Origin of the sequence: Deinococcus terrestris (genome assembly GCF_009377345.1) — a bacterium.
GTDB lineage: Bacteria > Deinococcota > Deinococci > Deinococcales > Deinococcaceae > Deinococcus > Deinococcus terrestris.
Genome location: NZ_WBSL01000003.1, coordinates 242870 through 297211, shown reverse-complemented (window position 1 = coordinate 297211; position 54342 = coordinate 242870). Strand labels below are relative to the sequence as shown.

General features: G+C 69.9%; 57 protein-coding genes and 3 tRNA genes (2 of these 60 only partly in view). 37 read left to right on the top strand and 23 right to left on the bottom strand.

All coding sequences use genetic code 11. The features are described 5' to 3' along the window. On the bottom strand, nucleotides 1-81 hold the beginning of the coding sequence (locus F8S09_RS09865) for a metallophosphoesterase family protein (protein ID WP_322618697.1). The gene continues 669 nt to the left of window position 1, outside the view; only the first 81 of its 750 coding nucleotides appear in the window; its start codon is at nucleotides 79-81; the stop codon falls past the left edge of the window. A 45-nt stretch (nucleotides 82-126) separates the two neighbouring features. Here F8S09_RS09865 and dcd point away from each other — a divergent pair, with 45 nt between their 5' ends. The 4 genes from dcd (at nucleotide 127) to F8S09_RS09845 (ending at nucleotide 1950) form a co-directional block, all read left to right on the top strand. After that, a complete protein-coding gene (gene dcd, locus F8S09_RS09860) occupies nucleotides 127-690 on the top strand; it encodes a dCTP deaminase (RefSeq protein WP_152871302.1) in 564 nt (187 codons plus the stop codon). Further along, entirely contained in the window at nucleotides 687-1193 is a 507-nt protein-coding gene (locus F8S09_RS09855; RefSeq protein WP_322618696.1) for a GNAT family N-acetyltransferase, read from the top strand. Before dcd ends, F8S09_RS09855 begins: the two co-directional genes overlap by 4 nt. 90 nt (nucleotides 1194-1283) lie before the next feature. Further along, a complete protein-coding gene (locus tag F8S09_RS09850) occupies nucleotides 1284-1505 on the top strand; it encodes a hypothetical protein (protein ID WP_152871301.1) in 222 nt (73 codons plus the stop codon). A gap of 67 nt (nucleotides 1506-1572) precedes the next feature. Next, nucleotides 1573-1950, top strand: coding sequence for a DoxX family protein (locus F8S09_RS09845; protein ID WP_152871300.1), 378 nt, complete (start codon nucleotides 1573-1575; stop codon nucleotides 1948-1950). A 62-nt stretch (nucleotides 1951-2012) separates the two neighbouring features. Here F8S09_RS09845 and F8S09_RS09840 read toward each other — a convergent pair whose 3' ends face one another. Beyond that, a complete protein-coding gene (locus F8S09_RS09840) occupies nucleotides 2013-2606 on the bottom strand; it encodes a DoxX family membrane protein (RefSeq protein WP_152871299.1) in 594 nt (197 codons plus the stop codon). 108 nt (nucleotides 2607-2714) lie between these two features. Beyond that, nucleotides 2715-3155 (bottom strand): acyl-CoA thioesterase, encoded by a 441-nt coding sequence (locus tag F8S09_RS09835; protein ID WP_152871298.1) that lies wholly within the window; start codon nucleotides 3153-3155, stop codon nucleotides 2715-2717. Nucleotides 3156-3250: 95 nt separating this feature from the next. On the opposite strand from F8S09_RS09835, the gene F8S09_RS09830 reads away from it, so the two are divergent. From F8S09_RS09830 to F8S09_RS09820, 3 genes are all read left to right on the top strand, one after another. Beyond that, complete coding sequence (locus tag F8S09_RS09830) at nucleotides 3251-4435, top strand: acetyl-CoA C-acetyltransferase (RefSeq protein ID WP_152871297.1); 1185 nt, start codon at nucleotides 3251-3253, stop codon at nucleotides 4433-4435. Nucleotides 4436-4493: 58 nt separating this feature from the next. Then, nucleotides 4494-5165, top strand: coding sequence for an ankyrin repeat domain-containing protein (locus tag F8S09_RS09825; protein ID WP_152871296.1), 672 nt, complete (start codon nucleotides 4494-4496; stop codon nucleotides 5163-5165). A 276-nt stretch (nucleotides 5166-5441) separates the two neighbouring features. Next, nucleotides 5442-5987 (top strand): hypothetical protein, encoded by a 546-nt coding sequence (locus F8S09_RS09820; protein WP_152871295.1) that lies wholly within the window; start codon nucleotides 5442-5444, stop codon nucleotides 5985-5987. 57 nt (nucleotides 5988-6044) lie between these two features. On the opposite strand, the gene F8S09_RS09815 is transcribed toward F8S09_RS09820, so the two are convergent. Together F8S09_RS09815 and aceE are read right to left on the bottom strand one after the other, a co-directional pair. Continuing rightward, entirely contained in the window at nucleotides 6045-7934 is a 1890-nt protein-coding gene (locus F8S09_RS09815) for a 2-oxo acid dehydrogenase subunit E2 (protein ID WP_152871294.1), read from the bottom strand. A 91-nt stretch (nucleotides 7935-8025) separates the two neighbouring features. Continuing rightward, a complete protein-coding gene (gene aceE / locus F8S09_RS09810; RefSeq protein ID WP_152871293.1) occupies nucleotides 8026-10755 on the bottom strand; it encodes a pyruvate dehydrogenase (acetyl-transferring), homodimeric type in 2730 nt (909 codons plus the stop codon). A gap of 94 nt (nucleotides 10756-10849) precedes the next feature. Here aceE and F8S09_RS09805 point away from each other — a divergent pair, with 94 nt between their 5' ends. From F8S09_RS09805 to F8S09_RS17995, 7 genes are all read left to right on the top strand, one after another. After that, entirely contained in the window at nucleotides 10850-11749 is a 900-nt protein-coding gene (locus tag F8S09_RS09805; protein WP_152871292.1) for a LysR family transcriptional regulator, read from the top strand. Nucleotides 11750-11757: 8 nt separating this feature from the next. Further along, nucleotides 11758-12561 (top strand): hypothetical protein, encoded by an 804-nt coding sequence (locus F8S09_RS09800; protein WP_152871291.1) that lies wholly within the window; start codon nucleotides 11758-11760, stop codon nucleotides 12559-12561. A gap of 311 nt (nucleotides 12562-12872) precedes the next feature. Continuing rightward, complete coding sequence (locus tag F8S09_RS09795) at nucleotides 12873-13094, top strand: ribbon-helix-helix domain-containing protein (RefSeq protein WP_194165295.1); 222 nt, start codon at nucleotides 12873-12875, stop codon at nucleotides 13092-13094. Next, entirely contained in the window at nucleotides 13094-13441 is a 348-nt protein-coding gene (locus F8S09_RS09790) for a type II toxin-antitoxin system PemK/MazF family toxin (protein ID WP_194165294.1), read from the top strand. Before F8S09_RS09795 ends, F8S09_RS09790 begins: the two co-directional genes overlap by 1 nt. Before the next feature lie 104 nt (nucleotides 13442-13545). Continuing rightward, nucleotides 13546-14022 (top strand): NUDIX hydrolase, encoded by a 477-nt coding sequence (locus F8S09_RS09785; RefSeq protein WP_194165293.1) that lies wholly within the window; start codon nucleotides 13546-13548, stop codon nucleotides 14020-14022. Further along, a complete protein-coding gene (locus tag F8S09_RS09780; RefSeq protein WP_152871287.1) occupies nucleotides 14019-14777 on the top strand; it encodes a class I SAM-dependent methyltransferase in 759 nt (252 codons plus the stop codon). Before F8S09_RS09785 ends, F8S09_RS09780 begins: the two co-directional genes overlap by 4 nt. After that, the gene (locus F8S09_RS17995) at nucleotides 14762-15133 is read left to right on the top strand and encodes an AAA family ATPase (protein ID WP_227978605.1); all 372 of its coding nucleotides are present in this window, start codon (nucleotides 14762-14764) and stop codon (nucleotides 15131-15133) included. Before F8S09_RS09780 ends, F8S09_RS17995 begins: the two co-directional genes overlap by 16 nt. Before the next feature lie 104 nt (nucleotides 15134-15237). Here the strand turns inward: F8S09_RS17995 and F8S09_RS09770 are convergent, their stop codons facing one another. Then, nucleotides 15238-16110 carry an alpha/beta hydrolase family protein gene (locus tag F8S09_RS09770; protein WP_152871286.1) on the bottom strand — a complete coding sequence of 291 codons (873 nt, stop codon included), beginning with the start codon at nucleotides 16108-16110 and terminating at the stop codon, nucleotides 15238-15240. Between the two features lie 177 nt (nucleotides 16111-16287). Here F8S09_RS09770 and uvrB point away from each other — a divergent pair, with 177 nt between their 5' ends. Continuing rightward, nucleotides 16288-18303 carry an excinuclease ABC subunit UvrB gene (uvrB, locus tag F8S09_RS09765; protein WP_152871285.1) on the top strand — a complete coding sequence of 672 codons (2016 nt, stop codon included), beginning with the start codon at nucleotides 16288-16290 and terminating at the stop codon, nucleotides 18301-18303. Nucleotides 18304-18364: 61 nt separating this feature from the next. Here the strand turns inward: uvrB and F8S09_RS09760 are convergent, their stop codons facing one another. The 4 genes from F8S09_RS09760 to F8S09_RS09745 all read right to left on the bottom strand — a co-directional run bounded on the left by F8S09_RS09760 (nucleotide 18365) and on the right by F8S09_RS09745 (nucleotide 22259). Next, nucleotides 18365-19045, bottom strand: coding sequence for a hypothetical protein (locus F8S09_RS09760; protein WP_152871284.1), 681 nt, complete (start codon nucleotides 19043-19045; stop codon nucleotides 18365-18367). Between the two features lie 72 nt (nucleotides 19046-19117). Then, nucleotides 19118-19996: a helix-turn-helix domain-containing protein gene (locus F8S09_RS09755; protein ID WP_194165292.1), complete on the bottom strand. Its 879-nt coding sequence runs from the start codon at nucleotides 19994-19996 to the stop codon at nucleotides 19118-19120. A 77-nt stretch (nucleotides 19997-20073) separates the two neighbouring features. After that, nucleotides 20074-20931: an aminoglycoside phosphotransferase/kinase family protein gene (locus tag F8S09_RS09750; RefSeq protein ID WP_152871282.1), complete on the bottom strand. Its 858-nt coding sequence runs from the start codon at nucleotides 20929-20931 to the stop codon at nucleotides 20074-20076. Nucleotides 20932-20996: 65 nt separating this feature from the next. Further along, nucleotides 20997-22259: a uracil-xanthine permease family protein gene (locus F8S09_RS09745; RefSeq protein WP_152871281.1), complete on the bottom strand. Its 1263-nt coding sequence runs from the start codon at nucleotides 22257-22259 to the stop codon at nucleotides 20997-20999. A 157-nt stretch (nucleotides 22260-22416) separates the two neighbouring features. Between F8S09_RS09745 and F8S09_RS09740 the strand changes: the two genes are divergently transcribed. Together F8S09_RS09740 and F8S09_RS09735 are read left to right on the top strand one after the other, a co-directional pair. After that, nucleotides 22417-22833, top strand: coding sequence for a putative dsRNA-binding protein (locus F8S09_RS09740; RefSeq protein WP_152871280.1), 417 nt, complete (start codon nucleotides 22417-22419; stop codon nucleotides 22831-22833). Then, complete coding sequence (locus F8S09_RS09735; protein WP_152871344.1) at nucleotides 22830-23168, top strand: YraN family protein; 339 nt, start codon at nucleotides 22830-22832, stop codon at nucleotides 23166-23168. The genes F8S09_RS09740 and F8S09_RS09735 overlap by 4 nt, the downstream gene beginning before the upstream one ends. 56 nt (nucleotides 23169-23224) lie before the next feature. Here F8S09_RS09735 and F8S09_RS09730 read toward each other — a convergent pair whose 3' ends face one another. Continuing rightward, entirely contained in the window at nucleotides 23225-25666 is a 2442-nt protein-coding gene (locus F8S09_RS09730) for a transglycosylase domain-containing protein (protein WP_152871279.1), read from the bottom strand. 166 nt (nucleotides 25667-25832) lie between these two features. Here F8S09_RS09730 and F8S09_RS09725 point away from each other — a divergent pair, with 166 nt between their 5' ends. Then, nucleotides 25833-26663, top strand: coding sequence for a DUF817 family protein (locus tag F8S09_RS09725; protein ID WP_152871278.1), 831 nt, complete (start codon nucleotides 25833-25835; stop codon nucleotides 26661-26663). Then, the gene (ttcA, locus tag F8S09_RS09720) at nucleotides 26660-27571 is read left to right on the top strand and encodes a tRNA 2-thiocytidine(32) synthetase TtcA (protein ID WP_152871277.1); all 912 of its coding nucleotides are present in this window, start codon (nucleotides 26660-26662) and stop codon (nucleotides 27569-27571) included. The genes F8S09_RS09725 and ttcA overlap by 4 nt, the downstream gene beginning before the upstream one ends. 7 nt (nucleotides 27572-27578) lie before the next feature. Here the strand turns inward: ttcA and F8S09_RS09715 are convergent, their stop codons facing one another. From F8S09_RS09715 to F8S09_RS09705, 3 genes are all read right to left on the bottom strand, one after another. Then, nucleotides 27579-28562, bottom strand: a complete 984-nt coding sequence (locus F8S09_RS09715; protein ID WP_194165291.1) for an aminoglycoside phosphotransferase family protein — start codon at nucleotides 28560-28562, stop codon at nucleotides 27579-27581. A 69-nt stretch (nucleotides 28563-28631) separates the two neighbouring features. Further along, nucleotides 28632-29462: a DUF72 domain-containing protein gene (locus F8S09_RS09710; protein WP_152871275.1), complete on the bottom strand. Its 831-nt coding sequence runs from the start codon at nucleotides 29460-29462 to the stop codon at nucleotides 28632-28634. A gap of 65 nt (nucleotides 29463-29527) precedes the next feature. Then, nucleotides 29528-29935 (bottom strand): response regulator, encoded by a 408-nt coding sequence (locus F8S09_RS09705; protein WP_152871274.1) that lies wholly within the window; start codon nucleotides 29933-29935, stop codon nucleotides 29528-29530. 177 nt (nucleotides 29936-30112) lie between these two features. Between F8S09_RS09705 and hisF the strand changes: the two genes are divergently transcribed. After that, the gene (hisF, locus tag F8S09_RS09700; RefSeq protein ID WP_152871273.1) at nucleotides 30113-30904 is read left to right on the top strand and encodes an imidazole glycerol phosphate synthase subunit HisF; all 792 of its coding nucleotides are present in this window, start codon (nucleotides 30113-30115) and stop codon (nucleotides 30902-30904) included. Then, nucleotides 30901-31557, top strand: a complete 657-nt coding sequence (hisIE, locus tag F8S09_RS09695) for a bifunctional phosphoribosyl-AMP cyclohydrolase/phosphoribosyl-ATP diphosphatase HisIE (RefSeq protein ID WP_322618695.1) — start codon at nucleotides 30901-30903, stop codon at nucleotides 31555-31557. The genes hisF and hisIE overlap by 4 nt, the downstream gene beginning before the upstream one ends. Here hisIE and F8S09_RS09690 read toward each other — a convergent pair. Beyond that, nucleotides 31554-32186 (bottom strand): SDR family NAD(P)-dependent oxidoreductase, encoded by a 633-nt coding sequence (locus F8S09_RS09690; RefSeq protein WP_152871272.1) that lies wholly within the window; start codon nucleotides 32184-32186, stop codon nucleotides 31554-31556. The genes hisIE and F8S09_RS09690 overlap by 4 nt on opposite strands. 159 nt (nucleotides 32187-32345) lie before the next feature. On the opposite strand from F8S09_RS09690, the gene F8S09_RS09685 reads away from it, so the two are divergent. Together F8S09_RS09685 and F8S09_RS09680 are read left to right on the top strand one after the other, a co-directional pair. Next, entirely contained in the window at nucleotides 32346-33215 is an 870-nt protein-coding gene (locus tag F8S09_RS09685) for a DUF4394 domain-containing protein (protein ID WP_152871271.1), read from the top strand. Between the two features lie 71 nt (nucleotides 33216-33286). Then, complete coding sequence (locus F8S09_RS09680) at nucleotides 33287-33838, top strand: 5-formyltetrahydrofolate cyclo-ligase (protein ID WP_152871270.1); 552 nt, start codon at nucleotides 33287-33289, stop codon at nucleotides 33836-33838. A gap of 3 nt (nucleotides 33839-33841) precedes the next feature. Here the strand turns inward: F8S09_RS09680 and F8S09_RS09675 are convergent, their stop codons facing one another. Next, nucleotides 33842-34396, bottom strand: coding sequence for a 2'-5' RNA ligase family protein (locus tag F8S09_RS09675; protein ID WP_152871269.1), 555 nt, complete (start codon nucleotides 34394-34396; stop codon nucleotides 33842-33844). A 70-nt stretch (nucleotides 34397-34466) separates the two neighbouring features. Between F8S09_RS09675 and gcvT the strand changes: the two genes are divergently transcribed. From gcvT to F8S09_RS18160, 5 genes are all read left to right on the top strand, one after another. Continuing rightward, nucleotides 34467-35537, top strand: a complete 1071-nt coding sequence (gene gcvT / locus F8S09_RS09670) for a glycine cleavage system aminomethyltransferase GcvT (RefSeq protein WP_322618694.1) — start codon at nucleotides 34467-34469, stop codon at nucleotides 35535-35537. Between the two features lie 56 nt (nucleotides 35538-35593). After that, nucleotides 35594-35956 (top strand): glycine cleavage system protein GcvH, encoded by a 363-nt coding sequence (gcvH, locus tag F8S09_RS09665; RefSeq protein WP_152871267.1) that lies wholly within the window; start codon nucleotides 35594-35596, stop codon nucleotides 35954-35956. 85 nt (nucleotides 35957-36041) lie between these two features. Continuing rightward, nucleotides 36042-38903, top strand: coding sequence for an aminomethyl-transferring glycine dehydrogenase (gcvP, locus tag F8S09_RS09660; protein ID WP_152871266.1), 2862 nt, complete (start codon nucleotides 36042-36044; stop codon nucleotides 38901-38903). Nucleotides 38904-39049: 146 nt separating this feature from the next. Then, the gene (locus F8S09_RS09655) at nucleotides 39050-39256 is read left to right on the top strand and encodes a hypothetical protein (protein WP_152871265.1); all 207 of its coding nucleotides are present in this window, start codon (nucleotides 39050-39052) and stop codon (nucleotides 39254-39256) included. 211 nt (nucleotides 39257-39467) lie between these two features. Then, nucleotides 39468-40556 (top strand): autotransporter outer membrane beta-barrel domain-containing protein, encoded by a 1089-nt coding sequence (locus tag F8S09_RS18160; RefSeq protein WP_265469043.1) that lies wholly within the window; start codon nucleotides 39468-39470, stop codon nucleotides 40554-40556. A gap of 92 nt (nucleotides 40557-40648) precedes the next feature. Here F8S09_RS18160 and F8S09_RS09645 read toward each other — a convergent pair whose 3' ends face one another. Next, on the bottom strand, nucleotides 40649-41080 hold the full coding sequence (locus F8S09_RS09645) for a hypothetical protein (protein WP_194165290.1): 432 nt from the start codon (nucleotides 41078-41080) through the stop codon (nucleotides 40649-40651). 255 nt (nucleotides 41081-41335) lie between these two features. Here F8S09_RS09645 and dnaG point away from each other — a divergent pair, with 255 nt between their 5' ends. Then, nucleotides 41336-43099 (top strand): DNA primase, encoded by a 1764-nt coding sequence (dnaG, locus tag F8S09_RS09640; RefSeq protein WP_152871264.1) that lies wholly within the window; start codon nucleotides 41336-41338, stop codon nucleotides 43097-43099. Nucleotides 43100-43247: 148 nt separating this feature from the next. Here the strand turns inward: dnaG and F8S09_RS09635 are convergent. The 4 genes from F8S09_RS09635 to F8S09_RS09620 all read right to left on the bottom strand — a co-directional run bounded on the left by F8S09_RS09635 (nucleotide 43248) and on the right by F8S09_RS09620 (nucleotide 44932). Then, a tRNA-Arg gene (locus F8S09_RS09635) sits at nucleotides 43248-43324 on the bottom strand. Nucleotides 43325-43356: 32 nt separating this feature from the next. Beyond that, nucleotides 43357-43449 (bottom strand) — tRNA-Ser (locus tag F8S09_RS09630). 39 nt (nucleotides 43450-43488) lie between these two features. Beyond that, a tRNA-Ser gene (locus F8S09_RS09625) sits at nucleotides 43489-43576 on the bottom strand. Between the two features lie 81 nt (nucleotides 43577-43657). Continuing rightward, a complete protein-coding gene (locus tag F8S09_RS09620) occupies nucleotides 43658-44932 on the bottom strand; it encodes a nitrilase-related carbon-nitrogen hydrolase (protein ID WP_152871263.1) in 1275 nt (424 codons plus the stop codon). A gap of 37 nt (nucleotides 44933-44969) precedes the next feature. Between F8S09_RS09620 and F8S09_RS09615 the strand changes: the two genes are divergently transcribed. Genes F8S09_RS09615 through pxpA form a run of 3 tightly spaced genes read left to right on the top strand, consistent with a single transcriptional unit; the run spans nucleotide 44970 to nucleotide 47313 of the window. Continuing rightward, a complete protein-coding gene (locus F8S09_RS09615) occupies nucleotides 44970-45611 on the top strand; it encodes a 5-oxoprolinase subunit B family protein (RefSeq protein ID WP_152871262.1) in 642 nt (213 codons plus the stop codon). A 5-nt stretch (nucleotides 45612-45616) separates the two neighbouring features. Next, nucleotides 45617-46561: a 5-oxoprolinase subunit C family protein gene (locus F8S09_RS09610; protein WP_322618698.1), complete on the top strand. Its 945-nt coding sequence runs from the start codon at nucleotides 45617-45619 to the stop codon at nucleotides 46559-46561. Next, entirely contained in the window at nucleotides 46558-47313 is a 756-nt protein-coding gene (gene pxpA, locus F8S09_RS09605) for a 5-oxoprolinase subunit PxpA (RefSeq protein ID WP_152871260.1), read from the top strand. Before F8S09_RS09610 ends, pxpA begins: the two co-directional genes overlap by 4 nt. Here pxpA and dgt read toward each other — a convergent pair. Further along, nucleotides 47310-48467, bottom strand: coding sequence for a dGTP triphosphohydrolase (dgt, locus tag F8S09_RS09600; RefSeq protein WP_152871259.1), 1158 nt, complete (start codon nucleotides 48465-48467; stop codon nucleotides 47310-47312). The two genes, pxpA and dgt, sit on opposite strands and share 4 nt — an antisense overlap. A gap of 225 nt (nucleotides 48468-48692) precedes the next feature. Between dgt and F8S09_RS09595 the strand changes: the two genes are divergently transcribed. Genes F8S09_RS09595 through F8S09_RS09585 form a run of 3 tightly spaced genes read left to right on the top strand, consistent with a single transcriptional unit; the run spans nucleotide 48693 to nucleotide 51747 of the window. Further along, a complete protein-coding gene (locus F8S09_RS09595) occupies nucleotides 48693-50318 on the top strand; it encodes a histidine kinase N-terminal 7TM domain-containing diguanylate cyclase (protein WP_322618693.1) in 1626 nt (541 codons plus the stop codon). Beyond that, nucleotides 50315-50839: an NUDIX domain-containing protein gene (locus F8S09_RS09590; RefSeq protein ID WP_152871258.1), complete on the top strand. Its 525-nt coding sequence runs from the start codon at nucleotides 50315-50317 to the stop codon at nucleotides 50837-50839. Before F8S09_RS09595 ends, F8S09_RS09590 begins: the two co-directional genes overlap by 4 nt. Further along, nucleotides 50836-51747, top strand: a complete 912-nt coding sequence (locus F8S09_RS09585; RefSeq protein WP_152871257.1) for a bifunctional riboflavin kinase/FAD synthetase — start codon at nucleotides 50836-50838, stop codon at nucleotides 51745-51747. Before F8S09_RS09590 ends, F8S09_RS09585 begins: the two co-directional genes overlap by 4 nt. 12 nt (nucleotides 51748-51759) lie before the next feature. Here the strand turns inward: F8S09_RS09585 and F8S09_RS09580 are convergent, their stop codons facing one another. Next, nucleotides 51760-52296: a DUF6174 domain-containing protein gene (locus tag F8S09_RS09580; RefSeq protein WP_152871256.1), complete on the bottom strand. Its 537-nt coding sequence runs from the start codon at nucleotides 52294-52296 to the stop codon at nucleotides 51760-51762. Between the two features lie 44 nt (nucleotides 52297-52340). Between F8S09_RS09580 and F8S09_RS09575 the strand changes: the two genes are divergently transcribed. Continuing rightward, nucleotides 52341-53177, top strand: a complete 837-nt coding sequence (locus F8S09_RS09575; protein ID WP_152871255.1) for a 1,4-dihydroxy-6-naphthoate synthase — start codon at nucleotides 52341-52343, stop codon at nucleotides 53175-53177. Between the two features lie 102 nt (nucleotides 53178-53279). After that, on the top strand, nucleotides 53280-54342 hold the 5' portion of the coding sequence (locus F8S09_RS09570) for a PQQ-dependent sugar dehydrogenase (RefSeq protein ID WP_152871254.1). The gene runs 215 nt beyond the window's last position; the window shows 1063 of its 1278 coding nt (coding positions 1-1063); it begins with the start codon at nucleotides 53280-53282; its stop codon lies off the right edge, out of view.

Below are 54342 nucleotides of genomic sequence, written 5' to 3'. Positions count from 1 at the left end.
CGACTCGGCCCGCAGCTCGCGCAGCACCGCCTCCAGCGCGGGAGCATTGCCATGAACGTCGCTGAGAACGGCCAGCCTCACCCGCGCAGGCTACCCCTTGCCCGGCCCCCCGCTACCATGCGGCGCATGAGCATCCTTCCCGACTGGCGCATCCGCGAGCTGGCCCACGCGGGCATGATCGAGCCCTTCGAGGACCGGCTGGTCCGCACCGCCAAGCAGGGCCACGTGATCAGCTATGGCCTGTCCAGCTTCGGCTACGACCTGCGCTGCGCCGACGAGTGGAAGGTGTTTACCAACGCGCACGGCAACACCATCGTGGACCCCAAGGCGTTCGACGAGCGGGCCTTTATCGACATCACGGCGCCGGAGATCATCATTCCGCCGAACTCGTTTGTCCTGGCCCGCAGCGTGGAATATATGAAAATCCCGGAGAATGTCATGGTCGTGGCCCTGGGAAAAAGCACGTATGCGCGTGTGGGCATTGTGGCAAATGTGACGCCTTTAGAGCCCGGCTGGGAGGGCCATGTCACGCTGGAGTTTTCCAACACCACGCCCCTCCCGGCCAAGATGTACGCCTTCGAGGGTTGCGTGCAGCTCCTGTTTTTTGAAGGCGAGCGGCCAGAAGTGACGTATGGCGACCGGGGCGGCAAATACCAGGGGCAGCAAGGCGTGACCCTGCCCCGGCTGTGATCCGCCCCCGCACGCCAGCCGACTTCCCCGCGCTGGAGCGGGCGCTGCGGGCGGTTCATGAGGCGGAAGGCTACCCCCGGCGCTGGCCCGCCGACCCGGCCGCGTGGTTCCAGCCTGCCGGAGCCCTGGGCGCGTGGGTGGCTGCCGTGCCGGGCAGCGAGGTCAGCGGCCACGTCCTCCTGCGCCCTCCACCTGCCGACGCCACGGCGCAGGCGGCGGCGGTAGCGACGGGCCTCCCGGTGCAGGGGCTGGCCTTCGCAGCGCGGCTGTTCGTGGTGCCCGCCGCAAGGGGCGTGGGGCTGGGGGCGGCGCTGCTGACCACGGCCCGCGAGGAGGCGCGGCGCCTGGGCCTCCTGGCCGCCCTTGACGTGGACACGGAGTCGCTGGCCGCCGTCGCCCTGTACGACCGGCTGGGCTGGCACCGGGTCGCCACCGTACCCGACGCCTGGCAGGTCGCGCAGGGGACGGACGCCTCCTTGCACGTCTACGTCGCGCCGGAGTGAGGCCGCCTCCCCCACGGCGCCGCGCCATCTCTAAATCCGGCTTGAGGTTTTCGGCGGCTGCCACGCCGGGCGGACTGTCAGGCTGCCCCCATGCCGGACAAAGACGACAAGAACAAGGGCCACACCAGCCAGCCTGGGGAGTACGAGCGCAACAGCAAGGAAGTCCACGAGCGCGACAAAGGCGGCAAGCCTTCCTTCAAGGGCGTCAACGACCGCGAGGCGGGAGGTGCCCGCAACACCGAGCACGACGGCCACAAGGAGCAGCAGGACGTAGAGGAAGCCCGCAGCGTTCCCGCGAGCAACCAGGGCTGAACGCGATCACACACAGGGTCAGGCTCTCAGGTCTGGCCCTTCTCCATGCCAGACTGGAGGGCTCTCCATGACCACCGAAGTCTCCCGCCCCACCCCCGGCGTGCTGGCCCTCGCGGCGCTGTTCGTGGGGGCGGGCGCCCTGCATTTCATCGCTCCGCGTCCCTTCGACCGGATCGTGCCGCCGGGGCTGCCCATCCCCGCCCGAACGGCCACCCTGCTCAGCGGCGCGGCTGAGGTCGTGGGCGGGCTGGGACTGCTGCACCCGGCGACCCGGCCTGCGGCCCGCTGGGGCCTGCTCGCGCTGCTGGCCGCCGTCTTTCCCGCAAACGTGCATATGGCGCAGCACCCACAGCGCTTCCAGCCCCTGCCGGGGTGGGCGCTGTGGGCACGCTTGCCCCTCCAACCGCTGCTGATGTGGGCGGTCTGGCGGGCTGGGCGCCGCTGACCAGTCTGAGCAACCAGGAAGCCGCCCACCTCTCAACGGGTGGGCGGCTTCCTGGCAGGATCTTAAGTGGTGCGTGGGGGCTGAGGAACTTGAATGTCGCGGACCTTCTGCCTGGGGACACTGATCACGCCGAGCTTCGGCAGCACCCAGCGGTCCAGGCCCCACCATCCGGCCACCCGCCACGCCAGCACCAGCCAGGTGGCCAGGATGAACAGGATGGGGTTACTCGAGAGGGTCCCCGCGAGCAGGAAGTTCGCGTTCATCAGGCCGCCGAAGAAGGCGGCGACGCCCGTCAGCAGGCCCAGGATCAGGGCGATGCCCACCGCCACCTCCCCGAAGGCCACGAGGTAGGAGAACAGGGTCGCGTTGGGCAGGGCAAAGTTCTCGATGAACGAGCCGTACCAGCCCGACACCGAGGGCCGCTCGCCCGTGGTCTTGGCCAGGGCACCTTGCAGGAAGCCGGTCACGGCGGTTCCAGCCTGCGGACCGACCCAGGCGGGATCGGTGACCTTGTGCCAACCGGCGTTCAGCCATTGCCAGCCGACGTAGATGCGCAGGATGGCCCACAGGGGCGCGAGGCGGGTGTCGGCGAACAGAAACTGCGAGATGCCGGGCTCGGTGACGATGCGGGTGGGGGCAGATGTCGGGGCAGTCATAGGAATCTCCTCCTGGGATACGAGGCTGAGGGCTTCCGTGAAATCACTCCTGGGAACACGCCCCGTGCCTCTATGGGCTCAGGGTCACCCACCCCCATTACCAGGGCATTACTTGCCGGTGAGCAGGGAGTCCAACGCGGTGAGCAGGGAGTCCGGCAGCGGCACCGGCCGCCTCGTTCCCCGGTCCACGTACACATGCACGAAATGCCCCTGGGCGCAGGCCGCGTCCTCTCCCTCCCGGAAGACCGCCAGCTCATAGCGCACGCTGCTGCGCCCGAGGTGCGCCACGCGCACGCCCACGCTCAGGAGGTCCGGAAAAGCGGCCGGGGCGAAAAAGGCGCAGCCCGTCTCCACGACCAGCCCGATCACGGCCCCCGCCTGCACGTCCAGAGCCCTCCGCGCAGCGAGGTAGGCGTTCACGGCGGTGTCGAAATAGGCGTAATAGGTGACATTGTTGACGTGGCCGTACACGTCGTTGTCGGCCCAGCGGGTCGGGGTGGGGTGGTGGTGGGGGTAGTTGGCGCGGGTGTGCGGGACAGGCCGGGTCATGCAGGCAGCGTACTGGAGCCGTTCGGGCGCCGGAGCTGTTCGGGGGGCAGGGACGACCCGGCCGGGCAGTGACGCCCCCGCGTTAGATTGCCCCCATGAGCAAGGCAGACACTCTAGTCATTACGGCGGCGCGGCGCACGCCCATCGGCAGCTTCATGGGCACCCTCGCGGACGTCTCGGCGGTGGACCTCGGCGTGACGGCGACGCGGGCGATCCTGGAAGGCGTGAACCCGGACGAGGTCGCGGACGTGATCGTCGGCAACGTGTTGCAAGCCGGACAGGGCATGAATGTGGCGCGGCAGATCGCCATCAAGTCCGGCCTGCCCCACCACGTGCCGGGGCAGACGGTCAACCGGGTCTGCGGCTCGGGCCTCCAGGCGGTCGTGAGCGCCGTGCAGGGCTTGAAATCGGGCGACGGTCAGCTCTACCTCGCGGGCGGCACCGAGAGCATGAGCGGCGCCCCCTTTCTGCTCCCCCGCGCCCGGCAGGGCTACCGCCTGGGGCATGTGCAGGCGCTCGACTCCATCCTCTCGGACGGCCTGACCGACGTGTTCCACGACGTGCACATGGGCATCACCGCCGAGAACATCGCCGAGGACTGGAACCTCTCGCGGGAGGAGCAGGACGCGTTTGCGGTGGAAAGCCAGCGCCGGGCGGCGGCGGCCACCGAGTCGGGGGCCTTCGTGGACGAGGTTATCCCTGTCGAGGTTCCCGGCAAGAAGGGACCGACCCTCTTCGAGAAAGACGAGTACGTGCGCCCCGGCACCACCGCCGAGACGCTCGCCAAGCTGCGCCCCGCCTTCAAGAAGGACGGCACCGTGACGGCCGGAAACGCCTCGGGCCTGAACGACGGCGCGGCGATGCTGGCCGTGACGACCGAGGGCTACGCGCGGGCGAACAGCCTGCCCATCCTGGCCGAGATCACGAGTTACGCGGCCATCGGGGTGGACCCCCGCATCATGGGCATTGGTCCGGCGAAGGCCGTGCCCGTCGCGCTGGAGCGGGCAGGCATGAGCGTCAGTGACGTGGACCTCTTCGAATTGAACGAGGCCTTTGCCGCCCAGAGCCTCGCGGTGGTGCGCGACCTCGGGGTGGACCCCGCGCAGGTCAACGTGACGGGTGGGGCCATCGCGCTGGGGCATCCCATCGGGGCGTCGGGCGCCCGCGTGCTCGTGACCCTGATTCACGCGCTGCGCCGCTCGGGCAAGGAGACTGGGGTCGCCAGCCTGTGTATCGGCGGCGGCATGGGCATCGCAATGGTGGTGCGGGCACGGGGCTGACCACGCAGCCGGAGCGGGGGCCAGGGCGGAGGCTCTGGCCCCCGCTACCCTGGGGCGCATGACCCTCGACGCCCAGACGGCCCTTTTCCAGGCGATTCACGCGAACAACGAGGAGGGGGTGCGCCTCCTGATCGCGGCCGAACCGGAACTGCTGACCGCCCGCAGCCCCAGCGGCCTCTCTCCCGTCCTCTTCGCCGCGTATTACGTTCGTCCCCGGATCGTGCGCCTGCTGGTGGAGGCCGGAGCGCCGCTGAGCGTGTACGAGGCGGCGGCCACCGGGGAAGTGGGCACGCTCAAGGCCCATCTGGACGCCGACCCGGAGGGGGTGAATGGCCTCAGCCCCGACGGGTTCTCCCCGCTGGGGCTGGCCGCCTTCTTCGGCCACGAGGAGACAGCCGCCGAACTGCTGGAGCGCGGGGCGGACCCGAACCGGCCCAGCGAGAACCCGATGCGGGTGCGGCCCCTGCACTCGGCCGCCGCTGGAAATCACACGGGCCTGGCCCGGCGACTGATCGCGGCGCGAGCGGACGTCAACGCCCCGCAGCAGGACGCCTTCACGCCGCTGATGGCGGCGGCGCAGAATGGCAACGCCGAGCTGGCCGAACTTCTGCTCGCGGCGGGGGCCGATCCGGCGGCCCACACGGCGGACGGACGGGACGCGGCGGACCTTGCCCGCGAGGAGGGGCACGCGGCGCTAGCGGACCGATTGGCGGGGGCGCTGCTCGGCTGAGGCGAGGAGGGATGGCGGTCCCCCCAGCTCAGTCCTGACCCCTACGGCTGCCTTCCCATCCGTTCCCGAATCGGGAAAGCGCTGACAGGGGAACTCCTTTTCCGGCGACCGTTTGGGTCCTGCTCGCTCTGCTTCGCAGCCCCGCAAGTCCGCTCGGGTTGAACAGTTCGAGGAACTGCTGGGCCAGAATCCGTATCACCCCATGAGGCCCGCCGCGCACGAGCCTCAAGGAAGCCGGAATGGCAGACACCGGGTGCACGGGCGGACACTGGGTTTATGACTGATCCCCGAGATGGCCGCCCCGACGAGGACCTCCAACGCCAGACCCCGATGCCCGTGAACGAGCTGACGGGCCAGCCGGATTCCCGCACGGGCTTTCAGACCCACGACCCCAAAGACACGCACCAGGGCGTGTACACCACCACGCCCACCGAGGACCGGGTGGCCAGCGCCGACGAGGGCAAGGACGTGTCCCTCCCGCCGGTCGATCCCGCCGCCGTGACGCACCAGTTCGACCACCTCGCCACCCGCGACCCGGAGGCGATGGAGCATGCCCCCCAGGCCCCCGATTACGCCGGGGCCGAGACGGTCGCGGGCATCGGGATCGACGGCACGGTCGTGGACCGCCTGATTCCGGCGGGAGTCGACGCGGGCGTCAGCGCCAGCGTGGTGAGCAACTACGACCGCCTGGGCGGGGCCATTGACCCCAACCCCGGCTATGTCCCCCCCAGCCAGCAGACGGTGCCGCACATCGGGGAACAGCCCGGTGACCTGCCGTCCGGCGCTCCGGCTGAACTGCGCGAGGACGTCGAAGGCCGCTGACAATCCTGTAATGGGAAGCCCCCGCCGAGGCTCGGCGGGGGCTTCTCGTGCCGACGGTTACAGGCTGATCAGGAACGGGTCTTCCAGCGTCTCGCACACGAAGCGCAGGAAGCGGGCCGCGTCCGCGCCGTCAATCAATCGGTGGTCGTAGGTTAGGCTGAGGGGCAGCATGTTGCGGGGCTCAAAGCTCCCCGTCTCCTTGTCCCAGACCGGCTCCATGCCTCCGCGCGACACGCCCAGAATGGCAACTTCCGGGCTGTTCACGATAGGCGTGAAGCCGGTGCCCCCAATCCCGCCGAGATTGGAGATGGTGAAGGTCGCCCCCTGCATCTCGTCGGGCTTGAGCTTACGCTCGCGGGCGCGTTCGGCCAGTTCGCTCAGCTCCAGCACGATCTCGGTGATGCTCTTGCGGTCAGCGTCCTTGAGGACGGGCACGAGCAGGCCCTGGGGCGTGTCCACCGCCACACCGAGGTTGACGTACTCCTTGTAGATGACCTGCTGCGCGGCCAGGTCGAGCGAGGCGCCGAACTTGGGGAACTTCCGCAGGGCGTTTGCCACGACCTTCATCAGGATGTGGGTCATGGTGAGCTTGCCGCCCGCCTTCTCGACCCGCGCCCCGAACTGGCGGCGCGTCTCCTCCATGCGGGTCACGTCCGCCTTGTCGAAGTGTGTGACCATCGGGATGGTCGTCCACGAGGTTGTCATGGAGCGGATCGTCGCCTTGCGGATGCCGCTCATGTCCTCGCGGCGCACGCTGCCCCACTTCTCGAAGTTGGGGAGGGGCGCGGCCTGGGCGGGCGCGGGCGCCGCAGTCGCAGGAGCCGGGGCCGGGGCCGGGGCCGCCCCAGGCTGGGTGCTGGCGGCTGGCCGCTGACCGCCCCCGGCTGCCTGCCGCACGTCTTCCTCGCTGATGCGCCCGGCGATGCCCGTACCGTGAACGTCGTGGATGTCCACCCCGATCTCGCGGGCCATCCGGCGCACGCTGGGCGCGGCGGGAATGATCTGGCGGCCGTCGTAGGTCTGGGTGTCGTAGGGCCGCTGGGCACCGGGCGCCTGGGTGGCGGCCGACTGGGTGGGCGTGCGCTCGCCCGTGGGCGGTGTGCTCCCCGTGCTTCCGGCCTGCTCCTTCTGCGCCTCCTGCTGGGCCTGGGCGACCCGGCTGGCGGTGCCCGGCTGCGGAGCCGTGGCCGACACGTCGGGTTCAGCAGCGGGAGCGGAGGCCGATGCTGTGGCTGCCGAAGCCTGACCGCCGCCCAGCGTCAGAATCACGCCGCCCACCTTCACGGTGTCACCCACGTTCACGCCCACGCTCTCGACGGTGCCGGACGCATTCGACGGAACCTCGACCACGGCCTTGTCCGTCTCGATCTCGATGACGGGCTGGCCCTCGCTGACCTGGTCGCCCGGCTTGACGAGCACCGTCACCACTGTCCCCTGCTCGATGTTGTCGCCCACGTCGGGGAGGGTGACCTGAGCGCCCGCCGACGCCCCACCGGTGGCGACTGGCGACTGGGAACTGGCGACTGAAGCGCCTCCGCCCGTCCCCGCCTGCTCCTTCTGCGCCTCCATCTGCGCCTGCGCGACCCGGTTGGCGGTGTCGGGGTCGCTTGCCACCGTCGGCGCGTCCGGCTCAGCGGAGGGGGTGCCGGGCGCGGGGGTCTGCCCACCCTGCGCGTCGCCGCCTCCCCCATCGCTCGCCGGGGCCGAAGTGCCGCCCCCCAGCGTCAGAATCACGCCGCCCACCTGCACGGTGTCCCCCACGTTCACGTTGACGGCCTCGACGGTGCCGCCCGCGCTGGCCGGAACCTCCACGACCGCCTTGTCCGTCTCGATCTCGATGATGGGCTGGCCTTCCTCGACCGTGTCGCCCGGCTTCACGAGGACTGTCACCACGGTGCCCTGTTCGATGTTGTCGCCCACGTCGGGCAATTTGAGTTCTGTCGCCATGTTGGACGCTCCTTGCTTGAGAGGGCCATCAGCTCTCAGCGATCAGCCATCAGCATAGGCAGCTGATCGCGGAAGGCTGATGGCTGACGGCTTAACGCAGGACGGGGGCTTCCCGCTCGGGGTCGATACCGAGGTCCGCGATGGCCCTCGCCACCACGTCGCCCTTGACCTTGCCGTCGCGGTGCAGGGCGTAGAGGGTCGCCAGCACGACATGCTTGGCATCCACCTCGAAGAAGTCGCGCAGTTCCTCGCGGGCCTCACTGCGCCCGAAGCCGTCGGTGCCCAGCGTCCAGACCTTGCGGTCGAGGTGCCCGTTCAGGCCGTCAGCGCCCAGCTTCACGTAGTCGCTCACCGAGACGATCACGCCGGGCGCGTTCTCCTTGCTCAGTTGCGAGGCGACGTAGCTGGGGCGCGGCTCCTCCTGCGGGTGCAGCATGTTGCGCCGCTGGGTCAGCAGAGCGTCCTGGTGCAGTTCCTTGTAGCTGGTGACGCTCCACACATCGGCGGCGACCCCGTAGCCCTCCAGCAGCGTGACGGCTTCCAGCGCCGCGCCCATCGCCGGGCCGCTGGCGAGAAGCTGGGCGCGGAGCTTGGCCTTGGTGTTTCCGCTCTTCTGGAAGCGGTACAGCCCGCGCAGGATGCCGTCTCGAATCTCCTCGTGCGGGCGGCCGTCTTCCGGCATGGGGGGCTGGACCTCGTTCTCGTTGTCGATGGTGACGTAATAGAACTCGTCGAGTCCGTCCACATACATCCGCTGAATGCCCGCCTCCACGATCACGGCGAGCTCGTAGGCGAAGGCGGGGTCGTACACCTTGAGGTTGGGCACGACGTACGCCTGGAGCAGCGAGTTGCCGTCCTGGTGCTGGAGGCCCTCGCCCGCCAGGGTGGTACGCCCGGCCGTCGCCCCGAACAGGAAGCCGCGTGCCCGCTGGTCGGCGGCCGCCCACACCAGGTCCCCGATGCGCTGCATCCCGAACATGGAATAGAAGACGTAGAAGGGGATGGTGGGCACGCCGTGGTTGGCGTAGCTTGTCGCCGCCGCGATCCACGAGGCCATCGCGCCGTCCTCGGTGATGCCTTCTTCGAGCATCTGGCCGTCGGTGCTCTCCTTGTAGGCCATCAGCGAGCCGAAGTCGACGGGCTGGTAGGTCTGCCCACGCGGCGAGTAGATGCCGATGCGGGGCACCAGCGCGTCCATCCCGAAGGTGCGGGCCTCGTCGGGGACGATGGGCACGACGAGCTTGCCGATCTCCTTGTCGCGCAGCAGCTTGCTCAGGATCTGCACGGCGGCCATCGTGGTGCTGACCGCGCGGCCTTTGCTCCCGGCCGCGAATTCCTCGTAGAACTCGCCGGTCGGGACGGTGGGGTGGGGGTAGTCCACGATCCGCTCAGGGACAAAGCCGCCCAGCGCCTCCCGCCGCTCCAGCATGTACTTGATTTCGGGGCTGTCCGCGCCGGGGTGGTAGAAGTCCAGATGTTCGACCTGCTCGTCGGTGAGGGGCAGTTCCAGCAGGGTCCGCAGGGTCTTGAGCGCGTCGAATTCCAGCTTCTTGACCTGGTGGGCGACGTTGCGGGCCTGCGCCGTCTCGCCCAGGCCGTAGCCCTTCACCGTGCGGGCGATGATGACGGTCGGGCTGCCCTCATGCTTCACGGCACGGTCGTAGGCCGCGTAAATCTTGTGGATGTCGTGCCCGCCCCGGTTGAGCAGTTCGAGATCGGCGTCGGACCAGCCCTCGATCAGTGCCTGAAGCTCGGGCGTGTTGAAGAACTTCTCGCGCAGCTCCTTGCCGCCGAAGGCCGCGTAGCGCTGCGACTCGCCGTCCACCAGTTCCTCGAACCGCTTGACGATGGTGCCGTTGTAGTCCTTCGCCAGCAGCTCGTCCCACTTGGAGTCCCAGACCACCTTGATGACGTTCCAACCTGCCCCCCGGAACAGGGCCTCGAACTCCTGAATCACCTTGGAGTTGGCCCGCACCGGCCCGTCGAGGCGCTGGAGGTTGGCGTTCAGGACGAAGACGATGTTGTCGAGGTTCTCGTAGGCGGCGAATCTGAGCGCCCCTACCGACTGCGGCTCGTCCATCTCGCCGTCGCCCAGGAAGGCCCAGACCTTCGCGTTCCCCTTCGGCTTCAGGCCCCGGTTTTCCAGGTACTTGATGAAGCGGGCCTGATAGATCGCTTGGATGGGGCCGAGGCCCATGCTGACAGTCGGGAACTCCCAGTAGTCGGGCATCAACCAGGGGTGCGGGTAGGAGGACAGGCCGGGGCCGTTCGGGCTGAGCTCACGCCGGAAGTTGTTCAGCCGCGCCTCGTCGAAACGGCCTTCCAGAAAGGAGCGGGCGTACACGCCGGGGCTGGCGTGCCCCTGGAAGAAGATCAGGTCGCGGTCCGGCCCGGCCCCGTGCCCCCGGAAGAAGTGGTTGAAGCCCACCTCCAGCAGCTCGGCCGAGGACGCGTAGGTCGAGAGGTGCCCGCCGATGCCGTCACTCTTCTTGTTCGCCTTGACGACCATCGCCACGGCGTTCCAGCGGATCGCGTTGCGAATCTTGCGCTCCAGCTCGGCGTCGCCGGGGTAATCGGGCTGCGCGTCCGCGTCGATGGTGTTGATGTACGGCGTGTTCTGCTTGAACTGAATCGGCGCCCCGTGGAAATAGGCGTAGTGGTCGAGGTCTTCGAGCAGTTGCGCGGCCCGGTCGTCGCCCGCGTCGGCGAAGACGTAGGCGAGCGAGTCGAGCCACTCCTGCTTCTCGACCTCGTTGAGCTTCTCGCGCTCCTGCGGCGGCAATCCCGCACGCGGGGGACGGTTCGGCGGCGATGTTGTCATGCGGTCAGTCTAGGCCCCCCGATTGCCCGCTTCCAACAGGGCAAAGTGAAGGGACTGACCACCCGCAGTGGTCGGTGTGGCAGGCTGGGCGGTGATGGAACTCCGGCACCTCCGCCACTTCGTCGCCCTCGCGGAAGAGGGGCACTTCGGCCGCGCCGCCGAGCGGGTCTTTGTGGTGCAGCAGGCGCTGTCGAACTCCATCAAGAATCTGGAGGACGAGGTAGGCGTGCCGCTGGTGCGCCGGACCACCCGCCGGGTACAGCTCACGCCCGCCGGGGAGGAGTTTCTGGTGGGCGCCCGTCAGACCCTCGCGCTCGCGGCGCAGACGGTCGAGGGGGCGCGGCGGGCGGCGCGGGGCGAGGTCGGGCGGCTGACGCTGGGCTTCGTGAGTGGGCTGGCGTTCGGGGGCCTCCCGGAGATCGTGCGGGTCTTCCGCGAGCGCTTTCCGGAGGTCAGTGTGGACCTGCGCGAACTCACCGCCCAGGAGCAGGAGGCGGGGCTGCGCGGCGGCACGGTGGACCTGGGGCTGATGCTGCTGCCCGTGCGCGATCCCTCGCTCAGCTCGCGTCCGCTGTGGCGGCAGCCGCTGGTGGCCGCGCTGCCCGCCGGGCACCCGCTGGCGACGCGGGCCGAGTTGGAGATCGGGGACCTCGCGGGCGAGCCCTTCGTGTTTTTCCCCCGGCACCTGCGGGCGACCTACTTCGATCAGGTCATGCGCTGGACCTCGGGTGCGGGCTACACGCCGGGGGTGGTGCAGGAAGCGATCGAGGTGCCCACCCTGCTCTCGCTGGTCGCGGCGGGAATCGGCGTCTTTTTGCCCATCCGCTTTTTCGAGTCGCTGGCCCTGCCCGGCGTGGTCTACCGCCCGGTGCGGGACGCACCCCTGATCGAGATCGTGGCCGTGTGGCGCGGCGGCGGGGAGGTCAGTCCAGTGGTGGGGAGCTTTCTGGAGGTGGCCGCAGAAGTGCTCGGCAGCGGGCAGGCCAACCCGTAACCTGACCCATGCTCCTCTCCCCCACCGACTTGCCCACCGAAGTCCTGATCCTGGGTAGCGCCCACCTGACTACGTTGACGCCCGACTCGGCGCTGCGGCGCACACTGGAGCGGCTGGAAGGGTGGAAGCCGGATGCGGTCTGTGTCGAGAACCTGCCCGGCGAGAGCGTGCAGAGCTACCGCACCGAGGGCGGCGAGTACCTGAAGTTGCAGTGGAGCAGTTTCGGCCCAGCCCTGCGCCTGGAAGCCGCCGCCCGCCCGCTGCGGGGCTGGTCCCGCCGGGACGCCGAGGCCCTGGCCCTGGACCCCCAGACCCCGCCCACCGCGCGGGTGCTCGCGTGGGTGCTGGCGCTGGAGCCGTTCAACGCGCTGCTGGCCTGGACACCCGACCTCGCGTTGCCGGAACCGCTCGGCGGCCTGCTGCGCGAGTACGCGGCCCACCCCGGCGAGGTTCACCGCATCGCCGTGCCACTGGCGCGGGCGCTGGGGCACCGCCGCCTTTACCCGTTCGACGATTTCACGGATACCCGCATCGAGCCGCAGCTCCCGGCCATCGAGCGGCTCTGGGAGAGCGAACCCTCCCGCGCCAGCATCCAGAACCATCCCATGATGCTGGAGATTCCCCAGCAGGGACAGGCCGCGCGGGAGGCGGACGACTACTGGCACTACCTGCGCTACGTCAACAGCCCGGCGGTCGTCGAGCAGAGCTTGGACCTGGAGGTGGGGAGTTACCTGCGTCACCCTCTGCCCGGCGGCGAGCACCGCAGCAAGGTGGCCGACTGGGACGCCCGCAACCTGTTCATGGCGGCCTAGCTGCGGATTGCCACCGCCCAGCACCCCGGCGGGCGCGTGCTGGCGCTGGTCGGGGCGGCGCACAAGGGGCCGCTGGAGCAAGCCCTCCTGGCCCTGGCTCCCGACGTGCGACTGGTCGCCCTGGGGGAACTGGAGGCTTGATACGGATTCTGGCGCCATGCCGTTTTCCCTTCCCCTCGGGCTGGGTCTCGCCGCTCCTGCCCACCCCCGACCAAGGTTCCCGCGCCTGGCCTCCCGAAATCCTCGTGGGCCACACAACCTCAATCGTCATCAAGGAATTTATCCACATGTTCATGTGGTACGTTATCCACATGAAGACCGTGCAGATGACCATCGACGACGCTCTGCTGGCGGCGGTGGACGAGGCTGTAGCGGCAGGACAGGAAACCCGCAGCGCCTTTATCCGCGCGGCCCTGCAAGCAGAACTGAAGCGTCGCCGGAACAGCGCGTTGGAAGAAGAACACCGGCAGAGCCACCTGGAACAGCCGGACGACGACGTATGGCGCCCCGCGCGGCGGGCCTGGGGGGACTGATGCCCCGTGCCTGGAGGCGCGGCGACATCTGCTGGTGCGACGTGGACAAGCGGCGTCCCGTCGTCATCCTGACCCGTGACGCACTCATTCCCCACCTGAGCAATGTCACGGTCGCGCCCCTGACCACACGGGTGCGCGGCATCGCCTCACAGGTGGTGCTAGACACCTTTGACGGCGTGCCGGAACGCTGCGCGATCAGCCTGGACAATCTCCAGACCATCCCGAAAGACGACCTGGGCGACTTCATTTCCTCACTGGCTCCCTTCCGGCTCAAGGAGATGCAGCGGGCGGCGATATTCGCTCTCGAGCTGGACGCCCTGGGGGAGGAGTTGGGAGGGAGGAGCTGACGTTCTCGACTTGCAGTTGGTCGCCCTGGAAGAATTGAAGGCCTGACCCCTCCCCCGCCATCTGGCCGATGCTCCCGCGCCCGGCCCCGCCCCACACTGGCGCGGTGACCGATCTCAGACTGCCGCTTCCCGGTGGGGGCCTGTTGGCCCTGCGCGTGGCCCTGCTGTGCCTGGACGGTGGGCGGCTGCTCACCTGCTGGGACCACCGGTATCCCGACTTCCTGGCCCTTCCAGGCGGCGCGGTGCAGGCCGGGGAGAGCAGCGAGGCCGCCGCCCGCCGCGAATGGCACGAGGAAACCGGCCTGGGTGCGGGCGAGGTGCAACTGGCCGGGGTGGTCGAGAACTTCTTCGACTGGGAGGGCGCCCCCGCGCACGAGCTGGGCTTTTACTACCGCATCTCGCCGTCCGCCCTGCCCGTCGCCCCCTGCCCGGTGCGGGACAATCCCGACGTGGAACTGCGCTGGCTGCCGCTGTCTGAACTGGGCGAGCACACCGTCTATCCGCTGTGCCTGCCCGAGCTGCTGCGGGTGCCGACGGGGCAAGTGCGGCATTTCGTGGTGGACGAGCGGAGCCGGGCATGACCGGGAATCCTGAATACAACGACCCCCGCCTCGTCCCCCTCTATGACCTCCAGAACCGTTGGGGCGCCGACGACGACTTTTTTCTGGCGCGGGCGAACGAACAGCCGGACAGCCGCATCCTCGATCTGGGCTGCGGCACGGGCCGCCTGACGGTGGCGCTGGCGCAGGCCGGGCACCGGGTCACGGGCATCGACCCCGCCCGCGCCTCCCTGGACGCGGCGCGGCGGAAACTGGGGGCGGAGGCCGTGAACTGGATTCACGGCACGGCGCAGGACGCTCCGGGCGCCGCGTTCGACCTCGCGCTGATGACCTCGCACGTCGCGCAGATTTTCGTGGAGGACGCGGAGTGGGCTGGAGTGCTGGGCCAGCTTCACCGCGCCCTGGTCCCCGGTGGGCGGCTGGTCTTCGATTCACGCGACCCGACCGCGCGGGGCTGGGAGGTGTGGGATTCGGGCGATGAGCGCGACCGCCTGATCCTGCCGGATGGTCGGGAACTGGACACCTGGACGCGGGTGGAGCGGGTCGCAGATGGCCGCGTGACCTTCGTGGGCTACACGCATTTTCTGGCCTCGGGGGAGACGGTCGTGGACCGCAGCACCCTGCGCTTCCGCACCGAGGCCGAACTGCACCGGAGTCTCGGGGCCGCTGGATTCGAGGTGGAGCGCGTTTACGGCAGCTGGCATGGGGAGCGCGTGGGCGAGGGGTGCGGCGAACTGGTCATCGTGGCGAGGAAACCGGAGTGGAGCGCGTCCTGATCGTCGGCAGCCCCGGCGCGGGCAAGAGCACCTTCGCCAAGCGGCTGGCAGAGCGCACGGGCCTCCCCCTCGTGCATCTCGACGACCTGTACTGGGAGAGGGGGTGGAAGCCGGTCGAGCGGGAGCGGTGGCTGTCGCGCCTCTCAGACGCGCTCGTGGGCGATCGCTGGATTCTGGACGGGAACTTTTCGAGCACGCTCCTCCGGCGGGCGTACCGGGCCGATACGGTCATCTTCCTGAAGCTGCCGCGCCTGCGGTGCCTCTGGCGGGCCTTCTGGCGCGAGCGGCTGGGCACGTACCCGCACGGCGAGCATCCCCCGAAGTGGCCCTCGCAGGCGCTACTGCTGGACATCTGAGGCTTTCCTCCTCAGGCCGAATGGCAACTGGCCCAACTGCGAACGGTGCCAGGGCTGCGGCTGGTCGTGTTGCGGGGTGATACGGAGGTGGCGGAGTTTTTGCGTCAGGAGTTCCCGCCCGCGTGCCGCTCCAGCCACTCCGCTGCGATGGGCCACAGCGTCCGCGACTCGCGCCGGAAAAAGCCCATGTGACCGATGCGGCTCAGGCCATGCTCGGCAGGGACAAGGGTGCGCTTCTCGGCGTGGAGGGCCATCTTCGTGAAGACACGAATCATGTCGTCCACGTTGGCAGTGACGGCGATGTCGTCGTCGGCAGCGTTCAGCCACAGGCTGGGAATGTCCAGGGCGCCGTAAAAATGTTCGCCCACCTCGCGCCCGAAGCCGGTTTCCACGTAGCCCCGGCCCAGGCACCAGCGTGCCCACTGCGCTCCGACCTCGCGCGGCAGGGGACCGCCCATCCCGACCAGATCGGTGCGCGAGTATCCCACGGCGCGGTTGCTGGCGGGAATGATGACCCGCATGAATGCCTCGGCCTGGGCGCGGTAGGACAGCGGCATGTTCGCAATCCGGCCCGACGACCCCGCCACCGCCAGCAGCGAGGAGAGCCGCTCCCCGTTCGGCATCAGCCCGGCAAGTTGCCCGCCCGCGCTGTGGCCGATCAGGTGGTACCTCGCGCCCGGAACCTGCCGCGTCAGCTCGTCCAGGGCGGCAGGCAGATCGTTCGCGCCCCAACTGACCAGCGAGGCCGGACAGTCGCGCAAGTGTCCTGTCCGCGATTCCCCGATGCCCTGAACATCAAAGCTCAGCACGCCGTAGCCCTCGCCTGCCAGGTACTCCGCGAAGGCATGGTAAAAGCGCCGTTCTATCCCCGTTGCCGGAGCCAGCAGAACTGCCCCGACCGGCGGCTGGGCGGGCATGTACAGGCTGGCAGCGAGCGCATGACCTGCCGGGGTGGGGATGCTGAGGGCCGTGGGCATGGGGGATAGTTTGACCCGGTTCAAGTGACCTGTCACTCCGCTCCCTCCACTTTGCCAGGGGGTCGGGCACTCCTCTCAGCCGCGCCTCCCCCCTCCCAGGCTCCCGCGCTGCGCAGAGCAAGGAGGCTCCGCCATCCCACTTACCTTCCCCTTACGCTGGAGGCGTAAACTGGAGGGATGCTACGGGTCAAGTCAGACTTCACACCGTCCGGTGACCAGCCCACCGCCATCAGGTCGCTGGTCGATGGCCTGGAGTCCGGCCTGCGCTTCCAGACCCTGCTGGGGGCGACGGGCACCGGCAAGACCTACTCCATGGCGAAGGTCATCGAGGAGACGGGCCGCCCCGCCCTCATCATGGCGCCCAACAAGATCCTGACCGCGCAGCTCGCCTCCGAGTTCCGCGAGTTCTTCCCGGACGCGGCGGTCGAGTTCTTCATCTCGTACTACGACTACTACCAGCCTGAGGCGTACGTGCCGGGCAAGGACCTCTTCATCGAGAAGGACGCCGCCATCAACCAGGAGATCGAGCGGCTGCGGCACTCCACCACCCGCAGCCTGCTCACGCGGCGCGACACCATCGTGGTGGCGTCGGTGTCGTGCATCTACGGCCTGGGGGACCCCAAGGAGTACACGGCGCTCAACGCAGTGCTGAAAAAGGGCGGCGCCATGCCCCGCGACGAGCTGCTGGGGCGGCTGGTGAACATGCAGTACGAGCGCAACGATATTGAGATGATGCCGGGCCGCTTCCGGGTCAAGGGCGAGACGGTCGAAGTCTGGCCCGCCTACGACGAGCAGCCCCTGCGGATCGAGATGTGGGGCGACGACATCGAGCGCATCTCTGTGGTTCATCCCCTCACCGGAGACCGGCTGGCCGACCTTGACGCGACCGTGATCTACCCCGCCAAGCATTACGTCTCCTCGGCGGGCAATATCGAGCGGGCCATCGTGACGATTCAGGAGGAGCTGGACCAACGGCTCGAATACTTCAAGTCGGTGGGCAAGCTGCTGGAGGCGCAGCGGCTCAAGGAGCGCACCCTCTACGACCTGGAGATGCTCAAGGTGCTGGGCTACTGCTCGGGCATCGAGAATTACTCGCGGCACATCGACGGGCGAACGCCGGGGGCCATGCCCTACACCATGCTGGACTACTTCCCGGACGACTTCGTGACGTTTATCGACGAGTCACACGTGACGGTCCCGCAGATCGGCGGGATGGCGAACGGCGACCGGGCGCGAAAGCAGACGCTGGTGGACTACGGCTTCCGGCTGCCGTCCGCAATGGACAACCGGCCCCTCAACTTCGACGAGTTCCTGTCCAAGACTGGGCAGACCGTGTTCGTCTCGGCCACCCCCGGCCCCTTCGAGCGGCAGGTCAGCGACTCGGTGGCTGACCAGATCATCCGCCCGACCGGGCTGGTGGACCCGCCCGTCAGCGTACGCCCAATTCAGGGCCAGATCGAGGACCTGCTGGGCCGGGTGCGCGAACGGGCGGCGAAGGGCGAGCGCACGCTGGTCACCACCCTGACCAAGCGCATGTCCGAAGACCTCACCGAGTACCTGCTGGAAAAGGGCGTCAAGGCGAGGTACATGCACTCGGACATCGACAGCGTGGAGCGGCAGGTCATCATCCGCGACCTGCGACTGGGGCACTACGACGTGCTGGTGGGCATCAACCTGCTGCGCGAGGGCCTCGACCTGCCGGAAGTCTCGCTGGTGGCGATTCTGGACGCGGACAAGCCGGGCTTCCTCCGCAGCGAGCGGGCGCTGATTCAGACCATCGGCCGCGCGGCCCGCAACGTGAACGGCGAGGTGATTCTCTACGGCGATACGGTGACCCCGGCGATGGAATACGCGATGGAGGAAACCCGTCGCCGCCGCGAGAAGCAGGTCGCCTACAACGAGGAACACGGCATCACGCCGACCACCGTTCGCAAGGGCGTGCGCGACGTGATTCGGGGCGAGGAACAGCCAGACGAGGTCAGCTCCGAGAATGTGGGCGACGACCGCGACGCGCTGGCCGCCCAGCTCACCGACCTCGAACTCGACATGTGGCAGGCGTCGGAAGACCTCGACTTCGAGCGGGCCGCCTCGCTGCGCGACCAGATTCGCGCCATCGAGGCCAAATTGCAGGGCAAGGAGTTCAAGCAGGCGACGGTGCCGGGGCAGAAGGTGCGGCGCAAGGGGCGGCGGTAGGCTTCTCGCAGCGGGGCAAGGGCCGCCTCCCTGTGTCGGGGCGGCCCTCTCCTCTGGAACCTCAGCGGCGGGTCAGCTTGCACTCGCCCACGCCGAACAGCGGCGCGTAAATGCCGCGCAGGGCGGTCAGCATCGCTTCACGCCCGTTGGGCTGAGCGGTTCCGGCGGTCCCGCCCACCGTGCCCGTCACCGTGTAGGTCTCGCCTTCCTCGCGCATCCGCAGCGAGAGGCCGCTGAAGCTGCGCCCGCCTGGATCGGCCAGCAGGAAGCAGAAGGTCAGCTCCTCCATCTCCGCCTCGGGGTCCGCGAGCAGGTCGTCTACCGAGGGATTGGGAATCACCGTCACCAGGGACTCGTCGGCGGCCCTCGCCACCATCAGGATCTGGGCCTCGCCCGCGCCCTGGGGTGTTCCGGCGAAAACGGCGTTGATCGCCCCCTGTCCCAGGCCGCCCGCCTGCCGCAGCCCTTCTTGAAAGAGCCGCTGCTCCTCGACCCGGAGCGGCCCCAGCACGAGTTCGGACCGGAAGGCCCGGCCCCGGTCGGTGCGGCCCTCCAGCAGCCACGTCTGCCCGTTCTGGAAGGGGACGGCGACGGCCGGAGTGGTGGCCGTCGCGGCAGCCGGAGCCGCCGACCGCAGCGGCGTGGCAGGAATGCTCTGCACGGTCGGGGGCGGGGCGAGCTGGGCGGCGGCCAGCGTACCCGGCGCGAGGGCCAGCAGGGCAGACAGGATCAGGCGGCGCATGGTCCAGCCTAGCCCGCCCAGGGGGGTGGCGCCCGGCGGGTTTACGCGAACGGGGGGCACATGAAGTCCGGCTCAAGGACCCCTGCCGCCGTCCGGGTGGCCGTCCTCCCGGTAGGCCTGCGGCGAGAGGCCGGTCGCTCCCTTGAACGCCCGGCTGAAGTGGAAGGGGTCGGCGTAGCCCAGCCGCGCAGCGATCTCCTTGACGCTCAGCGTGGTGAAACCCAGGAGCCGCCGCGCTTCCAGCACCCGGCGGTCCTGAATGACTTCCTTGGCGGGCTTGCCCAGCGCCGAGTGCGTCACCCGCGAGAGGGTGCGCGGCGAGAGGTTCAACGCCTGGGCATACTGGCCCACCTCGTGCCACTCGGTGAAGCGCCCTTCCAGCAGGGCCAGGAAGCGGGGCAGCTCGGCCCCCGCCGCCTCCCGTTCCAGCACGCCCGTCGCCTGCACCGCCCGGCGCACCAGCACGAGCAGGCCCTGCACCAGCACCCGCGCCAGCGCGAGGTCGCTCTCCCCCGCCCGCGCCCGCTCGTACTCGGCGTGCAGCAGCCCCAGCAGCGTCAGGGCCTGCGCCTGCACCTCCGGCGATACCGGGAGGGTCTGGTCACCGGGGGCGTAGTTGAAGAGGAGCTGGTCTCCTGCCGCGCCGGGCAGTCCCGCGAGCAGTTCCTCAGAGAACGACACCACGTACATCCCCAGTCCCTCGCCGTCCACGAAGGCGTGCACCTGCCCCCGCGCGATCAGGGTGACGCTGGGGGGCCGCAGCTCGGCGGGCCGACCGTCGATGGTGTGCCGCGCCCGGCCCGCGTGAACCCACAGCAGTTCCTGAAAGTCGTGGCGGTGCGGGCGAAAGACCTGTCCCGGTGCAGACTGCCAGTGCTCCAGCCGCTCCACGACCAGGGGCCGCGTCCCGTCTTTGAGGGGTACGTAGCGGGGACTGGGCGCGGAGGTCATGCCTGAGGTCACCTTAGCGGGCGCCAAGTCAGGCGGATGAGGACACTCCGCCATCCGGCGGCAGATGGACCCGTCCCCTACACGTTCCCCTGACTGTCCAGCAGGTGCTCCGCTTCCCGCAGGAAACCTGCCACCAGATGGGCTGGCCCGTGGTCCGTACACCACTCGGCCGCAGAGAGAGCCCGCAAGAAGGCGTAGAACGGCAGCAGCCTTTCTCCCACAGCCCGCTCGGGCACACCGGGAGAGTAGCCTGCCAGCACCTGCGGGTAGACCTCCCGTTCCCACAGCCAGATCACGGCCAGATCCATCCAGGCGTCTCCCGCGCGGACCTCGGCCACGTCTATCAGTTCCAGGCGGTCGCCAGCGATCAGGAAATGTTCTGGGCGCCCATCCATCAGGATCAGGTGCCCCCCACGCTCTGCCAGCAGGGGTTCAAGCCTGTGGAACCACTCCGCGAGCTGGGCTTCACGGTGACGGGCCGCCGGGAGCTGGGCCTGCCAGAAGTGCCAGACGCCTTGCAACCACCCCAGCATCCAGGCCGCCCAGGACTGCTCTCCCGGAGGGGAACGTCCCCCGCCCGTGTCGTGGAGGGCTCTGAGCAGCCGTCCCACAGCCTGCCGCTGCTCCGGGGTCGCGGACGCGTCCAGGCCCCGTCCCTCCTGAAAGGCCCTTAGCAGCAAGCTCGGCGGTCCCGCCCGGTGCGCCCCCGGCAGAGCGACCGGAAACCCCAGGCCATGCAGCAGGCGGGCGTGCTCTGCCTCCAGCGTGAGCCCGCCTGCCTGGGCGTCGGCCTTGAGAACGTAGCGCCGACCCTGTGCGGTGTGCAGCAAGGCGACACTGCGGTCAGGACGCGCCACCCACACGTCATGCCCGCTGACGTGGAGCCCTTTGGGGGCCAGGACCCCGGCGGCCCATTCCAACGCTGCTTGCAGCATGCCCTACCGTAGTCCAGCGGCGGCGGGCAGGCCATAGGCCGGGCGGCGTAGAACTCTGGCCCCAGCTAGTGCAGCACCCGCTCTCCCTCCCCGGTCTCACCGCCGTCCACCTCCGACCTCTGCGCGGGCAGGATCAGGTTGGCCACGATGCCCACCAGGGCCGCGAGCGCCATCCCCGACAGGGTGAGGCTGGTGCCCCCCACATGGACCGGAAAGGCCGCTCCGCCCAGCCCCAGCACCAGAATCAAGGAGACGATAATCAGGTTGCGCGAGTGCGCGAAGTCGATCTTGGCTTCCGCCAGCGTACGGATGCCCACCGAGGCGATCATGCCGAACAGCAGGATGGACACACCGCCCAGGACGCCCTGGGGCAGACTCCGAAGGACAGCGGCCAGCTTGGGCGAGCAGCCGAAGAGGACCGCGAAGACCGCGCCGATCTGGATCACGCGCGGGTCGTACACGCGGGTCAGGGCCAGCACGCCCGTGTTCTCGGCGTAGGTGGTCGCGGCGGGGCCACCCAACGCTGCCGAACTCATGTTGGCGACGCCGTCCGCGAAGAGGGTGCGGCTCAGGCCGGGCTTCTCCAGAAAGTTCTTCCCCACGACCCGCCCGTTCACAATCACGTCACCCACATGCTCGATAAAGGTCACGACCGCCACGGGCGCGATGATCGCCACCGCCCGCCAGTCGAAGGCCGGGGCATGGAAGTCCGGCAGGCCCAGCAGCGGGGCCGCCGCGACCGCGTCCAGCGCTTCCCGGCTCACCTGTCCGGTGGCGAGCGAGACGAGGTAGCCCGTCACCACGCCCACCAGAATGGGAATCATCCGGAAAAGGCCCCGGCCCCACAGGCTCGCCACGACCGACGTCCCCAGCGTGACGAGGGCCAGCCACCAGTTCGTCTTGGCCTGATCCACCGCCACGCTGGACAGTCCCAGCCCGATCACGATGATGACGGGGCCGGTCACCACGGGCGGAAAGACCTGAAGCAGCCGCCCTGCCCCCAGTACCCGCACCAGCCCGGAGAACAGCAGGTACATCGCCCCGGCCGCGATCAGCCCTCCCCCGGCGGCGGCGGGGCCGAACTCCTTGACGACCAGCGCGGTGGGCGCGATGAAGGCAAAGCTCGACCCCAGGAAGATGGGCACCTGCCCGCGCGTGAGCAGGTGAAAGAGCAGCGTCGCCACCCCCGCCCCGAAGAGCGCCACCGAGGGCGACAGCCCGACCAGGATGGGCACGAGCACCGTCGCCCCGAACATGGCGACCGAGTGTTGCAGCCCCAGGACAAGGCGGCGGGCGGGCGGAAGGGGGGCAGGAGCGGTCTGGGTCATGGAGCCTCCGGGGACACGCGCGGCATGGGACCTTTGCCGCCGGGAGCGGGCAGGGCAGGGCAACGCGGGTTGTTCCGGGAGGTCAGCATACCCCGCCCACCACCGGGAGGCGGCGGCCCCGCGTGCCGCAGGCCCAGAGCACATGTACCCTGGGAGGATGAATCCCAAGGGCGACCTGATCGCGCGGCTCGTGGCGCTGGGCCTCGGCACCCCCACCTTCGACGCGGAGGCGGAAGGCCCCGCCCACGAGCGCACCTTTCGCGTCACCGTGAGGGCCGGGGGCCGCGAGCTGGGCCACGGCGAGGGCCGCTCCAAGCGCGACGCCGAGCGGGCCGCCGCCGAGGACGCGCTGGAACGGCTGGAGGACGGGAACGCGGAGGAAGAGGAGCAGGAAGACACCGCTGCCCCGCAGGGCCGCTGGCCCATCTACGCCGCCGTGCTGGAGGGGGCCCTGGAGACGGCGCTGGAGCTGGCAGACGACGACGCCACCCTCGACGACGTGCGCCGCGACGCCGCCCGCCTGTACCGCGACCTGCTGGCCGACCTGGGCCACGACCCCGAGGAGCAGGGCTGAAGGGTGCGGACGCCGAGGCCCGCGCCGCCGCGCACCTCATGGACCTTGGCCGGGTGATCCTGGCCCGCAACTACCGCATCCCAGGCGGTGAGATTGACCTCGTGTCGCGCGACGGCGACGTGCTCGTTTTCACCGAGGTCCGCCAGCGCCGCTCGGCCCGCTTCGGGGACGCCGCCGAGAGCGTGACCCCGCGCAAGCTCGCGCTGATGCACCGGGCCGCCCTGACCTATCTCGTGCGCGAACTCGGCCGCGACGACCTGCCCTGCCGCCTGGAAGTGCTGACCATCGACGGCCCAGCCGAGACGGGAACGCTGCGGCTGGTGGCGGTGGAGTAGCACGTCGGCGCAACGAAACGCCCCCGCCGCAGGGGCGAGGGCCGGGTGAACCGTGTTCAGAAGCCCAGCGGCGCCCCGAAGTCCTCCGGTGCGGGCGGCTCGTAGGGCAACGTCTCCTCGGGGGGCAAGCCCTGATCGCCCAGGCCGCCGTCCCCATAGTCCTCGGGGGTGGGGAGCGGCGCGGGCAGCGGTTCGGGAATCACCTCCCCTTCGGGCGGGAAGGGCGTGCCGAAGTCGTCTTGCGGCAATGGTTCAGGCGCGTAGGGGTCCTCCGGCAGTGGGGCCTCGGGCGGGGTCACCTCGTCCGGGAAGAAGTCGGCGGGGGGCTCGGCGGGCACCTCTTTGGGGAGGGGCCGAAGGTCGGGCGTCGGTTCCACGGGCTCAGGGGCGGGAACCGGGACGGGGACGGGCTCGGGCACCGGCGCAGGCTCGGGGGCCGGGACCGGGGCAGGCGCTGGAGCCTCGGTGCGCCGCCCGAAGAAGCCGCCCTCACTGCGGCCGCTGCCGTCGCGGGCGACCTGGGGCTGGTCGGCTTCCTCCTCGCGGAAGGCCATGTTGACCTGCCGTACCACCCGGTAGGTGATGCCGCCCGGCTCGGTGAAGGCCACGCGCGGCTGGCCCGCCAGCGCCCCCGCGACCGCCTGCTGCCACACGGGGGTGGGAATCTCGCCGCTGTAGGCCCAACTGGGGAGCGGCTGGCCGTTTTCCTGGCCCACCCACACCGCCCCGGAGATCAGGGGGGTCACCCCGGCGAACCACAGGTCCTTCACGTCGTTGGTGGTGCCCGTCTTGCCGCCCACGTCCCAGCCGGGAATCTGGGCGCGGGTGGCGAGGCCGCCCTGATAGGCGGTGAGGTCGTTCACCACCCCGCGAATCATGTCCAGCCCCAGCCACGCCGTCCGCACGTCCCAGACCCGCTTGCCCTGCGGCGCGGGGCGGGTGTAGATCACCTCGCCCTTTGGCCCCTCCACCCGGCGCACCAGCGTGGGCGCGTAGTACAGGCCCCCGTTGGCGAAGGGCAGGTAGGCGGCGGCCATCTGCAAGGGGCTGGCTTCCAGCGTGCCGATGGAGAGCGACAGCCCCGCGTCAGGCGGCGGCGTCAGGCCCAGGTCGCGCAGCTTGGACTCGAACGCCTGGACGCCGAGTTCCTGCGCGATCCGCACGGTGGGGAGGTTGAGGCTGTGGTCGAGCGAGTAGCGCATCGTCTTGTACTCGCCCGTCCAGCGCCCGTCGTAGTTCTGCGGCTGGTAGCTCCCGTTCAGCGGCGCGTCCAGCACGGTATCGCTCTGCTTCCAGCCCTCCTCCAGCGCCAGCGTGTACAGCAGCGGCTTGACGGAACTGCCCACCTGCCGCCGCGCCTGGGTCGCGTTGTTCCAGTCGGCCGGACGCCCACCCCTCAGTTTCTGGCCGACCAGCGCGAGGACCTCGCCATTCTTGGGGTTCAGGAAGGCGGCTCCCAGCGTCGCCCCGTCGGGCAACTGGGCGTTCAGGCTGGCCCGCTCGGCGGACTGTTGCGCCTGGAGGTCCATGCCGGTAAAGACCTTGCCGCCACCGTACAGCGCCTTGCCGGTCACGCCCGCCTGTTTCAACTCCTGCTCGACCGCTTGCAGGTAATGAAAGGCCGTCTGCGCGGGGGGCGGGGGCATGTTCTCTTCCAGCCGCTCGGGGCGCTCCAGCACCGCCGAGCGCAGGGTGCCGTCGGGATTCCAGCCGATGCGCCAGCCCGCCGGGTAGATGGGCGTTGTCCAGGCGGCGTCGGCCTCGGCGCGGGTCACCTTGCCGTCCTCCACCATGCGGTCGAGGACACTTTTCATCAGGGGACGATAGGCCTCGAAATCCTTGTAGCGGCGGTTGGGCGCGGGCACGATGGTCGTGAGGTACACGCTCTCCGCCAGGTTGAGGGCCGAAGCGTCCTTCTTGAAGTAGGCCCGCGCCGCCGTCCCCGCCCCGATGATGTCGCGCTGCCCACCGTCGCCCCAGTAGATGACGTTGAGGTACGCGGCCAGAATCTGTTCCTTGGAGAAATTGCGCTCCAGTTGGTAGGCGAGCACCGCCTCCTTGAACTTGCGCTCCAGGGTCCGGGCGCCTTCCAGGTCGTGCAGCAGCGTGTTTTTTACGACCTGCTGGGTGATCGAGGAGCCGCCTTCGAGGTCGTTGAACAGCACGCCCTTGAGGAGCCCGCGCACGATGCCCTGATAGTCCACCCCCCGGTGCTCGAAGAAGCGGCGGTCCTCGCTGGTCACGATGGCCTTTTGCAGCCAGGGGCTGATCTCGTTGAGCTGCAGCAGGTCGCGGTTCACGCCGCTGCCGCCCCCCAGGCTGGGGGTCAGGGTGCCCACCAGCTCGCCCTTGCGGTCGTACACCCGTGTCTGCCCGCTGAGTTCCAGCACGTCGAGGGTCTGGACGCTGGGCAGCTCGCGCCCCCAGGTCCACCACAGGCCGCCCGCCCCCGCCGTTCCCAGCAGCAGCAGCACGCCCAGCCCCGTGAAAAAGCGCATGGAGCCTACTCTAATGCGCCGCCGCGCCGCTGCCAGGGCGCGGAGCACGGTCGGGAAAAAGCGACAGAAAACCCCTCATCGGCTCCCAGACTAGTGCCCGCAGATGAGGCGGGCGTCCTCCGGAAGCATGACGCCATGAGCCGGGGCAGGGGGGCACGCTGGGGGCATGGCCCGCCTCCCGCGTCTGCTTGCCCAGTTCACCGGGGTGCAGGCCCTGTGCTGCACCTTCGCCTTCAGCGTGGTCGGACTGCTGGCGCTCTCGAAGGGGCTGCCACTGGAGGACTGGGGCCTGGCCCGGTACGACTTCCTGCTGCTGGGGTGCCTGCTGGTCCAGGCGGCCCTGGTGTGGACCCGCTTCGAGACGCCGCGTGAGGCGGCTGCGCTGCTGCTCTTTCACGCGCTGGGCTTCGGGCTGGAAGCCCACCGGGTCGAGCTGGGGGCCTGGGCCTACCCGGACGAAGCCGTCAGCAAGGTGCTTGGCGTGCCCCTCTACGCGGGCTTCATGTACGCCAGCGTGGGGAGCTACGTGGCGCAGGCGTGGCGGCGGTGCGAGCTGCACCTGAGCGGAGAGCCGCCGCTGATATGGCAACTCGGGCTGGTCGGGGCGACCTATGCCCACTTCCTACTGGGGGCCGGGCTGGAGGTGCGGCTGGGGCTGACGGCGGCGCTCTTGCTCGCCTACCGCCGCACGTGGGTGGCATTCATGGTGGGCGGCGAGCGCTTCCAGATGGGCCTTCCCCTCTCGCTGGCCCTCATTGCTGCCTTCGTGTACCTCGCTGAGAACGTGGCGACCGGGCTGGGCGCGTGGGTGTATCCGCATCAGGCAGGAGGCTGGCAACCCGTTCACCCCGGCAAGTGGCTCGCGTGGGCGCTGATGCTGACGCCCGCCGTGCTGATCGTCGCCCGAATGAGAGCCGGGGAGGGGCGGGCCGGAGGCGCGGGGGCTACCATGTCCCCGACTCCCGCTCGCCGCAGCGGGCCAAGCGAGACGCCATGACCCAGACCCTCCCCTCCCCTGCCGCTGTCCCCCAGCCCGACCCCGCACGTCCCTCTCCCGAACGGCTCTTCGCGCCCCTCGTCAAGGGGGCGGCCCAGGCCATCACCGACTACCGCATGATTGAGCAGGGCGACCGGGTGATGGTCTGCCTGTCGGGGGGCAAGGACAGCTATACGCTGCTCGACATCCTCCTCGACCTCCAGCGCCGCGCTCCCATCGACTTCGAGGTTGTGGCGGTGAATCTCGACCAGGGGCAGCCGGGTTTCCCCAAGCATGTGCTGCCGGAATACCTCACGCAGCTGGGCGTGCCCTTCCACATCCTCACGGAAGACACCTACTCCATCGTCAAGGAGAAGACGCCCGAGGGCAAGACAACCTGCGCCCTGTGCAGCCGCCTGCGCCGGGGCATTCTGTACCGACACGCCCGCGAGATCGGCGCGACGAAAATCGCCCTGGGGCACCACCGCGAGGACATCCTCGAAACACTGTTCATGAACCTGTTTTTCGGCGCGAGGCTCAAGGCGATGCCCCCCAAGCTCCAGTCGGACGACGGCACGAACGTGGTCATCCGGCCGCTGGCCTACCTCGCGGAGCGGGACATCGAACGCTACGCCGCAGCAAAGGGCTTCCCGATCATCCCCTGCAACCTGTGCGGCAGTCAGGAGAACCTTCAGCGCAAGGTCGTGGGCGAGATGCTGGCGGGCTGGGAGCGCGAGCATCCGGGCCGCCTCCAGAACGTGCTGCGCGGGCTGACGCGCGTCACGCCGAGTCACCTGCTGGACCGCGACCTCTTCGACTTCGCCTCCCTGAGCGTTCAGCCCGCCGAGGGCGACAAGGGCTTTGACGCGGAGGAGTACCCGGAGCGCGAGTTCCTGGCGGGCCTAAGCGAGATGCAGATGCTGGGGTAAGGGCCGCTCAGCGCAGGCGCAGCCTCTCCCACAACTCGGCGATGTTTTGTTCCACCCGCATCAGGTCGGGCAGGACGTACTTCTCCAGCACGGCGAGGTTCGCCTCGTCCTGCTCGGGGCGGGTGTTGGCGTGCTGGATCATGCCCACGTCCACCGCCATGTCCTCCAGCACCCGCCGGGTGAGGTAGAAGCCCAGCAGGTCCGGATCGGGCACGGCGGGCGCACCCACAGCTTCCTCGTAGGCGGGCAGCACCTCGGGGAGCTGGGGGTGCAGCATCCAGAGGTCATGCTCGGGTGGGGCGAGCCGGGCCGTCTCCCAGTCGATCAGCCACAGTTCGCCCGCTACGTCCCGCATCACGTTGCCGCCGTGTGCGTCGGTATGGCACACCACGGGGCGGCGGGGCCGGGCGCGGGCCGCCTCCTGGAACGCTCGCGCCCGCGTCAGCACCTGCCCCAGGATGGCCTCATGGGGCAGGTGCAGGTCGCGCAGGGCCGCCACCCCGGCCCGTTCCTCCCCCACGCTCACCCGCAGCCGGGCCAGGTCGCCCATCAAGCCCTCCTCAAAGGGGAGGCTGAAGTCCTCGGGCGGCATCGGCCACACCTGCACCACCTCCAAAAGCCTCTGGGTGCCCGCATGGAGCCGTCCCAGCAGCGGGGCGACTCCGGGGAGTGCGGCCGTCCAGCCCGCCCTCAGCGAGGCCCCGTCTATCCAGCCGTACAGGGCCACGCCGTAGCCTTCCACTTCGGCAACATCGGCCCCAGAGAGGGTGGGGATCGGCCGGGGAACCCGCGTCAGCACCCCAGATTCTCGCAAGGCCCGGAGCAACGGACGCTCAGCCCCCACCCGCCGCCGCAGATCGTGGCCGTAAGGCGTATCCGGCAGCAGCTTGAGAAACCACCGACTCCCAGGGCCATCGGCACGGTAGGCCGGAGCCGTCCCCTGGGGCAGGAAGGTGAGCGCCCCGACGCCCAGCCCGTAGGCATCCCGCATCACTCTGCGGAGGGCTGCCGGAGAGATCGGAGGCTCAGCGGCCATGCCTGTCCATAGCCGGAAGGTCGGTCAGAGCAGCCGCCCCTCGTCCTCTTCCGGTTCCGGCGTCTTGACGGGCACTCCCCGCGCATTCAGGGCCTCGCGCAGCATCGGGATGTTCTTCAGGGCGTGTCCCTTGGTCGTGTTCTGAAAAAACACATACAGCTCGCTGAGGTCGTCCGTCACCAGCGCGATCTTCTCGGCCCACTCGTCCATCTCGGCACGGGTGTAGAGGTAGTCGTGGCGCTCGGCGGCGCTCTGGCCCTCCCACCAACTGCCCTTGTTGCGCCCGTGCAGGCGCAGGTAGCCCACGTCGGTGGTGACGTGGACCTGCGGCTCGGGCATGCCGCCGACCGGGGGATAGTCGGGGCTCACCCAGATCAGGCCGTACTCGGCCATGCCCTCACGCACGCCCGGCTGATCCCAGGAAGCGTGGCGCAATTCCACCGCCAGCTCGTGCCCGGCGAAGCGTTCAGCCAAGGCCAGCAGGTACTTGCGGTTGTCGGCCGTGCGGTGGAAGGAGTAGGGAAATTGCGCCAGATACGGCCCCATCAACCCGGCGTCGCGCAGGGGCTGGGGACTTTGCAGCATCCGGTCGAAGTCGGCGTCGGTGGGGGCGCGGTCGTGGGTGAAGGCCTTGTTCAGCTTGACGGTGAAGCGGGTGCGCCCGCCCGACTTGCGGACCATCCCCTCGAAAGCCTTGAGGCCGGGAATCGCGTAGAAGGAGCTGTTCAGCTCCACCGCGTCGAAGTGCTGGGAGTAGGTGTCGAGGTAGGCGTCCTTTTTCACGCCCTCGTAGATCAGGCCGGACGCCGCCCAGTCGTCGTTGGTGTAGCCGCCGCAGCCGATCCAGACACGCATGGGGGCAGCCTAGCGCGGGGGTGGGCGCCGCAGCCTGAAGCCCCGCTTGAGGGTTGAACCGTCCCTCAGCGCAGCCGGGGCCGCACGTTCAGCCGCGCCCAGAAATCGGTAATGGTCTTCAGGGCAGAGCCGAACTGCCCAAAGTCCATCGGCTTGACCACGTAGGCCGTCGCGCCGTGCGCGTAGCAGTCGGCCACGTCGCGCTCCTCGCCGCTGGTACTGAGCATCACGACCGGAATCTCGCGGGTAGCGGGACCGCCGCGAATCTGGTCGAGTACCGCGAGGCCGTCCATCTGCGGCATTTTCAGGTCGAGGAGGATCAAGTCGGGCAATCTCCCCCCACGCAGCGCCGCGAGAGCCTCGGGACCGCTGGCCGCCACCTCGACCTCTGCCTCGCGGTCCTGCAGGGCATTCAGGGCCAGCTCCACATCGTTTGGATTGTCGTCGACCAGTAGGATTCGCCGTCTTTCCATGTGCCCCGTCACCCCACCCCTTCGCCTGACCTGCGCGAATCACGGCCCTCCATGCACTCCCCGGAACATAAAGATTTTAACAAATCCATCCTAAGCACAAAGGTGTGAGGGACTCATGTCCAGTCAGGTTAGGCCGTGCCAGCCGAACACGTCGGGCGGCGGGCTAGACTGCCCCCCATGCTCACGAAGCGCATCATTCCCTGTCTGGACGTGCAAAACGGGCGGGTGGTCAAGAATGTCCGCTTTTTCGAGGACCACCGCGACGCCGGGGATCCCCTCGTGCTCGCGCAGGCGTACGAGGCGCAGCAGGCCGACGAACTCGTCTTTTACGACATCACCGCCACCCACGAGGGCCGGGCGCTGATGCTCGACGTGGCCGCGCAGGTGGCCGAGCAGGTCATGATGCCGCTGACGGTGGGCGGCGGCGTGAACGCGGTGCCGGACTTCCGGCAACTGTTGATGGCTGGGGCTGACAAGATCAGCGTGAACAGCGGCGCGGTGCGGCGCCCAGAGCTGATCCGCGAGGCGTCGGACCACTTCGGGGCGCAGTGCGTGGTCCTGAGCATTGACGCCAAGCGGCGGCCAGGCGGCGAAGGCTGGACGGTGCATGTGGGCGGCGGGCGGGTGGACACGGGCCTGGACCTGCTGGCGTGGGCCGAACAGGGGCAGCGGCTCGGGGCGGGCGAACTCTGCCTGAACGTGATGGACGCCGACGGCACGCGGGCGGGCTTCGACCTGAAAGCGACGCGGGCGGTCGCCTCGGCGGTGGACCTGCCTGTGATCGCCTCGGGGGGGGCCGGTCGGCTGGAGGACTTCCGCGACGTGCTGCGCGGCGGCGAGGACGGCGGGCAGGCCGACGCCGCGCTCGCCGCGAGCGTGTTTCACTTCGGGGAACTGACGGTGCCGCAGGTCAAGGCGTACCTCAAAGCCGAGGGGCTGCCCGTGCGCCCCGACTGGCGGGACGTGTGAGCAACCTCGATGCCCTCGAGTTCGGCCCTGACGGCCTGATTCCGGTCGTGACCCAGGACGCCCGCACGGGCGCGGTGCTGATGCAGGCCTACGCCGACCGCGCCGCGATAGAGCGCACCCTAAGCACCCGCGAGGCCACCTACTACAGCCGCTCGCGGGGGGAGCCGTGGGTGAAGGGCGCGACGAGCGGGCACACCCAGCGGGTCGTCTCGGTGCATCTGGACTGCGACGGCGACAGCGTGCTGTACCGGGTGGAGCAGACAGGACCAGCCTGTCACACCGGGGAATATTCCTGCTTCCACACGCCGCTCCTGGAGGGTGACGCCCCGGACACCGGGCTGGACGGCACCCTAGAGCGAGTCCACGCGACCATCGCAGAAAGGCTCACCACCCTGCCAGAGAACAGTTACGTGGCCCGGCTGCACGCGGGAGGGCTGGACCGGGTGCTGAAAAAGATCAGCGAGGAGGCGGGCGAGGTGCTGCTGGCCGCGAAAAACGGCGACCGGGCGGAGCTGGCGACCGAGGCGGCTGACCTCCTCTTCCACACCCTGTTCGCGCTGGCCGAGGTGGGCGTCTCGCCGGGCGACGTGGCCGCCGTGTTGCGGGAGCGGGAAGGCAAGAGCGGCTTGAAGGGGCCGAAGGAAGTCGGCTAACCCTCTACCCTCAGCTCCGGCTGCGGGGGGCCGTCCCGGTCGGTGACGATGGCCGCCGCGACGACCTCCGGCGAGACGGCGCCGCGCGGCACCCGGCCCACCTGGGTCCACAAGCCGGTGTCCACGGCAGGCGGCAGCACCAGCGTGAGGCCCACTCCCCGCGCCTCCAGCCGGGCGACCTCGGCGGCGCGGGCAAGGGCGGCCTTGCTCGCCGCGTACTGGGAAAACCCCCGCGCGGTGACAAGTTCAGGCCGCGCCCCAAGCAGATAGACGCGCCCGCCGGGATTCAGGCGCCCCAGCCCGTGCTTGAGCACCCACAGCGCCCCGAAGTAGTTCGCGTTCCACACGGCCCGGACCGCCGCCGGGTCCGCCTCCTGCAGGGGACCGGGCAGGGCTGCCCCCGCTGCGTAGACGAGGGTCTCCAGTTCCCCCACCCCCTCCAGCAGTGCCCGCACGTGGCTCTCGTAGCCCAGGTCAGCGGCTGTCGATTCCGCGCCGAGTTCGGCGGCCAGCGCGGAGAGCCGCCCCGCGTCCCGCCCGCTCAGGGTCAGCCGGTCCCCGCGTGCGGCAAAGGCCCGCGCCGTCGCCGTCCCAATGCCTCCCGTCGCCCCCATAATCAGTGTGTGCATGGGCCGAGCAGACCACCCGGTCCCATCCGGGACGGTGGCGGAGCGGACAGAGCTGCTGGATAAAGCTCTGCTCAAGAGCCGCGGGTCATCCAATCGCGCCGCTGCTGCTTAGGGCTGAGAGAAGACCGGAGGCGTCCCCGCTTCCGGGAGGAGCCCCTTATGAAGCGACTTGCCCTGCTGTCCGCCACCTGCGCCCTCGCCCTCTCCGCCTGCACGACGATGCGGCCACCCGCCGCTCCCCAGGGCATGACCGCCTATGGGCTGGATACCCAGGGACGCCTCGTGACCTTCGGCACCGACAACGCGGCGGCCAGCCTGCGCCGCCTGGCGGTGACCGGATTGCCGAGCGGCGAGACGCTGATCGACCTGGACGTCCGCAACACCGACAACCGGCTCTATGCGATGTCGGGCACGGGCAGGCTGTACCGCCTCGACCCGGCCAACGGAGCCCTGAGCGCCGATGGGGCGAACCTGACGGCAGGCGTGACCCCCGTCGCCATCGACTTCAACCCGGCGGCCAACCGCCTGCGCGTCTTTGCCGAGACGGACCGCAACTTCCGCCTGACGCCGAACGCGACGCCCGTCCCGGCCACCTCGCCTGCCGGAACGGTCACCGACGACGGCACCCTGAAGTACGCCACGGGCACCGCCGACCCCGACCTCGTGGCGGCGGCCTACACCAACTCCTTCAACAACAGCGCCACGGGGGCCATCGGTGCGGGTACGACCACCACGCTCTACTCCATCGACGCGGCGGCCGACACGCTGGTCCGGCACAGCAGCGCAGAAGGCTCGACGCCTGCGGGCAACTTCAGCACCTTGACCTCGGTGGGAACGCTGGGAGTCGACGCCATGAAAGGCATGACCGGCTTTGACATCGCCGGGGCGGACATGGCGTACCTCAGCGTGGGCATGGGCAGCAACACGATGCTCTACACGGTCAATCTGACGAGCGGCGCGGCCACCGCCAACAGCACGGTCAGCGGCCTCGCGCTGCGTTCCCTCGCGCTGGCCCTGCCCAACCAGTAAGCGGCCCCTCCTGTGCCCCCGGCTCCCGCTGCCGGGGGCTTTCTCTGCTCTCATTCGCTAGGCTGCCTTCCATGACGCCGCCCCCCCACGACGCGCCCAAACCGACCTGGCGGGCCTGGGCACGCGAGGTGCGGGCGACCCAGCCCGACCGCTCCGCCGAGGTCTGTGCCCACCTCGCCGCCTTTCTGCACGTGCGGGGGGCGCGGCGGGTGCTGGCCTACCACGCCCTGCCCGGTGAGCCGGATGTAGGCGCATTGGCTCCCGAGTTTGAGCTGCTGACCACCCGCGCCCGCTTCCGGCCTGCGCCGCACCTGACCCTGCACCCCTGGGACACGGCGACCGAACTCAGCCGTTTCGGAATACGTCAGCCCCCGGCCGGTGCCCCCCGCTCAGCGCTGGAGACAGTGGACGCCGTGCTCCTCCCCGGCCTCGCCTTTGACCACCGGGGCGTGCGGCTGGGGTACGGCGGCGGCTTCTACGACCGCCTGCTGCCGGACTTCGGCGGCCTGACGGTGGGGGTGGTCTGGGAGGCGCTGGTGGTGGACGAGTTGCCGAGCGAGGCTCACGACCTGCGGGTGAGCTTTCTGGCGACTGAGGGGGGCGTGCGGCCCACCCTACGCTGACCCTCAGCCCTGCCCCAGCGGCCACGCCTCCCACGGCACATAGAGGCCCCCCGGTCCCGGCTTGCGCATCACCCAGACCTCGCGGGCGGTGAAGGTCAGGGGGTGCCCTGCCAGATCAGCGAACTCGTCCCGCGCTGCCTCCAGCACCGTGCCGAGGTCCACCCCACGCCGCCGCAGGGCCAGCGTGAGGTGCGGCGTCATCTGCGGTCCCTCGTAGCCGAAGCGCTGGGACGGGTTCAACGCCGTCAGCAGCCGCAGGTGCAGCGCCACCACGTCGGGCGAGGTGACCCCGAGGTAGACAGCGGTGCCGTTGCGAAAAGCCCGTACCCCGCCGACCTCCAGCGTGAGGGCAGGACTCTCGGCCACCACGGCCCGCGCCGCTTTCCACCACCTCAGCTCCGGGTCCAGCCCACTCCGCGCCTTGACCGTCACATGCGCGGCACTCTCGCGCAGCCCCAGCCGGGTGCGAAAGGCGTCCACCCGCGCCCCGAGGTCGGGCGGTGGCAGCACCCCCAGGAGGAAAGAGGCGTTCGCGTGCGCGTTTTCCGGCCCAGTCATGCCCCAGCCTAGCCCGCCACACGTCCGGGCGGCCCGGACGCGGGGAGCGGCGCTCCGGTACAGTTTGGGGGTGACCCCGACTCCTGAGACGCCGCTGAAGCGGACGCCCCTGCACGCCGCGCACCTGCGGGCGGGTGCCCGCATGGTTCCCTTCGGGGGCTGGGACATGCCCGTGCAGTACGCGGGCGTCAAGGCCGAGCACGAGGCCGTCCGCACACGCGCGGGGATGTTCGACGTGTCCCACATGGGCGAGTTCCGGGTGACCGGACCAGACGCCGAAGCCTTCCTCCAGCGCGTGACTACCAACGACGTGAGCAAGCTCAAGCCCGGCCGCGCCGGGTACAACTGGCTGCCCAACGAATCGGGCGGGCTGGTGGACGACATCTATGTCTACCGGGTGGCCCCGCAGGAGTTTCTGCTGGTCGTGAACGCCTCCAACATCGAAAAGGACTGGGCGCACCTCGGGGCGCAGGCGGCAGGCTACGACGTGACGCTGGCCGACGAGTCCGCGAACTGGGGACTGATCGCCGTGCAGGGGCCGGACGCCGAGGCCATGCTGCAACCCCACACCGACGTGGACCTGAGCGCCAAAAAGAAGAATGCCTTCTTCTCCGGCACCCTGCTGGAGTTCCCGGTGATGTTCGCCCGCACCGGGTACACTGGCGAGGACGGCTTCGAGGTTTTCGTGAAGGCCGGGGACGCCGAGGCCCTCTGGGACCGCCTCGTCGCCGTCGGCCTGACCCCAGCGGGCCTGGGCGCCCGCGACACCCTGCGGCTGGAGGCGGGCTTTCCCCTGTACGGCCACGAGTTCGCCGAGGACCTCCACCCCCTCGCCAGCACGTACACCTGGGTGGTCAAGGACAAGGACCACGTGGGCCGCGCCGGGATTCAGGCCGCGCCCAGCGTCAAACTGATCGGCCTCGCCCTCGACCGCGTGCCTGTGCGCGAGGGCTACCCGGTGCTGCTGAACGGCGAGCCGGTCGGCCACGTCACCTCCGGCAGCACCAGCCCCACCCTCGGGCACCCCATCGCGATGGCGCTCGTGCGGGCGGACGCGGCGGCGGGCGACGCCTTCGAGGTCGAGGTGCGCGGCAAGGCGCATCCGGCGCGGCGGGTGGAGTTGCCCTTCTACAAGCGCTGAAACCCCGCAACACCTCCGACAGACTTCCGCCCCCGAGATAGAGGAGAATCAACCCCATGCAGACCCCCAGCGAACTGAAGTACGCCGCCTCCCACGAGTGGCTCGCCTCCGACGGCACCGTCGGCATCACCGACTTCGCGCAGGACCAGCTCGGCGACGTGGTGTACGTGGAACTGCCCGAGGTCGGGCGCGTCGTCTCCGCGGGCGAGACGGTCGCCGTCGTGGAGAGCGTGAAGACCGCTTCGGACATCTATGCCCCGGCCAGCGGCACGGTCGTGGCCGTCAACGAGGCCCTGTCCGGCAGCCCTGAACTCGTCAACAGCGGCGCCTACACGGACGGCTGGCTGTTCCGGCTGGACGTGACCGAGGAAGGCAGCGAACTGATGGACGCCAACGCCTACAGCGCCGCGAACAACTGAAGCCGTCAGCCCCCAGCGGTCAGCCGTCAGCACCACGAGGCTGAACGCTGACCGCTGACCCCTGATCGCCCCTCAAGGAGACTCCATGCGCCCCCTGAACGAACTCCTGCAAACCGACGACTTCACCCGCCGCCATATCGGCCCCACCGAGGCGGAACAGGCCGAGATGCTGACCGAACTCGGCGTCTCCAGCCTGGACGAGCTGACCGAAACGACCTTACCGGAAGCCATCCGCTTCACGGGCGAGCTGAACGTGGGCGGCCCGGTGACCGAAGCGCAGGCGCTGGCCGACCTGAAGGCCGTCGCCGCGAAGAACAAGGTCTTCCGGTCGTACATCGGCATGGGGTACCACGGCACGCACGTGCCCCCGGTCATCCTGCGGAACATGCTGGAAAACCCAGGCTGGTACACGGCGTACACGCCCTACCAGGCCGAGATTTCGCAGGGCCGATTGGAAATGCTGCTGAACTTCCAGCAGACCGTGATGGACCTGACCGGGATGCCCGTGTCCAACGCCTCCCTACTAGACGAGGCGACCGCCGCCGCCGAGGCGATGACCCTCGCCAAGCGCGTGGTCAAGAGCAAGGGCAATGTCTTCTACGTGGCCGACGACGTTCACCCGCAGACGCTGGACGTGATCCGCACCCGCGCCGAGTATTTCGGGTACGAGGTGGTCACGGGGGCCGCGAACGGGGAGCTGCCGGAAGGCGCCTTCGCTGCGCTGGTGCAAACGCCCGGCACCCACGGCGACCTGCACGACCTCTCCCCCATCTCCGGGCGGGCGCATGAGGCACAGGCGGCCCTGATTGTGGCGACCGACCTGCTGGCCTGTGCGCTGGTGACCCCGCCCGGCGAGCAGGGGGCCGACATCGTAATCGGGAGTGCCCAGCGCTTCGGGGTGCCGATGGGCTTTGGGGGGCCGCACGCGGCGTTCCTGGCCTGCCGGGGCGAGTACCAGCGCTCCATGCCTGGCCGGGTGATCGGCGTGAGCCGTGACAGCAAGGGTAAGACGGCCCTGCGCATGGCGATGCAGACCCGCGAGCAGCACATCCGCCGCGAGAAGGCGACCTCCAACATCTGCACCGCGCAGGCGCTGTTGGCGAACATGGCTGCCGCCTACGCCGTCTACCACGGGCCGGAGGGGATTCGGACGATTGCCGAGCGCACCCACCGGATGACCGGAATGCTGGCGAAGGCGCTGGGGAACGCCGGGCTGGAGGCAAACGCCACCTTCTTTGACACGCTGACCTTCGGCGGCGACGTGGCGACCATTCGGGAGAGGGCCGAGGCGAAGGGAATCAACTTCCGCTACGGGAATGGGCGCGTGGGCGTCAGCCTGGACGAGACGGTGACTCCTGCCGACCTCGCGGACATTATCGAAGTCATCACCGGAGAAAGGGTGGACGTGCTCGCCCTGGACGAGCAGGCCGTGGAAGGCATCCCCGCCAATCTCCAGCGCACCTCCGAGTATCTCACCCATCCCGTCTTCAACACGCACCACTCCGAGCACGCGATGCTGCGCTACCTCAAGACGCTGGAAAACCGCGACTACAGCCTTGTCCACGGCATGATTCCGCTGGGAAGCTGCACAATGAAGCTCAATGCCACCGCCGAGATGATTCCTGTGACGTGGCCCGAGTTCGGCAGCCTGCACCCCTTCGCGCCCGCTGACCAGACGGAAGGCTACGCGCAGATGCTCGGGGAACTGGAAGCGTGGCTGGCCGACATCACCGGGTACGACGCAGTTTCCTTGCAGCCCAACAGCGGGGCGCAGGGCGAGTACGCGGGCCTGCTCGCCATCCGCAAGTACCACGAGAGCCGGGGGGAAGCGCACCGCAGCGTCTGCCTGATTCCCGCGAGCGCCCACGGCACCAACCCCGCGAGCGCCGCCATGCTGGGCATGCAGGTCGTGGTCGTGAAGACCGACGAGAGCGGCAACATCGACCTGACTGACCTGCGGGCCAAGGCGGAGGCGCACAGCGACAAGCTCGGTGCCCTGATGATCACCTACCCCAGCACCCACGGCGTCTACGAGGAACACGTCACCGAGGTCTGCGAGATCGTGCACGCGCACGGCGGGCAGGTGTACCTGGACGGGGCGAACATGAACGCGATGGTGGGCCTCGCCAAGCCGGGGCTGATCGGCTCGGACGTGTCGCACCTCAACCTGCACAAGACCTTCGCCATCCCCCACGGCGGCGGCGGGCCGGGCATGGGGCCGATTGGGGTCAAGGCGCACCTCGCGCCCTTCCTGCCCAACCACGCCGTCCGCGCCACGAGCGAGAGCCGCACCGGGGCCGTCAGCGCCGCGCCTTACGGCAGCGCGAGCATCCTGCCCATCTCGTACCTGTACATCCGGATGCTGGGGCCGGAGGGCTTGAAAAAGGCGACCCAGGTCGCGCTGCTGAACGCCAACTACATCGCGCGTAGGCTGGGCGGCGCCTTTCCGGTGCTGTACACGGGCCGCAATGAGCGGGTCGCGCACGAGTGCATCCTCGACATTCGCCCACTCAAGCAGGCCAGCGGCATCACGGAAGAGGACATCGCCAAGCGGCTGATGGACTACGGCTTCCACGCCCCCACCATGAGCTTCCCCGTGCCCGGCACCCTGATGATCGAGCCGACCGAGAGCGAGCCCAAGGAGGAACTCGACCGCTTCATCGACGCGATGCTGCACATCCGCCGCGAGATTCAGGAGGTCGAAGACGGCCTGCTCTCGGCCGAGGACAGCCCGCTGAGGCACGCGCCGCACACCCAGGACGACCTGATGACGGGCGAGTGGAACCGGGCCTACAGCCGCGAGACGGCCGCTTTCCCCAGCCGTGCCCAGCGGGCCTGGAAGTACTGGCCCGCCGTGAACCGGGTAGACAACGTGTACGGGGACAGAAACTTCGTGTGCTCGTGCCCGCCTACCCAGGACTACGCGGACTTCGAGTTCAGCGGTTGAGCTGGGAGTTCGGAGGAGGCGCAGTGGTCAACTGCGCCCCTCTTTCTTTGCAGCCTCTCTTCTCCGCCATGCATCTCCTTGAGCCGAATCTCAACCCAGACGTCACCGAGTCGCCGACAATGCATCCACCTCAAGGAGGCGCGTCCATGAACGACAACCGCCGAGACAGCTACAACCCGCCCGTGGACACCACCCAGTCGCCCGGCGAGGACGGGAATGCCGCCGCGAATGAGCCCGGCAACAATGCCGCTCCCAGTCTCGACACCACCCTAGACACCTCACGCACGGGAGGCATGGGAGGCATGGCGGGAACGGCTGACCTGGACCCGAACCCGGAGCCACAAGACATCTGAAGCGGTCCCCACACAGGAGGAGGCCCCGCGCCTCCCTTTTTCCTGTGTTCGCAGCCCGCCACAGGAAATTTTCGACAAAACACTCAATTCTCTATGAAGAACTTGAGAACAAGTTCAGAGGGATGAAGATGAGGAAAGTGTGACACAATACATCCGATTCATGGGACGGCGGCTGCATGGTCAGAACCGTCCCACCCTCGAAGGAGACTCCATGAAAAAGACCCTGCTCTCGACCAGCCTCCTGATGGCACTCGGCACGGCCCTCGCGGGGGGCAGCGGCTCGGCGCCCACCACGACGACGCCCCTTACCCCGGTGACGCCCCAAGTGACGCCCGTGACCCAGGCGCCCGTCGTGGCCTGCACGCCGGGCACGTGGGCGCAGGCCGCCATCGAACTCGTGACCCAGCGGGGCCTCTTTATTGGCTACCCCGACGGGCAGTTCGACTGGTGCCAGGCGGCTACCCGTCAAGAGGTCGCGCAGGTGCTCGCCCGCCTGATCGCCCAGCTTCCGGCCAACCAGACGACCTTCAACCCCGCAGAACTCCAGACCCTGCGCCAAGGCCTGCAAGAAGCGCTGACTGGCCTCGAGCAGCTCCGTGCTCAGGTGGCCGCCCAGAACACCGCCATCGAGGAACTGCGTGCCCAGATCGCCGAACTCCAGGCGGCCATCGCCAACCTGCCTGCCGCTGGAACGGGCGCGGCGGGCGCGGTGGGTCCCCAGGGACCGGCTGGGCCTGCGGGGCCTCAGGGTCCCCAGGGCGAGACGGGCGCGACCGGTCCGCAGGGTGCGGCGGGTCCTGCTGGCCCCCAGGGACCGCAGGGTGAGGTCGGTCCGCAGGGTCCGGCTGGTCCCCAGGGCGAGCGCGGCGAACCTGGCGCCTCCTACGTGCCTCCCGTGGAGCCGCTGCGCTACGGGAACTACATCGGGGTGTCGTACTACAACATCCTCCAGCAGAACGTGGGCTCGATGGTCCGCGTGATGGTCGGCAACGACGCGCTGGTCGGCAGCCTGGGCCTGCGCGTGACCGGGGACTTCCGCGTGCGCGGCGAGACGCCCGGCAACAGCATCAGTGCCCTGGCCACCTACCGGGGCACCTTCAACCGCGCCGACGGCATCCTGGGCGCGGGCGGCGGCTACAACCTCGAGCGTCAGGCCACCTTTGGCGAGCTGCTCGTGGGTGTGGACTACCGCATCATCGACCGGGTGGCCCTCTTCGGGGAAGCCCGCCAGCAGTTCTACTTCGACGGCTCGAACACCACCAACAGCTCGGTCGCGGCCGGGGTGAAGTTCCGCTTCTAAACCGCTCTACCGCGTTCAACTTTCAACAACAGTGGAACTCCCTGGCCGGGTTCCACTGTTTTGAGTTGCCTGTTTGATCGGCCCGCCGACGGTCAGTCGTCCCCGGCGATAGGCCGGAGCCGCAGCGCCTGACGGGCCAGCGTGGCCGCGAGGAGGAGTCCGGCCAGGTGCCAGGGCAGCAGCTGTCCAGTCAGAGCGAAGGCGGCGTCCGCCAGCACGAGCAGCCCGGCCAGCCCCACGCCGACGAGCGGCACCCGGCTCTCGTGGGGGGTGGCGTACATCGCCGCGCGGGGCTGGGGGTCGTTCATCGCGTCGCGGGCCTCGGCGTAGCGGATCAGGAGAAGCACGCCGTATACCAGCAGCAGGCCCGAGATCAGCAGCAGGGCGAGGCCCGGATAGCGTCCGGTGCCCGCGTAGTCCAGCGCCCCCAGCGTGAAGTGCCACAGCGACGTGACGATCGCCAGCAGGGCCAGACCCAGCGTGGCGGGCGTGCTGTAGGCGGGGGGCGCACCGAGCGGAGGCATGGGCAGGCTTCTACCCTACCCTCCGGGCCAGGCGACGGACCGTGGCGGCGGCAGCCAAAGCTGGGGCCGGGTACCCCTGGCCTCCCCCGGCGAGGCGACAGGCAGGAAACGCCGTGCGACACGGCCCTGCCGAATTGATTCAGAAAAACCACGTCCACCACATTCTTTTTCGCGCTTGGCAGGGCAGCACCGGGAGGCGTACACTGGCGACCTACCGCCGTGCTTCACGGCGAGGACAGGGGGGTGAGGAGCAACATGGGCACCAAGGAAGACGTGCGTGCGCGGCTGAGCATCGCAGACGTCATCGGGGAACATGTGCGCCTCTCCCCGGCGGGGAAGGGCCGCCTCAAGGGGCTGTGTCCCTTTCACAAGGAGAAGAGTCCCAGCTTTCAGGTCGATACCGAGCAGGGCTACTTCTATTGTTTCGGATGCAAGGCGGGGGGGGACGTCTTTTCCTTCGTGCAGCGGGTCGAGAACCTGAGCTTCGGGGACGCGCTGCGGCAACTCGCCGAGAAGGCCGGGATTCAGGTCGAGGCCCGCTACGGCGAACGCAGCAGCCGCGACCTGTACGACGTGAACGCCTTCGCGCTGGAGTACTTCCGCGAGCATCTGCCCGGCCCTGCGCTGGACTACCTGCGGCGCCGGGGTCTGACCGACGCGACCCTTGCGGCCTTCGAACTGGGCTATGCCCCCGACGCCTGGGACGGGCTGCTTCAGCGGGCGCGGGCACGGAACCTGACCGAGCGGCAACTGCTGGAGGCCGGGCTGCTGACCGAGAACCCCGAGTCGGGCCGGGTCTATGACCGCTTCCGGGGCCGGGTGATGTTCCCCATCCGCGATCACCTCGGGCGGCTGGTGGGCTTCGGGGGCCGGGTGCTGGACGACAGCAAGCCCAAGTACCTCAACACGCCCGAGACCGAGGCCTTCCACAAGGGCGAGTTGCTCTACGGCCTCGACAAGGCGCGGTCCACCCTCAAGGATGGGGGGGAGCTGATCGTCGTCGAGGGCTACATGGACGTCATCACCCTCCACCAGCACGGCTTTACCGGGGCGGTCGCCAGTCTGGGCACGGCGCTGACGGCCGAGCACGCGGCGCTGCTCGAACGGCTGGGGGCCTCCAGCCTCGCGCTGATGTTCGACCGCGACGAGGCGGGGCTCAAGGCCACCCTCTCGGGACTGGATCAGGTGCTGGGGGCCAAGTTCCGGGTCCGGGCGACGAGCGTGCCCAGCGGCAAGGACCCCGCCGACGCCCTGCTCGCCGGAGACGAGGCGGGCATCCGCGAGGCGCTCGCGGGCGGGCTGGACGAGGTGCGCTTCCGGGTGCAGGCTGCCGTGGAGGCGCACGGGGTGGACACCACCGAGGGCAAGCGCCGGGTGCTGATGGCGCTCCTGTCACGGATGCAGAACCTCGATCCGCTGGATGAAGGCGCCGAGCGGATGCGGACCCTCGCCTGCGAGCTGCTGGGCATTCGCCCGGAGGCGCTGCTGGAATGGATCGGCAGCAAGGCGCGGCGGCGCACCCTGACCGACACGCACCTCGCCGGAATGAGCACCGCCCGCGCGGAAGAGGACCGCGAACTTGCCCTGCTGCGGCAACTGCTGGTCGATCCCTCCCTCCTCGCCAAGCTCGACGGCACGACCCCCTGGCGCAACGAGTCCGTCCGCAAGGTGATGCTGGCCGCGCAGGGCGCCCAGAGTCCCGACGACATCCTGGAGGTCTTCCGGGGCCAGCCCGAGGAGCAGCTCCTGATCCGGCTGATGTTCGAGAGCCGAGTCACGGGGGCGATCTCGCGTGAGACCAATGAGCAATACGAACGTAAGGTGGCGACTTACGCGGCGGTGGCGGTAGACGACATTCAGGTCGGCCGTAGCATTGACCTCCTCCGGGCCGAGGTCGACCTCCTTAAGCGGCAGATGGCCGCCGCCGCGCCGGGTGAGCAGATCTCCTACCTCCGGCAGATTCAGGAACTTCAGCGGGCGATCGAGGCCGAGAAGCGGGCGCGGCGCTCGGGGGCCTGAAACAGGGGCGCATGGGGTCGGTCCGGACGACTCAAGGCAGACCCCGCCAGCGAGAGAAGGTCAGGAACGATCGCCACCCTGTCCTGAACCCCCGCTCCTGAAGACCCACTGGAAAAGGAAAAGCCCGCCTTGCGGCGGACTTTCTTGGTGGCGTGCCCGAAGAGATTCGAACTCCTGGCCTTCTGATCCGTAGTCAGACGCTCTATCCAGCTGAGCTACGGGCACATACCTGTGGCGGTGGGCCTGCGGGTGGTGCTTGGCGGAGAGGGCGGGATTCGAACCCGCGGTACACTTTTAAGGCGTACGAGCGTTTAGCAAACGCTTGGTTTAAGCCGCTCACCCACCTCTCCAAAAGAGAGCACCGGATTGTCATGCTTGGCCCAGCTTGATGGCGAGGGGTGAGGGATTCGAACCCCCGGTGGGTTGCCCCACTACGGTTTTCAAGACCGTTGCCTTCAACCACTCGGCCAACCCCCCTTGCGGTGGGGCGCTCCCGATCTGTTCCCGGAGGAACCTTCTCAAGCGCGAAAGGAAGTATAGGTACCCTCCCGGAACTTGTCAACGCCTGCGCCGCTGCCTGCTCCAGACCAACCCCAGCAGCGCCGCCCCAGCCGCGACCGCCCGCCAGCCGGGACCCCGCCGGGGCCACGCCACCTCCCCGCGCAGCAGGGCAGACAGGGCCTCCTCGTGCGGGGTGCGGGGCGGGGCGGGGAGCCAGGCGGGGGGCAGGGTCAGGTCGGCGTGCAGCACGCCCGTGCGGTAGCGGTTCTCCCAGGGGTGGCCGCTGCCCGACGCCCGCTCGCGCCCGGCGGCCCGCAGGCGCTCCGGCCCAGCCTCCTCCACCCAGGGCAGCAAGGCGATAAAGCCGGGGCGCGGCTCGGTCAGCGCGTAGGACCGGGGTTCGGGGGCGTCCTCGGCGCGGCCGGTGATCGCGCTCTGGCCGTCGAAGGTGAGGTCGAGCAGGTTGCCCACCACCATCGGGTTGACCGCGTAACGGATGGAGCGGCCCCGCGTGGTGACCTGCCAGCTCGACTCCAGCCACGCGACGGGCTGGTCGCGCACGTTCCCGGGATCTGGCGGCAACCCCTCCAGGTCGGTCCAGGGGGCACCGTTGGCGTCGGGTTGCAACAGGACCGTGCAGCCCCCCGCCTCCAGCCGTAAGATCACGTCCTCGCGAAAGGCGTCCAGACTGATCGCCACCCCCAGGTCCCCCACGGGCGTGGGAAAGACCCGCAGCTCCTCCAGCGGCCCCGGCGTCAGGTCCACGCCCCCGGCTTCCTCGGCGGGGGTGAGGTGAACCTTGTCGGCCACGCCGATCAGGTCGCCCTGGGGGTCCAGCACGACGGTCTCGTTGTGCAGCACGCCGGGGTCGCGGCGCACGCGCCCCCCCTCCAGCCGGAAGCGCGGCATGGGCGCCGAGCCGCAGCAGAGGTACACCCCGTACTCGCGGGCGAGGTCGCGGCAGGTTTCGAGGTAGAGGCGGGCATTCTCGCCGCTCAGGGCGAGTTGCAGCGCCCGGATGGGCGAGACGCGCTCGCGCAGGAGCACAGGCAGGGCGCGGGGCAGATGCCGCAGGAAGAGGAGGAGCGCCGCCCGCTCGAAAGTGCCCGCCCGCACGGCCAGCGGCACGCCGCGCAGCACCAGCGGCAGCCCGTTGAGTTCGGTGAGGACGACGAGGTTGGGGCGGTCCAGGGCGAGGTGGGGCCGGGCCAGTTCCAGTTGCCCCCGCAGCCAGGCCCGAAATGCCTCCGCGCTGGCGAAATCCCCCGCGCTCCAGTGCGGCTGCACGGCGAAGGCACGGAAGTGGCGGGGCTGGGCTTCGCCGGGGGTCATGCCGACCAGCGTAGCGGCCCGCGTGGAATCATGCGGCATGTCTGGCCCGCCCACGTCCGGCCCGCCCGCCGAGATCACCCCGCTGGGGGACGCCGCCCTGGTCGTGCGCTCGGCCCTGGCGCCGGGGCTGCGGGCCGACCTCGCGGCGCGGCCCCTTCTCGGCGTGCGGGAAACCGTGCCCGCGCTGGACGTGCTGACGGTCCTCTACGATCCGCTGGGCACGGGACCGGAGGCACTCGCGGCGGCGCTGCGGGAGCGCCTGGCCGGGCTGCGGTCGCTGGAGGCCACGCCGGGTCGTCTCCACGTCCTTCCCGTCACCTTCGACGGACCGGACCTGGGCTGGTGTGCCCGGCAGGTCGGCCTGGGCGAGGCGGAGTTGGTTCGGGCGCTGGAGGAGGTCACCCTCACGGTCGCCTTTCTGGGCTTCACGCCGGGGTTCGCCTTTCTGACGGGGCTGCCGCCGCCGCTCCAGATGCCCCGCCTCCGTACCCCCAGGCAGCGTGTTCCGGCGGGCAGCGTGGCGCTGGGGGGACCGTGGGCGGGCGTGTATCCGCGCGAGACGCCGGGGGGCTGGCGGATCGTGGGACACACGGCCGTGCCCCTCTTCGACCTGGGGCGGCCCGAGCCGGTGCTGTGGGGGCCGGGGGACCGGGTGCACTTCGTGGCGGCCGATGCTTGAGTCCTGTGATGATTGAAGTGCGGCGACCCGGCCTTCAGACCACCGTGCAGGACGTGGGACGGCGGGTCCTGGCGCTCGGCGTGCCGGGGGGCGGCGCGGCGGACCTCATGGCCCTGCGGCTGGCGAACGCGCTGGTGGGCAACCCGGCGGGGGCGGCGGGGCTGGAGATCACCCTCGCCGGACCCCGCTTGCAGTTCGGGGCGGCCGCGCTGGTGGCCCTGTGCGGCGCCCCCTTCACCGCCACGCTGAACGGTCAACCCTTTCCCCTGGAGCGGGCCGTCGCCGTGTCCGCCGGGGCCACGTTGGACGTGGGCGTGGCGACGCGGGGCTTGCGGGCCGTGCTCGCGCTGCGGGGCGGGCTGGACGTGCCTGAAGTGTTTGGCAGCCGCTCCACGGACCTCCGGGCGGGCTTTGGGGGACTGGAGGGGCGGGCGCTGCGGCGGGGCGACCAGCTCGGGTGGTTCCTCTGGCCGGAGGTGACCCCACCAGGGGCCTTCCTCTCCCCCACCCTCCGGACGCCGACCGGCCCGGTGGTCACGCTCCGGGTGCTGCCCACCCCCGAGGCGACCCCGGCGCTGCTGGCGGCACTGACCCGCGCCTCCTTTACCGTGAGTCCGCAGGCCGACCGCATGGGGGTGCGGCTGGCCGAGGGCGTGCCCGCGCCGCACGACCCCGCGCGGGTCAGCCTGCCCAACGTGCCGGGCGCGGTGCAGCTTCCGCCGGACGGACGGCCCATCCTGCTGCTGCCCGACGCGGGGACGCATGGGGGCTACCCCACCCCGCTCGTCGTGGCGGCGGTGGACCGCCCGGCGCTGGGGCAACTGCGGCCCGGCGACCGGGTGCGCTTCCGGGTGGTCACGCTGGCGGAAGCCCACGCCGCGCTGCGGGCACGGGAGCGGACCTTGCGCGGGGTGGAGGAGGCGCTTCGGTGGTGGTACAAGGAGCCATGAGCCAGCACACCACCGACCTCAACGCCGACCTGGGCGAGGGCAGCCCGCACGAGGCGGCGGTCATGCCCTTCGTCACGAGCGCCAACATCGCCTGTGGGGGCCACGCAGGGGACGCAGGGACGATGCGCGGGAGCCTGCGCCTCGCTGCGCGGCATGGGGTGGCGGCGGGAGCACATCCCGGCTTTCCCGACCGCGAGAGTTTCGGGCGGCGGGAGCTGCACTTTGCGCCGGACGAGGTGACCGCCTTCGTGCGCGAGCAGATCGAGGCGCTGAAGGCGGCAGCGGCGCGGGAGGGCGTGCGGCTGGCGCACGTCAAGCCGCACGGGATGCTCTACAACATGGCGGTGAAGGACGCGGCGCTGGCTGGGGCGATCGCGCGGGCAGCGGCGGATTCGGGCCTCCCGCTGTATTTCGGGCTGGCGGGCGAGGCTTCGGTGATGCTGCGCGAGGCGGCGGCCCTGGGCCTGACCCCGGTGGGCGAGGCCTTCGCGGACCGGGGCTACGCGCCGGACGGCTCGCTGTGGCCGCGCGGTCAGGCGGGGGCGCTGCTGTCCCATGCCGAGGCCGTCGCGCAGGGGGTGCGGCTGGCGCAAGAAGGGGTAGTCACGGCAGTGACGGGCGAGACGGTGCGGGTGCCTGCCCGGACCCTCTGCCTGCACGGGGACGGGGCGGAGGCGGCCGAGCTGGCCCGCGACCTGCGCCGGGCGCTGGAAGCGGCGGGGGTGCGGGTGACCGCGCCCACCCAGGGTTAACGCCAGCCCGCTCCCGGCACCGGGGGCCGCAGCGCCGCGTGCAGCTCGGCGGCGTAGCGGTCGGTCATCCCGGAGACGTAGTCACACACGGCGCGGGGCAGGCCGCCCTCCTCGGCGCGGGCACGCACGCCGGGGGGCAGCATGGAGGGCCGCGAGAGCAGCGCCGTGAACAGGCCCGTCAGCAGCCGGGTGCCCTGCTCGACCTGCATCTCCACCCGCCAGTGGCGGTAGAGCCGCGAGCGCAGGAACTCGCCCGTCTCGCGCAGGCGCACGCGCATCTCGGGGCTGTAGGTGACCAGGCGCTCGGGCAGCGCCCGCACCGCCTCCGGGGTCCCCACGCCACTCTCCGCGATGGCCGCGTGGGTCGCCCGCGTCAGGTCGCCGATCAGCCAGCCCAGCAGTTCACGGTGCAGGGTGCGGCGGTCGCGCTCGGTCAGGGAAGGGGCAGCGGGGGGCACGCGCCGGAGCAGCTCGGCCCACAGCGGCAGCTCGGTCAGGTCCTCCGGGGTCAGCAGGCCGCTGCGTAGGCCGTCGTCGAGGTCGTGGGCGGTGTAGGCCAGTGCGTCGGCAGCGTCCACGAGCTGCGCTTCCAGGCTGGGCGGCCCCAGGCCCGACCGGTTGTGCTTGTTCAGGCCGTCGAGGGTGTCGCGGGTGAGGTTCAGGCCCCGGAAGTCCGGGTAGCGGTCTTCCAGCACGGTCACGATGCGGCAGGCCTGCGAGTTGTGGTCGAAGGTGTTGTCGGGAGCGGCCCCGTGCCCCTCCATCAGCGCGTTCAGCGCCCGCTCGCCCGCGTGTCCGAAAGGGGGGTGCCCGAGGTCGTGCGCGAGGGCGATGGCTTCCGCCAGCGTCTCGTTCAGGCCCAGGGTCAGGGCCACCGAGCGGGCGACCTGTGAAACTTCCAGGGTGTGGGTCAGCCGGGTGCGGTAGTGGTCCCCCTGCCCCCCGCTGAGCGACACGTTGACGAAGACCTGCGTCTTGTACTCCAGCCGCCGAAAGGCCGTCGTGTGCAGGATGCGGTCGCGGTCCTTCTGAAAGGCGGTCCGGGTCTCGCTCTCGGGTTCGGGAAAGGCGCGGCCCCGCGCGGCGCGGCTGAGGGTGGCGTACGGCGCGAGGCCAGCCGCCTCGCGGGCCTCCAGGTCGGCGCGGGTGAACATGGAGGGATTGTGGCAGAGAGGGCAGGGCCACGTGTGCCCCCTCCCCAACGGGAGGTACCCGGCCGGAGCCGCCGTCCGGCATACTCGGGAACGAGCCGGGACTCCTGCCCGGCCTGCCCCCGGACCGGGACGACCCCCCATGACCCCCTTCCCTCCTTCCAGACGGCTGCCGCGCCCGCCCGGACGCGGGGCCTCCTGCCGCCTGCGCGGGCGGCGGGGCCGGGCGTGAACGACGCCCTCGCGTCCTCGTTCGCGGCGTGGCTGATGGGGTCGGCGCTCGCCGCGCTGCTCACGGCGCGGTTCGCGTGGCGGCGGCGGCAGGCACCGGGGGCCACCCCGCTCGCGCTGCTGCTGCTCTCGCTGGCGGTGTGGACGCTAACCTATGCCCTGCACTGGCTGGACGTGCCGCCCGGCGCGGTGTTCTGGCTGGACGCCACCTTTTTCGGGGTGGTGGGAGCGCCTGTGTGCGTGTGGCTGCTCACGCGCGAGTTCACCCAGCCGGACCGCCCGATGCGCGGCCTGGAGTGGCTGACGCTGCTCGCGGTGCCGGGGGTGACCTGGGGCCTGCTGCTGCTGGGCGACCCCGGCGGGGTGCTGTTCGGAACCGGACCCACGCAGGACGCGCACACCCGGCTGGCCGGGGGGCCGTGGTTCCGGGTGGTCGTGCTGCACGGCTACGCCCTTATCGCGCTGAGTGCGCTCGCGCTGGGGCAATTCTGGCTGCGGACCTCCGGGGTCTACCGGCGGCAGGCCGGGGTGCTGCTTGCGGGGCTGTGCGTGCCGTGGGGGGTCAATTTCGTGAGCGTGCTGGGCGAGCGGCCCTTTCCAGACTTCGACCTCACGCCCATGCTGTTCATGGTCACGGCGCTGGTCTTCTTGTGGGGGCTGCTGGGCTTCCGGCTCTTCGACCTCGTGCCGGTGGCGCGGCACCAGCTTGTCGAGCAACTCGGCGAAGGGGTGCTGGTACTCGATGGGCAGGGGCGCGTGCTGGACCTGAACGCGTCGGCCCGGCGCCTGGCCGACCCCGCCCTTGCCCACCCGGTCGGGCACCCGGTCACGCGGGTCTTTCCGCGCCGCGGCGGGGACCTGGCGGCGCAGATCAACGGGCTGGAGGGCCAGACCGAACTTCTGATCGACGGGCGCTCCCACGAGGTGCGCGTCTCGCACCTGCGCGACCGGGCGGGGCGCTCGCAGGGGCAGGTGGTGGTGTGGCGCGACGTCACCCGGCAGCGCCAGGCCGAGGCTGCGCTGCGCCGGGCGCATCAGGAGCTGCAAGCCCGCCTCACCGAGATCGAGCGCCTGCAAGCCGAGCTGAGCGAGCAGAGCGTGCGCGACCCCCTCACCGGGCTGCACAACCGTCGCCACCTGGGCCGGGCGCTCGAGGTCCTGCGCGGACAGCCCTTCAGCGTGCTGCTGCTGGACATCGACCATTTCAAGGCCGTCAACGACTCGTACGGGCACGCGGGCGGCGACGCGGTGCTTCGGGCGGTGGCGGGGCAGCTCGCGGGGGCCGTGCGGCCCGGTGAGACGGTGTGCCGCTACGGCGGGGAGGAATTCGTGGTGCTGCTGCCGGGCGTGGGCACAGATGCCGCCCTCGCGTGGGCGGAGGGCTGGCGGCAGGCGATCGCGGCGCGGGGGGTGCGGCTGGGTGGGCAGCGGGTGCCCGTCACCGTGTCGCTGGGCCTCGCCGGAGCGCCCGAGCACGGCACCGACCCCGACCGGGTGCTGCTCGCCGCCGACGGGGCGCTGTACGCGGCGAAAGAGGGCGGCCGGAACCAGTGCCGGGTGGCTCCCCCTCCCGTCCCGGAAGGCACATCCCCGGAGGCGCCTGCTCTAGAGTGCCCCACATGAGCAAAGCCGGGGCGGGCAATGGGGACACGCAGGTCATCTACGACGGGCGCGTCGTGCGGCTGGAGCGACTGGAAGGCAAGTGGGAGGTCGTCCGGCACGCCGACGCGGTGGCAGTGCTGGCCCTGAACGACGCCGGGGAAATGTTGCTGGTGCGCCAGAAGCGCCCGGCCATCGGCGAAACGACGCTGGAAGCTCCGGCAGGCCTGATCGACGAGGGCGAAACCCCCGAGGAGGCCGCCCGCCGCGAGTTGCAGGAGGAGGTGGGCCTCGACGGCGAGATGACCCTGCTCACCCGCTTCTATTCCAGCCCCGGCTTCTGCGACGAGTTGCTGTACGTGTTCGCTGCCGAGAACCTGCGCGAGAGCCGCCTCCCCCACGACGAGGACGAGGAGATCGAGGTCGTGTGGATGTCGCCGCAGGCGGTGCTGAACGGCCTGCGGGAGGGCACCCTGCACGGCAGCGCGAGTACGGTGGCGGCAGCCCTGTACGGCCTTCAGCGCCTCGCGGAGCGCCGGGAATGAAAACCTACGTCTCCCCGGGCGGGCGCCCCGACACCGAGACGGTCGTGGCGGTCGGCTCCTTCGACGGGGTGCATCTGGGGCACCAGGCCCTGCTCGCGCAGCTCAAGGAGCGGGGGCGGCGGCACCGGGTCCCCACGGTGGTCTACACCTTCGACCCGCCCACCCGCGTGCTGACCCAGGGCGCCCAGTTCCTGTCCACGCTGCCCGAGAAACTCGCGCTGCTGGCCCGCTACGGCATCGACGAGACCATCGCCGTGCCCTTTACCCGCGAGTTCGCGGCCCGGCCCAAGGAGGCTTTCCTGGAGGACCTGCGGGCGCTGCGGCCCCGCTCGGTCGTGGTGGGCGAGGACTTCCACTTCGGGCGCGGGCGGGCGGGCACGGTGGCGGACCTGCGGGAGGTGACCCGCGACGTGGTGACCGTCCCCATGCACCAGCTCGGCGGCGAGGACATCAAGAGCACCCGCATCCGCGAGTACCTGCGAGAGGGCGACGTGGAGGGTGCCCGCCGATTGCTGGGCCGCCACTACGACGCGCAGGGCGTGGTCGTGCAGGGCGACCGCCTGGGCCGCCAGCTCGGCTGGCCCACCGCCAACCTCCAGGTGCCCGAGGGCAAGGCGCTCCCGCCCGGCGTCTACGCGGTCGTCGCCGTCACCGAGCGCGGGCCGGGGCACCAGCAGCGACATCACGGGGTCGCCAACATCGGCTTCCGGCCCACCGTGAACGGGACCGAGCGGCGTTTTGAGGTGCATTTCCTCGACTTCGAGGGCGACCTCTACGGCGAGGAGGTGGGGGTCAAGTTCTTCGCCCGGCTGCGCGGCGAACAGAAGTTCGGCGGGCTGGACGAGCTGAAAGCGCAGATTCAGCGGGACGCCCAGGCCGCGCGGGAGGTGCTGCGGGACGTGGAGTAGCGGGCGTGGACGCTACGGCCCGCCGGGGACCACGCGGGTGAAGTTGGTGATGCGCCACTCGCCCCAGCCGTCGGCGATATTGGCCTCGCCGCTGCCGCTGTAGAGCCGGGTGGGGTGGCCCAGTTGCGGGTCGTAGTCGGTCTCCACCACCGGGCAGGGCCGGGAGCGCCCGTCGGCCAGGAGACTCGCCACTGCCGCGAAGCGGTCCTCGACCGTACCCCACGCGTTCGGTCCTGGCTCACCCTGCTGCCCTGCCGCCACCGCCACCGCCTGAACCTGGCGCTGACGCACACTCACGCGCACGGCCGGAAACAGCACCGGGGCGGCAACCTCGGTGAAGTCGTATGCATAGTCACGAATCCCCGCCAGCGCCCAGCGCGTTCGTGCTGACGCCAACTCCCGCCTCAGGGCCGCGAAATCGGGTCGCACGTAGCCCGGCGCACAGACCGCCTGTGGGGGCGGCGCTCCACCCCCACCTGCCCCAGCCAACCCCGCCACCGTGCCCAACCCCAACGCCACGCCCAGCATCCCCCCGCGCAGAAGTGTCATGGGGTCAGCATAGACATGGGCGGGGGCGGGCGTACCCTGACCCCATGACCACCCTCCCCGCCGCCCTCGACCTGGGCTATTCCTTCTGCCCCAACGACACCTTCATCTTCTACGCGCTGCACGCGGGCCGGGTCCCGGCGCCGCTGCCGGTGCGGGAGCGGCTGGAGGACGTGCAGACCCTCAACGAATGGGCGCGGGAGGGCCGCCTCCCCGTCACCAAGATCAGCTACCGCGCCTACTTCGAGGTGATGGAGCAGTACGTCGCCCTGCGCTCGGGCGGGGCGCTGGGCCGGGGCGTGGGGCCGCTGGTGGTGGCACGGGAGGAACTGGGCGACCTGAACGGCAAACGCGTCGCCTCGCCGGGCAACCTCACGACCGCCGACCTGCTGCTGCGGCTGGCCTACCCGGAGGTGCAGCTCACGCCGATGCGCTACGACGAGGTCATGCCCGCCGTGGCGCGGGGCGAGTACGACGCGGGCCTGATCATCCACGAGTCGCGCTTCACCTATCAGGAACACGGCCTCGTCAAACTGCTGGACCTCGGCGCGTGGTGGGAGGGCGAGACGGGGTTGCCCCTTCCGCTGGGCGCGATTCTGGTGCGGCGTGACCTACCGCCGGGGGTGCAGCGCGGCCTGAATGCGGCGGTGCGGGAGAGTCTGGAGTACGCCTACGCGCACCCCGCCGAACCCAAGGCCTATATCCGGCAGCACGCGCTGGAGATGAGCGACGAGGTGATGCAGGCCCACATCGACCTGTACGTGAACGGCTTTTCCCGCGACGTGGGCGAGGAAGGCGAGCGGGCCGTGCGCGAACTGCACCGCCGGGCGGTGGCGGTGGGGGCGGCGCGGCCCTCCGGTCTGCCGCTGTTCGTGAGGGACTGAGGCGAAGACTTCACACGAGGCCAACCGTGGCCTCAGAAGGTGTGCCAGGGCGAGATTGCCCCGCCGGGAAGCATGGGAATTTAGTAACCGGAGGAACAAACCATGCACAAGCCCATGCTCGCCGCCCTGACGGTGGCGCTCGGTGCCCTGGGTGCGGCGCTGGCCCAGGGGTCGGCCTCGCCCACTGGCCCCGGCCCCGCCCAGACGACCATCCCGACGCCCCGCCCGCTGCCCGCTCCCGAGCCGCCCGTCACCGTGACGGCCACCCGCAACGAGCCGCGTGCCCTGGGCTTCACGCCCGACAAGCTCGCGCGGCTGAAGGTCCCGGCAGGCTTCCAGATCAAGGTGATGGCGACCAACCTCGGCAACGCGCGGATGATGCACGTGATGCCCGACGGCGGGATTTATCTCACCCGGCGGCAGCAGAACGACATCTGGTACCTCAAGGACGTTAACAAAGACGGCCTCTTTGACGCGGGCGAGCGCCGCATGGTCGCTCAGAACCTCAAGCTGGTGCATGGCCTGGATGTGCGGCAGGGCAAGCTCTACGCGGTGGGCGAGAAGACCATCTGGGTGATGGACATGGCGCAGGACGGCACCCTGAGCGTGCCGCGCGTCTTCGCCGACGGCTTTCCCGACGCCGGGCAACACCCCGCCCGCGGCCTGAAGTGGGGGCCGGACGGCTACCTCTACGCCTCCTTCGGCTCCACCAACAACGACGCGCCCACCCAGAACCCGGAAGAAGCGACCATCCTGCGGATTCGCCCCGACGGGCAGTGGCGCGAGGTGTATGCGCGGGGGCTGCGCCACACCATAGGCTTCGGCTGGCACCCGGTCACGGGCACCTTCTACGGGATGGATCAGGGCATGGACTGGCACGGCGACAACATCCCGCCCGAGGAGCTGAACGTGATTCAGCGCGGGCGCAACTACGGCTGGCCCTTTTGCTACGGGGACCGCAACCCGGACCCCTACACCAACTCCAGCCAGATTCCCGGCAAGATCACCAAGGCCGAGTACTGCGACCTCACCCAGGGCAGCCTGCTGAACTACACGGCGCACGCGGCCGCCATCGCCATGAACTTCTATACCGGCACGAGTTTCCCAGCCGAGTACCGCAACGACGCCTTCGTCGCCTTCCGGGGGTCGTGGAACCGCTCGGAAC

Coding starts and splice junctions, on each gene's coding strand:
- F8S09_RS09655 (WP_152871265.1), top strand. CDS start 39,050: ATGAACGACAACCGCCGAGACAGCTACAACCCGCCCGTGGACACCACC.
- F8S09_RS09745 (WP_152871281.1), bottom strand. CDS start 22,259: ATGACCCAGACCGCTCCTGCCCCCCTTCCGCCCGCCCGCCGCCTTGTC.
- F8S09_RS09755 (WP_194165292.1), bottom strand. CDS start 19,996: ATGACCTCCGCGCCCAGTCCCCGCTACGTACCCCTCAAAGACGGGACG.
- uvrB (WP_152871285.1), top strand. CDS start 16,288: ATGCTACGGGTCAAGTCAGACTTCACACCGTCCGGTGACCAGCCCACC.
- F8S09_RS09790 (WP_194165294.1), top strand. CDS start 13,094: ATGCCCCGTGCCTGGAGGCGCGGCGACATCTGCTGGTGCGACGTGGAC.
- hisF (WP_152871273.1), top strand. CDS start 30,113: ATGCTCACGAAGCGCATCATTCCCTGTCTGGACGTGCAAAACGGGCGG.
- F8S09_RS09730 (WP_152871279.1), bottom strand. CDS start 25,666: ATGCGCTTTTTCACGGGGCTGGGCGTGCTGCTGCTGCTGGGAACGGCG.
- F8S09_RS09590 (WP_152871258.1), top strand. CDS start 50,315: ATGAGCAAAGCCGGGGCGGGCAATGGGGACACGCAGGTCATCTACGAC.
- F8S09_RS09800 (WP_152871291.1), top strand. CDS start 11,758: ATGCTCCTCTCCCCCACCGACTTGCCCACCGAAGTCCTGATCCTGGGT.
- F8S09_RS09680 (WP_152871270.1), top strand. CDS start 33,287: ATGACGCCGCCCCCCCACGACGCGCCCAAACCGACCTGGCGGGCCTGG.
- ttcA (WP_152871277.1), top strand. CDS start 26,660: ATGACCCAGACCCTCCCCTCCCCTGCCGCTGTCCCCCAGCCCGACCCC.
- F8S09_RS09740 (WP_152871280.1), top strand. CDS start 22,417: ATGAATCCCAAGGGCGACCTGATCGCGCGGCTCGTGGCGCTGGGCCTC.
- F8S09_RS09575 (WP_152871255.1), top strand. CDS start 52,341: ATGACCACCCTCCCCGCCGCCCTCGACCTGGGCTATTCCTTCTGCCCC.
- F8S09_RS09835 (WP_152871298.1), bottom strand. CDS start 3,155: ATGACCCGGCCTGTCCCGCACACCCGCGCCAACTACCCCCACCACCAC.
- F8S09_RS09580 (WP_152871256.1), bottom strand. CDS start 52,296: ATGACACTTCTGCGCGGGGGGATGCTGGGCGTGGCGTTGGGGTTGGGC.
- F8S09_RS09795 (WP_194165295.1), top strand. CDS start 12,873: ATGAAGACCGTGCAGATGACCATCGACGACGCTCTGCTGGCGGCGGTG.
- F8S09_RS09805 (WP_152871292.1), top strand. CDS start 10,850: ATGGAACTCCGGCACCTCCGCCACTTCGTCGCCCTCGCGGAAGAGGGG.
- F8S09_RS09620 (WP_152871263.1), bottom strand. CDS start 44,932: ATGACCCCCGGCGAAGCCCAGCCCCGCCACTTCCGTGCCTTCGCCGTG.
- aceE (WP_152871293.1), bottom strand. CDS start 10,755: ATGACAACATCGCCGCCGAACCGTCCCCCGCGTGCGGGATTGCCGCCG.
- F8S09_RS09770 (WP_152871286.1), bottom strand. CDS start 16,110: ATGCCCACGGCCCTCAGCATCCCCACCCCGGCAGGTCATGCGCTCGCT.
- F8S09_RS09850 (WP_152871301.1), top strand. CDS start 1,284: ATGCCGGACAAAGACGACAAGAACAAGGGCCACACCAGCCAGCCTGGG.
- gcvP (WP_152871266.1), top strand. CDS start 36,042: ATGCGCCCCCTGAACGAACTCCTGCAAACCGACGACTTCACCCGCCGC.
- F8S09_RS09840 (WP_152871299.1), bottom strand. CDS start 2,606: ATGACTGCCCCGACATCTGCCCCCACCCGCATCGTCACCGAGCCCGGC.
- F8S09_RS09760 (WP_152871284.1), bottom strand. CDS start 19,045: ATGCGCCGCCTGATCCTGTCTGCCCTGCTGGCCCTCGCGCCGGGTACG.
- F8S09_RS09705 (WP_152871274.1), bottom strand. CDS start 29,935: ATGGAAAGACGGCGAATCCTACTGGTCGACGACAATCCAAACGATGTG.
- F8S09_RS09585 (WP_152871257.1), top strand. CDS start 50,836: ATGAAAACCTACGTCTCCCCGGGCGGGCGCCCCGACACCGAGACGGTC.
- F8S09_RS09645 (WP_194165290.1), bottom strand. CDS start 41,080: ATGCCTCCGCTCGGTGCGCCCCCCGCCTACAGCACGCCCGCCACGCTG.
- F8S09_RS09715 (WP_194165291.1), bottom strand. CDS start 28,562: ATGCGGGATGCCTACGGGCTGGGCGTCGGGGCGCTCACCTTCCTGCCC.
- F8S09_RS09815 (WP_152871294.1), bottom strand. CDS start 7,934: ATGGCGACAGAACTCAAATTGCCCGACGTGGGCGACAACATCGAACAG.
- F8S09_RS09780 (WP_152871287.1), top strand. CDS start 14,019: ATGACCGGGAATCCTGAATACAACGACCCCCGCCTCGTCCCCCTCTAT.
- pxpA (WP_152871260.1), top strand. CDS start 46,558: ATGAGCCAGCACACCACCGACCTCAACGCCGACCTGGGCGAGGGCAGC.
- dgt (WP_152871259.1), bottom strand. CDS start 48,467: ATGTTCACCCGCGCCGACCTGGAGGCCCGCGAGGCGGCTGGCCTCGCG.
- dcd (WP_152871302.1), top strand. CDS start 127: ATGAGCATCCTTCCCGACTGGCGCATCCGCGAGCTGGCCCACGCGGGC.
- F8S09_RS09750 (WP_152871282.1), bottom strand. CDS start 20,931: ATGCTGCAAGCAGCGTTGGAATGGGCCGCCGGGGTCCTGGCCCCCAAA.
- F8S09_RS09710 (WP_152871275.1), bottom strand. CDS start 29,462: ATGCGTGTCTGGATCGGCTGCGGCGGCTACACCAACGACGACTGGGCG.
- F8S09_RS18160 (WP_265469043.1), top strand. CDS start 39,468: ATGAAAAAGACCCTGCTCTCGACCAGCCTCCTGATGGCACTCGGCACG.
- F8S09_RS09615 (WP_152871262.1), top strand. CDS start 44,970: ATGTCTGGCCCGCCCACGTCCGGCCCGCCCGCCGAGATCACCCCGCTG.
- F8S09_RS09685 (WP_152871271.1), top strand. CDS start 32,346: ATGAAGCGACTTGCCCTGCTGTCCGCCACCTGCGCCCTCGCCCTCTCC.
- F8S09_RS09825 (WP_152871296.1), top strand. CDS start 4,494: ATGACCCTCGACGCCCAGACGGCCCTTTTCCAGGCGATTCACGCGAAC.
- F8S09_RS09820 (WP_152871295.1), top strand. CDS start 5,442: ATGACTGATCCCCGAGATGGCCGCCCCGACGAGGACCTCCAACGCCAG.
- F8S09_RS09830 (WP_152871297.1), top strand. CDS start 3,251: ATGAGCAAGGCAGACACTCTAGTCATTACGGCGGCGCGGCGCACGCCC.
- F8S09_RS09845 (WP_152871300.1), top strand. CDS start 1,573: ATGACCACCGAAGTCTCCCGCCCCACCCCCGGCGTGCTGGCCCTCGCG.
- F8S09_RS09675 (WP_152871269.1), bottom strand. CDS start 34,396: ATGACTGGGCCGGAAAACGCGCACGCGAACGCCTCTTTCCTCCTGGGG.
- gcvH (WP_152871267.1), top strand. CDS start 35,594: ATGCAGACCCCCAGCGAACTGAAGTACGCCGCCTCCCACGAGTGGCTC.
- F8S09_RS09725 (WP_152871278.1), top strand. CDS start 25,833: ATGGCCCGCCTCCCGCGTCTGCTTGCCCAGTTCACCGGGGTGCAGGCC.
- F8S09_RS09690 (WP_152871272.1), bottom strand. CDS start 32,186: ATGCACACACTGATTATGGGGGCGACGGGAGGCATTGGGACGGCGACG.
- dnaG (WP_152871264.1), top strand. CDS start 41,336: ATGGGCACCAAGGAAGACGTGCGTGCGCGGCTGAGCATCGCAGACGTC.